This is a genomic window from uncultured Sneathiella sp. (genome assembly GCF_963976355.1).
GTDB lineage: Bacteria > Pseudomonadota > Alphaproteobacteria > Sneathiellales > Sneathiellaceae > Sneathiella.
In genome coordinates this window covers 227,512-284,666 of the sequence record NZ_CAXBKA010000002.1, presented here as the reverse complement: position 1 = coordinate 284,666, position 57,155 = coordinate 227,512, and the positions used below count along the sequence as shown (strand labels likewise).

Annotated in this window: 53 protein-coding genes (2 of these 53 only partly in view); 20 read left to right on the top strand and 33 right to left on the bottom strand. The window is 59.2% G+C overall.

What is annotated here, in order from left to right:
- A protein-coding gene (locus AAC599_RS05090; protein WP_340149325.1) for a 3-(methylthio)propionyl-CoA ligase crosses the window boundary here: on the bottom strand, positions 1–1,542 show its 5' portion. The gene continues 87 nt to the left of window position 1, outside the view; only the first 1,542 of its 1,629 coding nucleotides appear in the window; its start codon is at positions 1,540–1,542; the stop codon falls past the left edge of the window.
- Positions 1,543–1,765: 223 nt separating this feature from the next.
- Between AAC599_RS05090 and AAC599_RS05085 the strand changes: the two genes are divergently transcribed.
- Genes AAC599_RS05085 through AAC599_RS05075 form a run of 3 tightly spaced genes read left to right on the top strand, consistent with a single transcriptional unit; the run spans position 1,766 to position 4,605 of the window.
- On the top strand, positions 1,766–2,194 hold the full coding sequence (locus AAC599_RS05085; protein WP_340149324.1) for a hypothetical protein: 429 nt from the start codon (positions 1,766–1,768) through the stop codon (positions 2,192–2,194).
- Positions 2,181–3,092 (top strand): sterol desaturase family protein, encoded by a 912-nt coding sequence (locus AAC599_RS05080; protein ID WP_340149323.1) that lies wholly within the window; start codon positions 2,181–2,183, stop codon positions 3,090–3,092. Before AAC599_RS05085 ends, AAC599_RS05080 begins: the two co-directional genes overlap by 14 nt.
- A 22-nt stretch (positions 3,093–3,114) precedes the next feature.
- Positions 3,115–4,605 (top strand): NAD-dependent succinate-semialdehyde dehydrogenase, encoded by a 1,491-nt coding sequence (locus AAC599_RS05075; RefSeq protein WP_340149322.1) that lies wholly within the window; start codon positions 3,115–3,117, stop codon positions 4,603–4,605.
- 3 nt (positions 4,606–4,608) lie between these two features.
- Here AAC599_RS05075 and AAC599_RS05070 read toward each other — a convergent pair whose 3' ends face one another.
- Positions 4,609–5,607 carry a glutathione S-transferase N-terminal domain-containing protein gene (locus AAC599_RS05070; RefSeq protein ID WP_340149321.1) on the bottom strand — a complete coding sequence of 333 codons (999 nt, stop codon included), beginning with the start codon at positions 5,605–5,607 and terminating at the stop codon, positions 4,609–4,611.
- Between the two features lie 88 nt (positions 5,608–5,695).
- A complete protein-coding gene (locus tag AAC599_RS05065) occupies positions 5,696–6,616 on the bottom strand; it encodes an alpha/beta hydrolase (protein WP_340149320.1) in 921 nt (306 codons plus the stop codon).
- 140 nt (positions 6,617–6,756) lie between these two features.
- Between AAC599_RS05065 and AAC599_RS05060 the strand changes: the two genes are divergently transcribed.
- The 3 genes from AAC599_RS05060 to AAC599_RS05050 all read left to right on the top strand — a co-directional run bounded on the left by AAC599_RS05060 (position 6,757) and on the right by AAC599_RS05050 (position 9,588).
- Positions 6,757–8,160 (top strand): aspartate aminotransferase family protein, encoded by a 1,404-nt coding sequence (locus AAC599_RS05060; protein ID WP_340149319.1) that lies wholly within the window; start codon positions 6,757–6,759, stop codon positions 8,158–8,160.
- 31 nt (positions 8,161–8,191) lie between these two features.
- Positions 8,192–9,040 carry a DMT family transporter gene (locus tag AAC599_RS05055; protein ID WP_340149318.1) on the top strand — a complete coding sequence of 283 codons (849 nt, stop codon included), beginning with the start codon at positions 8,192–8,194 and terminating at the stop codon, positions 9,038–9,040.
- Positions 9,041–9,177: 137 nt separating this feature from the next.
- The gene (locus tag AAC599_RS05050) at positions 9,178–9,588 is read left to right on the top strand and encodes a BLUF domain-containing protein (RefSeq protein WP_340149317.1); all 411 of its coding nucleotides are present in this window, start codon (positions 9,178–9,180) and stop codon (positions 9,586–9,588) included.
- Between the two features lie 75 nt (positions 9,589–9,663).
- Here AAC599_RS05050 and AAC599_RS05045 read toward each other — a convergent pair whose 3' ends face one another.
- From AAC599_RS05045 to AAC599_RS05015, 7 genes are all read right to left on the bottom strand, one after another.
- Entirely contained in the window at positions 9,664–10,452 is a 789-nt protein-coding gene (locus AAC599_RS05045; RefSeq protein ID WP_340149316.1) for a transporter substrate-binding domain-containing protein, read from the bottom strand.
- Between the two features lie 49 nt (positions 10,453–10,501).
- Positions 10,502–11,209, bottom strand: a complete 708-nt coding sequence (locus AAC599_RS05040; RefSeq protein WP_340149315.1) for an amino acid ABC transporter permease — start codon at positions 11,207–11,209, stop codon at positions 10,502–10,504.
- The gene (locus AAC599_RS05035) at positions 11,206–11,883 is read right to left on the bottom strand and encodes an amino acid ABC transporter permease (RefSeq protein WP_340149314.1); all 678 of its coding nucleotides are present in this window, start codon (positions 11,881–11,883) and stop codon (positions 11,206–11,208) included. Before AAC599_RS05035 ends, AAC599_RS05040 begins: the two co-directional genes overlap by 4 nt.
- A 150-nt stretch (positions 11,884–12,033) precedes the next feature.
- Complete coding sequence (locus AAC599_RS05030; RefSeq protein WP_340149313.1) at positions 12,034–12,639, bottom strand: class I SAM-dependent methyltransferase; 606 nt, start codon at positions 12,637–12,639, stop codon at positions 12,034–12,036.
- Between the two features lie 9 nt (positions 12,640–12,648).
- The gene (locus tag AAC599_RS05025; protein ID WP_340149312.1) at positions 12,649–13,083 is read right to left on the bottom strand and encodes an ester cyclase; all 435 of its coding nucleotides are present in this window, start codon (positions 13,081–13,083) and stop codon (positions 12,649–12,651) included.
- Positions 13,084–13,097: 14 nt separating this feature from the next.
- A complete protein-coding gene (locus AAC599_RS05020) occupies positions 13,098–13,835 on the bottom strand; it encodes an SDR family oxidoreductase (protein WP_340149311.1) in 738 nt (245 codons plus the stop codon).
- 88 nt (positions 13,836–13,923) lie between these two features.
- Positions 13,924–14,115 (bottom strand): hypothetical protein, encoded by a 192-nt coding sequence (locus AAC599_RS05015; protein WP_340149310.1) that lies wholly within the window; start codon positions 14,113–14,115, stop codon positions 13,924–13,926.
- Between the two features lie 218 nt (positions 14,116–14,333).
- Between AAC599_RS05015 and AAC599_RS05010 the strand changes: the two genes are divergently transcribed.
- Entirely contained in the window at positions 14,334–14,990 is a 657-nt protein-coding gene (locus AAC599_RS05010; protein WP_340149309.1) for a S24 family peptidase, read from the top strand.
- On the opposite strand, the gene AAC599_RS05005 is transcribed toward AAC599_RS05010, so the two are convergent.
- Positions 14,987–18,109: an efflux RND transporter permease subunit gene (locus tag AAC599_RS05005; protein ID WP_340149308.1), complete on the bottom strand. Its 3,123-nt coding sequence runs from the start codon at positions 18,107–18,109 to the stop codon at positions 14,987–14,989. The two genes, AAC599_RS05010 and AAC599_RS05005, sit on opposite strands and share 4 nt — an antisense overlap.
- A complete protein-coding gene (locus AAC599_RS05000) occupies positions 18,109–19,203 on the bottom strand; it encodes an efflux RND transporter periplasmic adaptor subunit (protein WP_340149307.1) in 1,095 nt (364 codons plus the stop codon). Before AAC599_RS05000 ends, AAC599_RS05005 begins: the two co-directional genes overlap by 1 nt.
- 121 nt (positions 19,204–19,324) lie before the next feature.
- Here AAC599_RS05000 and AAC599_RS04995 point away from each other — a divergent pair, with 121 nt between their 5' ends.
- The 6 genes from AAC599_RS04995 to AAC599_RS04970 are packed head-to-tail and all read left to right on the top strand — an operon-like array spanning position 19,325 to position 25,410.
- Positions 19,325–20,251: a histone deacetylase family protein gene (locus AAC599_RS04995; protein WP_340149306.1), complete on the top strand. Its 927-nt coding sequence runs from the start codon at positions 19,325–19,327 to the stop codon at positions 20,249–20,251.
- 31 nt (positions 20,252–20,282) lie between these two features.
- Positions 20,283–20,540, top strand: coding sequence for an exodeoxyribonuclease VII small subunit (locus AAC599_RS04990; protein ID WP_340149305.1), 258 nt, complete (start codon positions 20,283–20,285; stop codon positions 20,538–20,540).
- A gap of 30 nt (positions 20,541–20,570) precedes the next feature.
- On the top strand, positions 20,571–21,461 hold the full coding sequence (locus AAC599_RS04985; RefSeq protein WP_340149304.1) for a polyprenyl synthetase family protein: 891 nt from the start codon (positions 20,571–20,573) through the stop codon (positions 21,459–21,461).
- Positions 21,462–21,476: 15 nt separating this feature from the next.
- Positions 21,477–23,405 (top strand): 1-deoxy-D-xylulose-5-phosphate synthase, encoded by a 1,929-nt coding sequence (dxs, locus tag AAC599_RS04980; RefSeq protein WP_340149303.1) that lies wholly within the window; start codon positions 21,477–21,479, stop codon positions 23,403–23,405.
- A 9-nt stretch (positions 23,406–23,414) separates the two neighbouring features.
- A complete protein-coding gene (locus tag AAC599_RS04975; RefSeq protein ID WP_340149302.1) occupies positions 23,415–24,161 on the top strand; it encodes a TlyA family RNA methyltransferase in 747 nt (248 codons plus the stop codon).
- A complete protein-coding gene (locus AAC599_RS04970) occupies positions 24,151–25,410 on the top strand; it encodes a class I SAM-dependent RNA methyltransferase (protein ID WP_340149301.1) in 1,260 nt (419 codons plus the stop codon). Before AAC599_RS04975 ends, AAC599_RS04970 begins: the two co-directional genes overlap by 11 nt.
- Before the next feature lie 5 nt (positions 25,411–25,415).
- On the opposite strand, the gene AAC599_RS04965 is transcribed toward AAC599_RS04970, so the two are convergent.
- Positions 25,416–26,726 (bottom strand): hypothetical protein, encoded by a 1,311-nt coding sequence (locus AAC599_RS04965; protein WP_340149300.1) that lies wholly within the window; start codon positions 26,724–26,726, stop codon positions 25,416–25,418.
- A gap of 190 nt (positions 26,727–26,916) precedes the next feature.
- Between AAC599_RS04965 and AAC599_RS04960 the strand changes: the two genes are divergently transcribed.
- On the top strand, positions 26,917–27,162 hold the full coding sequence (locus tag AAC599_RS04960) for a sulfurtransferase TusA family protein (protein ID WP_340149299.1): 246 nt from the start codon (positions 26,917–26,919) through the stop codon (positions 27,160–27,162).
- Positions 27,163–27,425: 263 nt separating this feature from the next.
- On the opposite strand, the gene AAC599_RS04955 is transcribed toward AAC599_RS04960, so the two are convergent.
- The 3 genes from AAC599_RS04955 to AAC599_RS04945 form a co-directional block, all read right to left on the bottom strand.
- Positions 27,426–28,616, bottom strand: coding sequence for a mechanosensitive ion channel family protein (locus tag AAC599_RS04955; protein ID WP_340149298.1), 1,191 nt, complete (start codon positions 28,614–28,616; stop codon positions 27,426–27,428).
- A 108-nt stretch (positions 28,617–28,724) separates the two neighbouring features.
- Positions 28,725–29,768 (bottom strand): low specificity L-threonine aldolase, encoded by a 1,044-nt coding sequence (locus AAC599_RS04950; protein WP_340149297.1) that lies wholly within the window; start codon positions 29,766–29,768, stop codon positions 28,725–28,727.
- Positions 29,769–29,824: 56 nt separating this feature from the next.
- The gene (locus tag AAC599_RS04945) at positions 29,825–30,220 is read right to left on the bottom strand and encodes a hypothetical protein (protein WP_340149296.1); all 396 of its coding nucleotides are present in this window, start codon (positions 30,218–30,220) and stop codon (positions 29,825–29,827) included.
- A gap of 41 nt (positions 30,221–30,261) precedes the next feature.
- Here AAC599_RS04945 and AAC599_RS04940 point away from each other — a divergent pair, with 41 nt between their 5' ends.
- Both AAC599_RS04940 and rpoH read left to right on the top strand, forming a co-directional pair.
- Positions 30,262–31,233, top strand: coding sequence for an RluA family pseudouridine synthase (locus AAC599_RS04940; protein ID WP_340149295.1), 972 nt, complete (start codon positions 30,262–30,264; stop codon positions 31,231–31,233).
- A 117-nt stretch (positions 31,234–31,350) separates the two neighbouring features.
- Complete coding sequence (gene rpoH, locus AAC599_RS04935; protein WP_340149294.1) at positions 31,351–32,232, top strand: RNA polymerase sigma factor RpoH; 882 nt, start codon at positions 31,351–31,353, stop codon at positions 32,230–32,232.
- Positions 32,233–32,302: 70 nt separating this feature from the next.
- On the opposite strand, the gene AAC599_RS04930 is transcribed toward rpoH, so the two are convergent.
- From AAC599_RS04930 to AAC599_RS04895, 8 genes are all read right to left on the bottom strand, one after another.
- Positions 32,303–32,662, bottom strand: coding sequence for an antibiotic biosynthesis monooxygenase (locus AAC599_RS04930; protein WP_340149293.1), 360 nt, complete (start codon positions 32,660–32,662; stop codon positions 32,303–32,305).
- 93 nt (positions 32,663–32,755) lie between these two features.
- Positions 32,756–33,250, bottom strand: coding sequence for a hypothetical protein (locus AAC599_RS04925; protein WP_340149292.1), 495 nt, complete (start codon positions 33,248–33,250; stop codon positions 32,756–32,758).
- Positions 33,251–33,254: 4 nt separating this feature from the next.
- Positions 33,255–35,300, bottom strand: a complete 2,046-nt coding sequence (locus AAC599_RS04920; protein ID WP_340149291.1) for a hypothetical protein — start codon at positions 35,298–35,300, stop codon at positions 33,255–33,257.
- An 85-nt stretch (positions 35,301–35,385) separates the two neighbouring features.
- Positions 35,386–36,558 (bottom strand): YbfB/YjiJ family MFS transporter, encoded by a 1,173-nt coding sequence (locus tag AAC599_RS04915; RefSeq protein ID WP_340149290.1) that lies wholly within the window; start codon positions 36,556–36,558, stop codon positions 35,386–35,388.
- 16 nt (positions 36,559–36,574) lie between these two features.
- On the bottom strand, positions 36,575–37,873 hold the full coding sequence (locus AAC599_RS04910) for an adenylosuccinate synthase (protein WP_340149289.1): 1,299 nt from the start codon (positions 37,871–37,873) through the stop codon (positions 36,575–36,577).
- A 29-nt stretch (positions 37,874–37,902) separates the two neighbouring features.
- Positions 37,903–39,042 (bottom strand): ATP phosphoribosyltransferase regulatory subunit, encoded by a 1,140-nt coding sequence (locus tag AAC599_RS04905; RefSeq protein ID WP_340149288.1) that lies wholly within the window; start codon positions 39,040–39,042, stop codon positions 37,903–37,905.
- Positions 39,043–39,161: 119 nt separating this feature from the next.
- Positions 39,162–40,739 (bottom strand): phosphoglycerate dehydrogenase, encoded by a 1,578-nt coding sequence (serA, locus tag AAC599_RS04900; protein WP_340149287.1) that lies wholly within the window; start codon positions 40,737–40,739, stop codon positions 39,162–39,164.
- A gap of 22 nt (positions 40,740–40,761) precedes the next feature.
- Complete coding sequence (locus tag AAC599_RS04895) at positions 40,762–41,931, bottom strand: phosphoserine transaminase (RefSeq protein ID WP_340149286.1); 1,170 nt, start codon at positions 41,929–41,931, stop codon at positions 40,762–40,764.
- 222 nt (positions 41,932–42,153) lie between these two features.
- Between AAC599_RS04895 and AAC599_RS04890 the strand changes: the two genes are divergently transcribed.
- The 4 genes from AAC599_RS04890 to AAC599_RS04875 all read left to right on the top strand — a co-directional run bounded on the left by AAC599_RS04890 (position 42,154) and on the right by AAC599_RS04875 (position 46,556).
- The gene (locus AAC599_RS04890; protein ID WP_340149285.1) at positions 42,154–43,107 is read left to right on the top strand and encodes a hypothetical protein; all 954 of its coding nucleotides are present in this window, start codon (positions 42,154–42,156) and stop codon (positions 43,105–43,107) included.
- Between the two features lie 133 nt (positions 43,108–43,240).
- Positions 43,241–44,374 (top strand): aminotransferase class V-fold PLP-dependent enzyme, encoded by a 1,134-nt coding sequence (locus AAC599_RS04885; protein WP_340149284.1) that lies wholly within the window; start codon positions 43,241–43,243, stop codon positions 44,372–44,374.
- A gap of 11 nt (positions 44,375–44,385) precedes the next feature.
- A complete protein-coding gene (locus AAC599_RS04880; RefSeq protein ID WP_340149283.1) occupies positions 44,386–45,369 on the top strand; it encodes an aldo/keto reductase in 984 nt (327 codons plus the stop codon).
- 14 nt (positions 45,370–45,383) lie between these two features.
- Positions 45,384–46,556, top strand: coding sequence for an aminotransferase class V-fold PLP-dependent enzyme (locus AAC599_RS04875; RefSeq protein ID WP_340149282.1), 1,173 nt, complete (start codon positions 45,384–45,386; stop codon positions 46,554–46,556).
- 4 nt (positions 46,557–46,560) lie between these two features.
- Here AAC599_RS04875 and thiD read toward each other — a convergent pair whose 3' ends face one another.
- The 9 genes from thiD to AAC599_RS04830 all read right to left on the bottom strand — a co-directional run.
- Entirely contained in the window at positions 46,561–47,364 is an 804-nt protein-coding gene (gene thiD, locus AAC599_RS04870; protein WP_340149281.1) for a bifunctional hydroxymethylpyrimidine kinase/phosphomethylpyrimidine kinase, read from the bottom strand.
- 27 nt (positions 47,365–47,391) lie between these two features.
- Positions 47,392–48,741 (bottom strand): phosphoglucosamine mutase, encoded by a 1,350-nt coding sequence (gene glmM / locus AAC599_RS04865; protein WP_340149280.1) that lies wholly within the window; start codon positions 48,739–48,741, stop codon positions 47,392–47,394.
- A 60-nt stretch (positions 48,742–48,801) separates the two neighbouring features.
- Complete coding sequence (folP, locus tag AAC599_RS04860; protein ID WP_340149279.1) at positions 48,802–49,629, bottom strand: dihydropteroate synthase; 828 nt, start codon at positions 49,627–49,629, stop codon at positions 48,802–48,804.
- A 68-nt stretch (positions 49,630–49,697) separates the two neighbouring features.
- A complete protein-coding gene (gene ftsH / locus AAC599_RS04855; RefSeq protein WP_340149278.1) occupies positions 49,698–51,626 on the bottom strand; it encodes an ATP-dependent zinc metalloprotease FtsH in 1,929 nt (642 codons plus the stop codon).
- 133 nt (positions 51,627–51,759) lie between these two features.
- Positions 51,760–53,103, bottom strand: coding sequence for a tRNA lysidine(34) synthetase TilS (tilS, locus tag AAC599_RS04850; RefSeq protein ID WP_340149277.1), 1,344 nt, complete (start codon positions 53,101–53,103; stop codon positions 51,760–51,762).
- Between the two features lie 9 nt (positions 53,104–53,112).
- On the bottom strand, positions 53,113–54,270 hold the full coding sequence (gene ybgF / locus AAC599_RS04845) for a tol-pal system protein YbgF (RefSeq protein WP_340149276.1): 1,158 nt from the start codon (positions 54,268–54,270) through the stop codon (positions 53,113–53,115).
- Between the two features lie 190 nt (positions 54,271–54,460).
- Positions 54,461–54,997 carry a peptidoglycan-associated lipoprotein Pal gene (pal, locus tag AAC599_RS04840; protein ID WP_340149275.1) on the bottom strand — a complete coding sequence of 179 codons (537 nt, stop codon included), beginning with the start codon at positions 54,995–54,997 and terminating at the stop codon, positions 54,461–54,463.
- Positions 54,998–55,132: 135 nt separating this feature from the next.
- Entirely contained in the window at positions 55,133–56,491 is a 1,359-nt protein-coding gene (gene tolB, locus AAC599_RS04835; protein WP_340149274.1) for a Tol-Pal system beta propeller repeat protein TolB, read from the bottom strand.
- A protein-coding gene (locus tag AAC599_RS04830) for a cell envelope integrity protein TolA (protein WP_340149273.1) crosses the window boundary here: on the bottom strand, positions 56,488–57,155 show its 3' portion. Its footprint extends 283 nt past the window's final position; the window shows 668 of its 951 coding nt (coding positions 284–951); its start codon lies beyond the right edge, outside the window; the stop codon is at positions 56,488–56,490. Before AAC599_RS04830 ends, tolB begins: the two co-directional genes overlap by 4 nt.

Genomic DNA, 57,155 nt, shown 5'->3' with positions numbered 1-57,155 from the left:
GACGAACACCACATCATCAGGCAGCTGCCATTTGGCGAGGGTGCTTTCCAGATGCTTTATCACATCCTCGCGCGTGACACTGTGGCCCTTCTCCTTGACGGCGATAACCAGCGGCCGCTCGTCCCATTTCGGATGCGGAATGGCGATGACCGCCGCCTCGACGATGCCGGGGCAGCCGGTTGCCTCATTCTCCACATCGATGGAGGAAATCCACTCCCCGCCTGACTTGATCACATCCTTGGAGCGGTCGGTGATCTGCATATAGCCGTCCGGATCGATGGTGCCGACGTCACCGGTGGTGAACCAGCCGCCTTCATCGAGGACATTGCCGCCTTCTCCCTTGAAATAACCGCTGGTGATCCAGGGTCCGCGAACTTTGATATCCCCGAAGGCAACCCCGTCGCGCGGCAGCTCTTTGTTGTCGTCGTCGGTGATCTTGAGTTCCACACCATAGACAAGACGGCCTTGCTTGATCCGGATATCGATTTTCTCATTTTCCGGCAATTCGGCATGCTTCTTCAAAAGATTGCCTGTCGTACCGATCGGGCTGGTCTCGGTCATGCCCCAGGCATGAACCACATTCACCCCGTAATCCTTGATAAAGGTATCGATCATGGAGCGCGGCGCGGCCGAGCCGCCAATGACAGTCCGGTTCATCGTCGAGAATTTGAGCTTGTTCTCTTTCACATACCCCAGCAGCATCATCCAGATGGTCGGCACGCCGGCGGATACCGTCACCTTTTCAGTCTCCATCAGTTCATAGAGCGACGCGCCATCCATGGCCGCGCCCGGCAGCACCATCTTGGCGCCGCACATGGCCGCCGCGTATGGCAGGCCCCAGGCATTGGCATGGAACATCGGCACCACCGCAAGAATGGAATCCCCGTTGCAGATGCCAAGGCCGTCATTGGTGCAAACGCAGAAGCTGTGCAGCACGGTCGAGCGGTTCGCATAGAGCACGCCCTTCGGATTGCCAGTCGTGCCGGAGGTATAGCAGAGCGAGCTCGCCGTCATTTCGTCGAACTGTGGCCAGTCATAGTCGCCGCTCTCGCCGCTCAGAAGGGTTTCATAGCAGAGCAGGTTGTCCAGCTCGCTTTCGGGCATATGCTCCTGATCCGTCATGACGATGAAGCCCTTGACGTTTTTAAGGTGATCCTTCAGCGCCTCGATCAGCGGAATGAAGGTCAGGTCGACAAAGATATATTTGTCTTCCGCATGGTTGACGATATAGGCGATCTGTTCGGGGAACAGGCGCGGATTGATCGTGTGGCAAACAGCGCCCATGCCGGAAACACCGAAGTAAATCTCCATATGGCGGTACCCGTTCCAGGCAATTGTGCCGATGCGGTCGCCAATTTCCACCCCGAGTTTGCCGAGCGCCTGCGCCAGCTTTTTCGCGCGCAGGTTCACATTGCGGTAGTTGGTGCGGTGAATCGGCCCTTCGACCGAGCGGGAGACAATCTCCACATCCCCGTGATTGAGACCGGAGTATTCGATTAAAGAAGAAATCAGCAGCGGCCGATCCTGTATAAGACCCAGCATTAATTACATCCCATGTTAGTTATTTGTTAGACCGTTGCGGCCAGCATAAAACTGCACTGGCGTCAGGTAAAGACCCTTTGAGATTCGTCGGGTTTACACATATATGGAGACGCTTGACGCAGGGACAGTGCGGCGTTGCGATCCTCATAAAAGGCTAATTTTGTCTTTGCGGCGGATTTTTTGTATCAATAGCGGGAAACACAACGAATCAAGGGGTCCGTCAATGGCCATCGATCCTCTGGTCCTTCTGCCCGCCGCAGGCATCGCCGTCCTGGTCGTGATCCTGTTTATCCGGCTGGTCGCGGGGCGGCGCGATGCGCGCCTCACAGCCAAGGACCTGCCCGCTTTCCTGCGATTTCAGGAACCGGAGCGCGAGGTTGCCCGCGCCGTCATCAGCGAGGATGGAAGATACGCCCTCATCCGCTGGCGCGACGGCGGCGACATCGGCCTGGTGCGCGGCTTCGGCGACAAGCTGGTCTATCAATCGCTGGCGGCGGCGGAGCTGTCAAAATGCGCATTGGATACAAATGCGCGCGCCCTTAAAATCCCGCGGCAGGGTTTTGCCTTTCCACCTATTATATTCCGCCCAGCCGCAACAGACACCGATGCAATCGAGACTTTGCTGAAAGGAGAGACGGATGCAGCTGCCTGATCCGGTCACTTTCGCCATCCCCGCCTTCGTGCTGCTCATCCTGATCGAGGCGATGATCGGGCGCTATGCGCCGAAGAAATCCAATTACGAGATGCGTGACAGCGCCGCCTCGCTGCTGATGGGGCTCGGCAATTTCGCCATCGGCCTCGTGAATTTCGGGATTGTCGCCGCCATCTCGCTTTGGGTCTATCAATACCGCCTGTTCGATATCGGCTATCAATGGTGGGCCTTCGTCCTGATCCTGTTCGCGGAGGATTTCTGCTATTACTGGTTCCACCGCCTCAGCCATGAGCACCGCATCTGGTGGGCGGCGCATGTGAACCACCATTCGTCGCAATATTACAATCTGTCGACGGCGCTGCGCCAGACCTGGACCGGCGGAATTATCGGCACCTGGATTCCCTGGCTCCTGCTCTCGCTGATCGGCTTTCCGCTGGCTCTGATCGTCTTCCAGAAGGGGATCAGCCTCGTCTATCAGTTCTGGATTCACACCGAAACCATCGACCGGATGTGGAAACCGGTTGAGGCGGTGATGAATACCCCCTCGCACCACCGGGTGCATCACGCCATCAATCCGCGCTATCTGGATGCCAATTATGCCGGTATCTTCATCATCTGGGACAGGCTGTTCGGCAGCTTCGTGCCCGAGGACAAGGCCGAGCCCTGCCGTTATGGCATCGTCAAGCAGATCGCGAGCTTCAATCCGCTTATCATCGCCTTTCATGAATGGGCTGGCATTTTTTCCGACCTGATCCATGCAAAGAGCCTCAAAGCCGCCGGTATGTATCTGTTCGGCCCGCCCGGCTGGAGCGAGGACGGCTCCCGCCTCACCTCCCGCATGATCAAGGAGCGGGAACAGACACGGCTTGCGGGCCAGACCTTAGACGCGGCGGACTGATCCGCTTTACGGGCGCGGATAAATGAGTAGACTGGCGCAAAAGCAACAACAAGAACTTCCCGCCGACACGAAAGGTTTCAGACGAATGTATATAGACGGAAAATGGATCGCCGCCGACGACGGCAACAGCTTCGAGGTGACCAACCCGGCGACAGGCGACGTGATACGGCAGGTCGCCGATGGCGGCGCGGCCGAGGCCACCCGCGCGATCGAGGCGGCGGATGCCGCTTTCCGCGACTGGTCGAAGACCACCGCCTATCAGCGCAGCGCCTATCTCTACAAAGCCTATCAGATCATGATCGAGCGGAAAGAGGATCTCGCCCGCACCATGACCGAGGAACAAGGCAAGCCGCTGAAAGCTGCCCGCAACGAAGTGCAATATGGCGCCGATTTCCTGCTCTGGTATGCGGAGGAAGCGAAGCGGGTGAACGGCGAAATCCTTCCCTCCTCCCGCGCCGATCAGCGTTTCATGGTGCTGCATCAGCCCGTCGGCGTCGTCGCGGCGGTCACACCCTGGAACTATCCGATCTCCATGATCACGCGGAAAGTCGGCCCGGCGCTCGCCGCCGGATGCACGGTTGTCCTGAAGCCTGCCGAAGCCACTCCACTCTGCGCCGTCGCCATGTTCGAGATTTTCGAGGCGGCGGGCATTCCGCCGGGGGTTGTCAATCTGGTGACCGCAGCGGATCCAAAACCCATCGGCGAGGTCTTCACCAGCCACCCGTCCGTCCGCAAACTCACCTTCACCGGCTCTACCAATGTCGGCAAGATGCTGGCGGGTCAGGCGAGCGCCAATATGAAGCGCGTCTCGGCGGAGCTTGGCGGCCATGCGCCCTTCGTGGTGTTCGAGGATGTGGACCCGGCCCATGCGGCCAAGGGTGGATCGCTCGTCAAGTTCCTCAATACCGGGCAGGCCTGCATCAGCCCGAACCGCTTTTTCGTGCAGAACGGCTCTTACGATCAGTTCGTCGCGACCTTCGAGGAGCGAGTCTCCAAGATGAAGGCGGGCAGCGGGTTTGACGACGGGGTCGCCATCGGCCCGCTTGTCAATCAGGCGGCCATCGACAAGGTCGACCGGCAGGTGCAGGACGCGATCAGTAAAGGCGCCGAGCTGGTGACCGGCGGGATGGCGCTCAAATCCAACAATCTCGACAAAGGATATTTCTACGCGCCGACGGTGCTCGCCAATGTCACCGAAGACATGCTGATCTATCGGGAGGAGACTTTCGGTCCCGTCGCGCCGATCATCCGCTTCGAGAGCGAGGCGGAAGTGCTGGAAAAGGCGAACGATACCGAATATGGCCTCGCCGCCTATGTCTATACCCGCGATATCTCCCGCGCAATGCGGATGTTTGAAGGGCTTCGCTTCGGGATCATCGGCATCAATGATATCAACCCGACCAGCGCCGCCGCCCCCTTCGGCGGAATGAAGGACAGCGGTCTCGGCCGCGAAGGCGCCCGGGAAGGCATCATGGAGTATCTTGAAACCAAGCTTGGCGGCTTCTCGGTTTAAAGATCAGCTCAGGATTTTAACCCCCGTCTCCCCGATCAGGTCATCCACAATGGTTTTGGCCTCCTCGGGGAGAGCTTTATAGCGTTTCTTCAACTCATCCAGGCATTTCACCTGATATGTGAAGACCCCCTGCGAATAGAGCTTGCCCTCAAGTTCGACGGAGAATGTTTCGGCCCCTTTATCGATCGCCGCCGCATTGGCCGCAAGGAACGGAAGATAAACCTCCGCGCTATAGGTGATCAACCCCCGCGTCATCGGCGGCAGGTCTCGGGCGGCATACCAGTCCCCCTCAATGCCCGAGGCGTCATCGAGCTGCCGGAGCCAGCTTTCCGCCCGCTGCGCCTCTTCGCGCATGATCGACATCGGCGTCGGATCGATGGAGAGCGTCCGGAGCTGACCATAAAGCCCGAAGTCAGCGATGGAAGGCCGCGTTCCGAACAGATATTTATACTGGCCGACATCGGTATCGAGCAGCGTCAGGATATGATGGAATCCCGCCTCGATAATCGGGGCGTTTTCCGGCGTGCAGCCGACAATCGGCATCCGCCCGATCTGCCGATCGGTAAAAAATTTCGCGAATTTCTCCCGCTCTTCCTCTGTTGCCCCGGGGGAGCGGTCATCGGCGATCCAGCGGGAGGCATAATGAATATCCGGCGCGTAGGCCCAGCGGTAATGAAACATCATCTTGGTGACCCACTCATCGCCCATATCCTCCACCAGATGGGCGAGGAAGGCATGGGCGGGATTACCCGGAATGACCGAGCGGTCGTCCGGATGCCGGTCCTCCAGCATGTAGATCAGCCGCGTACTGTCGAGATGCAGGCTGCCGTCCTCGGGCAGTTTCAATACCGGCACCAGAACCGGACGCAATCCTTCCAGCATATGGTCATTCTCTACCGTCCGGAGAATCCAGTTATAGGGCAGCCGCCGGTAATGCATATGGGCGCGCATTTTCAGGGAATAAGGGGAGGCGTTGCCGCCGATAAGGGTATAGCGATCCATGGCCGGGCTCCTGTTGTTGTTCCTTGTTATGAAGAGCGGAAAAAACCTTAAGATAACGCCCCGGACAAGTCCAGCCGATAAAACCCCGTCAGGTCACGCTGTTGGCCCAGGCGATGATATCGGTGAACACCTCATCACGGTTGATCTCATTGAGCATTTCATGACGTCCGCCGACATAGAATTTATGGGTGACGCGGGTAAAATTATACCGGTGATAGGCGGCAAGCAGACGCTTTACGCCCTTGGTATTCTCGCCAACCGGATCCTCGCTGCCGCTGAAGATAAAAACCGGCATCTGCCGGTTCATTTTCCTGAGCGCGCCGCCGCTCGCAATACGCGGCAAGGCATCCATCAGGCCGATCCAGGTGGCGACCGAGCAATCGAAACCGCAGAGCGGATCGGCGATATATTTATCGACCTCCCCCTCGTCGCGCGAGAGCCAGTCGAATTCCGTCCGGTTCGGCGCAAATTGCTTGTTAAAGGTCTTGAAGGTCATATTCGCGATGACCGGGCTGTACCCCTTGGCGCCGAAGCGGAGCTTTTCAAACCGCGCCAGCAGCTGCCCGGCCCAGCCGATCGGACCCGGCGGCCCGTTGGTCGCCGACAGCACCGCCCCGGCGATGGTCTCCCCATGCTCCGCCATATATTGCTGCACCATGAAGGAGCCCATGGAATGGCCAAACAGCAGAATCGGCAGGCCCGGATGCCGGACCGCGATTTCCCGATTCATCATGTAAAGCTCCTCAACCGCCATGTTCCAGCCGTCCGCATCCGCCATATGGCCGGGCGCTTGCCCCGGTGGAATGCTCTGCCCGTGTCCGCGCAGGTCGTTGGCATACACCGCATAGCTGAATTCATTGAGCGCGGCTGCGAATTCCGCATAGCGGGTGCTATGTTCCGCCATTCCGTGGACAATCTGCACAATTGCCTTCGGCTTCTTGGCGCCCTGCCAGTAGTTTATATGGATCGGCAGGCCATCGACGCCGGATAATGTAAAAGTCTCAACCATACAACTGCACTCCCTTCTACCTCGCCTATTAAGCCATGATCCCGTCACGCAGACAAGAATGTTACAAACGGTCTTTGACAGCGCCCGGATATAGGTTCTACATATAAGCAATACTAAAGAAACTAACCGAGGATATTGCAATGAGCAGCCCCAGCTTACTTCAGGGAAATTCCCTCGCCGCCCGCGACGCCAAAAGCCTGATCCACGCCTATACGAACCTGTCCACCCATGAAAAGGAAGGTCCGCTGATCATCGAGACCGGCAAGGGCGTGCATGTTTATGATGAGGACGGCAAGGAATATATCGAGGGGCTGGCCGGCCTCTGGTGCGCCTCCTTCGGTTTCGGCGAGGAAGAACTGATCAACGCCGCGATCGAGCAGATGCGCAAGCTGCCCTTTTATCACTCCTTCGCCAGCAAATCGACGGAACCGGGCATCCGCCTTGCCGAGAAACTGCTCGACATTGCGCCCGCAAAATTCTCGAAGGTCTTTTTTGCCAATTCCGGTTCCGAGGCCAATGACACGGTGGTTAAGCTGGTCTGGTACTACAACAACAGCCTCGGCCGCCCGAAGAAGAAAAAGATCATTTCACGGCAGAAGGCCTATCACGGGGTGACGGTGGCCGCCGCCAGCCTGACCGGCCTGCCACCGCTGCATAATGATTTCGACCTGCCGATCCAGAATATCCTGCATACCTCCTGCCCGCATTACTACCGCTTTGGCAAGGACGGTGAGACGGAAGAGGAGTTTGCCGCCCGCTGCGCCGACGACCTGGAGCAGCTGATCCTGAAGGAAGGGCCGGATACGGTCGCCGCCTTCATCGCCGAGCCGATCATGGGCGCGGGCGGTGTGATCATTCCGCCCGCCACCTATTTCGAGAAAATCCAGACGGTGCTGCGCAAATATGATGTCCTGATGATCGCCGATGAGGTGATCTGCGGATTTGGCCGCACGGGCCGGATGTGGGGATCGCAGGTGTTCGATATCGAGCCGGATATCCTGTCCTGCGCCAAGGCCCTCTCCGGCGCCTATCTGCCGATTTCCGCCGTGATGGTTTCCGAGGAAATTTTCGACGAAATGGTCAAGCAGAGCGAGAAGCACGGCGCCTTCGCCCATGGCTTCACCTATTCCGGGCATCCGGTTCCCGCCGCTGTCGGCATGCGGACCATGGAGTTGATGGAGGAGCGGAACATCCTCGGTCATGTGCGGCATGTTTCGAAACGTTTCGTTGAGCGGTTCAACGCGCTTGCCGATCATCCGCTGGTCGGCGAGGTCCGGGCGACGGGCCTGATCGGCGCGGTCGAGCTGGTCGCCGACAAGAAGACCAAGCGGCCATTCGATCCGAAATTCAAGGCCGGAACCAAGGCCTATGAGGCCATGCAGAAGGCCGGCCTGATCAGCCGTGCGGTCGCCGGGGACAACCTCGCTCTCTGCCCGCCGCTGATCATCACCGAGAGCGAAATCGACGAGATGTTCGACCGCTTCACCAAGGGGCTGGACGATGCCGCCGCCATGGCTTTTGCGGAAAACTGGCGCAACGACTGAGGCCGCATCAAGGATATTCGGAGAGTAGTTCGTGGCGTTACCGGTTTTTATCATTGTGCTGATCGCGGCACTGTTCCACGCGACCTGGAACACTGTCGTCAAAAAGAATGACGACCGTACCCTGTTCATGGCGCTGCTGGTGGCATGTGGCGGCATGGGCGCGGTGGTCACCCTGCCCTTTCTCGATCTGCCCGCGCGGGAAAGCTGGCCCTATATCGCCCTCTCCATCCTGCTGCATAACGGCTATTACCTGTTCCTGATCGCCGCCTATAAATATGGCGACCTCAGCCATGTCTATCCGCTGGCAAGGGGCTCGGCACCGCTGATCGTGGCGGCAGTCTCCGTCTTCATCGTCGGCGAGCAGTTGAGCCAGCTCGCCTGGATCGCCATCATCATCATGGCCATCGGGATCATGAGCCTGTCCATCACCCGCAACGGCCAGAACCTCCGCAATCCGACCGCGGTTTTCTGCGCCCTCGGGACCGGGATCTTCATTGCCGGCTATACGGTGACCGACGGTGTCGGTGCCCGCCTCGCCGGGGACGCCCACAGCTACGCGGGGTGGATGATGGCGCTCGACGGCTTTCCGATCATCGCCTATCTTGCGCTCCGGCGCGGCCGGGCCATCGTTGCAGACTGCCGCCCGATCTGGAAACCGGCGCTTGTCGGCGGGCTGCTCAGCCTTGCCGCCTACTGGGCGGTGATCTGGGCCATGTCGGTCGCCCCCATCGCGCTTGTCGCCGCGGTGCGCGAAACCAGCATCATCTTCGCGCTGCTGTTCGGCGTCTTCTTCCTGAAGGAACGGCTCAGCCTGACCCAGCTCTGCGCCATCTTCATGACCGTGCTCGGCACCGTGCTGCTCAAGCTCAACCGGTCCTGAAATGCATGTGATATGGACAGGATACTGGGCTGTTTAACCGGGAAGGGGTTGACGCCATCCTCCCGACAGCGCTAAGCAAGAACAGGCAGAAAGGCTAGGCTTAACCATCTCCCGCGATCGTCAAAGGAGCGTCCATCATGCACTATCTCATATATGTTAGCTCGGCGAGCCATCTTCTGGATGACGCCGAACTGAAGGGTATTCTGGACGCAAGCCGGACCAACAATGCCATGAACGATGTGACGGGTATGCTGCTCTACAAGGACGGCAGCTTCATGCAAGTGCTTGAAGGCGAACCGGAAATCGTTGCGAAAACCTTTGACCGGATCAGCGAAGACAGGCGGCATAACGGAATCATTACGCTTTGCGAGGAAGAAGCGGACAATCGCATTTTCCAGGGCTGGTCGATGGGTTTTCAAACTCTGAATCCCGATGATTTAAAGGATGTTCCGGAATTTGCCGACTTTAAAAACGGGCGCTTCACGGATCCGTCTATTGTCGAAAATCCGCATGTCGCCGTCCGGCTTCTCAGGACTTTCTATCAATAACCGGGCGCCGGAAGCTCTCTTTATAAAGAAAGAAGGGGCGCATGGCCCCTTCCCGCTTGCGTGTAATCTGCCGGATCAGAGAGACGGCAGCGGTGGCAGTTCCTGCCCCAGCCATTTCTCCGACAGCTCGTTGAGCTGACCGCCGAGTTTCTTGTGCAGAATGAAGACATTCACCCATTGCAGAAGATCGAGCTGCCCTTTCTTGATGCCGATAAAAGCCGGGCTTTCCTTGATGATGAACTTGGTTTCGATATCAAGGCCGGGATTATCGGAGGAAAGCTGCGCCGCCACCGTATTGCCGGTCACCAGCACGTCGACCTGCTTGGAGAGATAGGCGGACAAGGTCGCTGCGTTATCGCCGAAGCGGACAACCTCGATCCCTTCCGGGCCCTTTTCCGTGAGTTCCAGATCCTCAAGCGTGCCGCCGGTCACGCCGACTTTCTTGCCCGCGAGATCGGCGAGGGAGGAGATTTCCATCTCGGAAGCCGAGAAAGCACCTGAGAAGAATGGTGCGTAAGCGCTTGAAAACCAGATGGATTTCGCCCGTGACGGATTGGCTCCCATGGAGGAGATGACAAGATCGACCCGGTCGGTTTCAAGGAAGGGAATACGCTGTTTCGAGGTGACGGGCACCAGTTCCAGCTCGACGCCGAGGTCCTCGGCGATCATCTTGGCGACATCGACGTCATAGCCGACATATTCCCCTTCCGCACCGAGGGAACCAAAGGGCGGGAAGTTTTCCGGAATGGCGATCTTGACCGTGCCCGACTCCAATACCTCGGAGAGGTCGGCCGATGCCTGGCTGATCACGGCCATCCCCGCAATCGCCATGGCCAGAAGGCCGGTTTTTAAAGTTTTTATCATGAAGTAACTCCTTTCCTGTTGATGCATGGTCCCATGCCTGGGTGTTGTGTCACGCGGTTGTCGGAAGCTTCCTTTTCGGCACCGACCCGAGCTTCCGCTCCAGGTATCGGGACCAGTAGGACAAGGGAAAACAGAGGCAGAAATAGATCAGCGCCATGATCGGAAAGATAATATAGGGCTCGGTCCCCGTAACCGGCGCATTGGCCCAGCGCTTGCCGACATTCATCAGATCGTGAAAGCCGATGATATAGGCGAGCGAGGTGCCCTTGATGATCTGCACCATGAAGCCGACGGTCGGCGCAAGCGAGAGCCGAAAGGCCTGCGGCAGGATGATCAGGCGGACAATCTGCAGGAAACCGAGACCGAGGGAGCGGCCCCCTTCCCACTGGCCCGTCGGCACTGCCTCCACCGCGCCGCGCCAGACATCGGCGAGATAGGCGCTGGCGTAAACGGTAAGCGCAATTCCGGCGGCCAGCCACGGATCGATCACGATGCCGAACAGCCGCGGAATACCGAGGCCGAGCAGGAACAGCATCAAAAGCAGCGGCACGGACTGGAAGGTCCAGATATAGCTCGTCGCCGCTATCTTGCCATATCGCGACGGGGAGGTCTTCACAAGGGTGATCAGCAGCCCAACGATGCCGCCGCCGATAAAGGCGATGAGGGAGAGATAGATCGTGAACTGCGTCGCGTCGATCAACTGGAACAGGACAATACCGAACGGCTTTCCGAGAACGGCCACAAATGCCTCTTTCATCGCGTTGCCTTCCATTTGAACAGGCCGCGGTGGAGGAGTTGCAGCAGCGTCTTGAACAGGAGCGCCATCAGGATGTAAATGATGGTAATGGTGAAAAACACCTCGAAAGAGCGGAAGGTCCGGCTGTCGATGAACAGTCCCGCATACATCAGGTCCCTGACCCCGATCTCGGCAATCACGCCCGTGGTCAGGAAAAGGAAGATGAACTGGCTGTTGAGCGAGGGATACATCATCGCAACGGCCTGCGGGAAAATGATCTTGCGGAAGATCACCGGTTTCTTGAGTCCGAGAGAGGCCGCCGCCTCGATCTGACCATTCGGAACGGCGTTAAAGCCGGCGCGCAGGATTTCGGCGAAATAGGCGGAAAAATTGATGGTCAGCGCCAGCAGCGCATGGCCCCAGAACGGCCATTGATAACCGAGCAGCAGCGGCAGGCCGAAAGCCACGATAAAGAGCTGCACGATTAGCGGCGTGTTGCGGATGAACTCCGTATAGCCTGCGGAAATCTGCTGCAGGACCGGTATCTTCGAATAGCGAAAAGACGCGAGGAGCGTTGCCAGGGCCAGCCCCATCAGACCGCCGCCGATGGCCAGCGCCGCGCTTAATCCCGCCCCTTCCGCCAGCAGGGAGAGATATTCCCCGCTGCGGTAAATTTCAAAGAACCTGAATTCCAAGGCACCTTTCTCCCTAATATCTCTGTATCAGCAAGAAGGATGCCACCTCGCGGGCCCTTGATTTTTATGGGAATTTGGTCGCGGAGGGCAGAAAACTGCTCAAAAAATACTCATAGGGGAACAGGAGCCTGCTTTTTAGGCAGCAGAGATTTATCGCTCGAAGGCCAGCATTGTCCAGTGCACACCATTGGCCCGGTTCTCCGGCTGAATGGATTCTGTATGCCGCTCGCGGATCAGGCGTAGGCCTTGCCTTTCAGCAAGGGCAATAGTCTCCGCGCCCGTCACCTCGAACATCCGGCGCCCTTCCGGCACCGGCCCGTGCCGGATCGACATCAACAGACGCGCGCCCGGTGCCATAAGGGAGGCCAGTACCGGCATGGCCTGCCACCGCTCCTCTGTTTCAAGATGCATCCAGACGCCGGTGAGCAGGATCGCGTCATAGGCCGCGTCCCGCCCGGAAAGCGCCGCAAGGTCCGGCAGGCCGTCATCGATCCATTCGATATCATGGGCAGCATGAAGGCGCCTCCCCGCGTCGCGAAAGGCATCCGTCGGCTCCACCGCCGTCACCCGATGCCCCGCCGCTGCGAAACGGGCGGCATCGCGCCCCGTCCCGGCACCGATATCAAGGAGCCGCACCGGTTCAACCGGCATCAGGTCGAGCATGGCGGCGTGCAGCTCCTCGAAATCCAGCGCCTCATAGCGCGGGATCAGCCGCTCCGCCGTCTCGACATATCCTGCTGTGCCGGGAAGGTTCATGGCTCAACTTCAAACAAAACTGGCATTCGCGGCGGGACCAAGCTGCTGCTTCACAGAGTCGATATCACCGAGCACCCAGAGCGACGTAATCTGACGACCATCGCCCTTGAAAAAAGCACCGCCCGCCCAGACAATCGTCTTGCCGGTTCCGGGAACGCCGTAGAACGGTCCCTTATGCGTCCCTGAAAATTTCATCTTAGCGGCGGCACAATCCCCGGCATCCACCACTTCTTCTATCTCGCAAAAAAAATCGGGCAAACCAACCCAGAGCTCATGCATATACTGAATGAACCCCTCCGGCCCCGTCCGGACAGGCCCCAGTGATCCGCGAAAATCAAAATTCTCGTGCAGAATTTCACGGGCGCAGTCCTCATCCTTTTTGTTCCAGGCTTCGAAATAGAACCGCTCGATCAATCGTGTCAGGTAGTTATCGGAAGCCGTCACCGTCTTACCTCCGGCTAGACGTGCTGGCCGCCGTTGATATGGACTTCCGCGCCGGTAACATAGGAGGATGGCGCATCGCAGAGGAAATAGATGGTCGCGGCGACCTCCTCGGGCTTGCCAAGGCGGCGCAGCGGGATATCCTTGATCATGTCCTCGGTTCCCGGTGACAGGATCGAGGTATCAATCTCCCCCGGCGCAATGGCATTGACGCGCACGCCATGGGGGCCGAAATCCGCCGCCAACTCCCGCGTCAGCGCCGAAAGCGCCGCCTTCGATGTGCCATAGGCGGACCCGGCGAAGGGATGGACATGCCCTCCGGCAATAGAGGTGACATTGACAATCGCGCCCTTGGCCGTCACCAGCTCGTCAAACAAGCCCTGTGCCAGCATCAGCGGCGCAAACAAATTGACATTATAGACATGCAGCCAGTCGGCATAGACAGAATTGAGGGTATTGAAACGGGCCCCGTCCGGGCCCTTCGGCGAGACACCGGCATTATTCACCAGCGCATGCAGGGGCGCACCGTTCAGCTTTTCACGGATATGCTCGATCGCCTTTGGCAGCGCCTCGATATCGGCGAGATCGATCTGCAGATGATCCTTCTCGCCCCCTTCCCAGGGGCAATATTCCGAAAAGGCATGGCGGGACACCGTCAGCACTCGCCAGCCCGCCGCGCTGAACCGCTTCACGGTCGCATGGCCGATCCCGCGGCTCGCCCCGGTCAGCAATAGAACTTTCTTTGTTTCCGCCATTTAACCGATCCTCAAGAAATAAGCGCCGCGGGTATCATAACCGTACCACGCCCGCGATCAAACACCGATTCCGGAGGCCGTTAAAAAATCAGTTGGAATAGCAGGAGACCAAGGATAGTTCTGGAGTCTGACGGCGCTCGACGATTTCAGCAGCTATATGCACTAGATATATAATTTCATCATCAGTAATGCGATAGGTTTCAATCAAATCGATGAGATATTTGAAGCCTTTTTTCTCGCCATTCAGAACACACTCATACCCGTTGATAACCTCTGCCATTATCGAATTCACTGTCTTTCTCCCTTCCCAAAGCCCAAGGTCAAAACTTGTGTTGTTGCTTTTTCTAATATATGAAAAAACATAATTTATGCATTATAAATTTATAACTATCACATATAAAAATAGGTTTTGTTGTTAATATTTTTTGGTTTCCTTAATATTCTTAATGTATCGGCAGATGTAAATTTTTTTTGATATCTAGGCAATGGAACCGGAAAATGAGCGATCAGCAGATTTACAACCGAATCAGGGACGCGCGGGAGTTTCTTGGGCTTTCCCAAAAGGCAATCTCGGAAAAACTGGGCTGCAGCCATCAGGCTTGGCAAGGATATGAAGCGGGAAACAATCTGCCCGGCGGCAAGATATTGAGAAGACTTAATTTTTTAGGTATCAGTATCGACTGGCTGTTGTCCGGCCGGGGAAGCATCGTTAAAAACATCGCCGTAACCGAAACGACAAAAATTACCTATATCCCCCGTGTGGAGGCACGTCTCGCGGCGGGCCATGGCACGCTTAATGACCGCTTGCAAATCCGTGACTACATTCCCTTCGCCCGACCATATCTCCAGCAGAAGCTCGGTCGCGGCACGATTGAGGGACTGACGGTTCTGGAAGTCAGCGGCGACAGCATGGAACCAACCATCAGCGACGGCAGCCTTGTTCTGGTCGATCAGAGGGATCAGGATGTCTCCGGCTCGATCATGGCCTTCGTCTATGAGGATTGCGCTTATATCAAACGCCTGCAGAAGTATTTTGGCGGCATAGATGTCGTCAGCGACAACAAGGACCTTTATCCGCCACATCAGATACGCAATGCCGATCTCGATCAGCTCTTGATCATCGGGCGGGTACGCTGGATCGGCAGGATGCTCTAGGCCAGGGTCTGCTTCTGCCTGTCGGCATGGGTGGTTTCAAGCTCGTTCAGCCGGGCGGCAAGATAGCCGGACGGACGGCTGAAACGCGCCAGCATCACATAGACGACCGGCACCACGAACAGCGAGAGAACCGTCGAGAAAATAAGTCCACCGATGATCACGATCCCGATGGCCTCGCGGCTTTCCGCCCCGGCACCCGTGGCAATGGCGAGCGGCACCGCTCCCAGCGCCGTTGAAATCGTCGTCATCAGGATCGGCCGCAGACGGATGATCGCCGCTTCCTGGATGGCGACCAGAATTTCCTTGCCTTCGTCGCGGAGCTGGTTGGCGAATTCCACGATCAGGATCGCATTCTTGGCCGTCAGTCCGATCAGCATGATCATCCCGATCTGGCTATAGACATTAAGCGTCAGGCCGGTCAGCAGGATCGACCCCAGCGCCCCGGTCACCGCGAGCGGGACCGTCGTCATAATAATCAGCGGATGGATGAAGCTTTCGAACTGGGCGGCCAGGGCAAGAAATACCACCAGCAGCGCCGTCACAAAGGTGAAGACAAGCGCCTGGTTCGAATCCTTGTAGGAGCGGCTGAGCCCGTCATAGGTAATGGTCGCGTTCTGGCCCGCCTCCTCACGGATCAGGGTTTCCAGATAGTTCAGCGCCTCCTCCAGCGAATAATCCGGCCCGAGGGACGCGGAAATCTGCACGCTGCGCAGGCGGTCAACCCGGTTGAGATCCCCCGGTCCTGCCCGCTCGGTCAGGCTGACAAAGCTGGACAGCGGAATAAGCTGGTCCGACGTTTCCGAGCGCACATAGATATTCGTCAGATCATCCCCGGTGCGACGGTTTTCCTCCTGCGCCTGGACGATGACTTCATATTGCTTGCCCCCCTGATCATAAGTGGTGACATTCCGTGCCCCCATCAGGGTTTCCAGTGTCCGGCCGATCGTCTCGATGGAAACCCCGAGATTGGATGCCCGCGCCCTGTCAATTTCCACATGGATCTGCGGCTGGGTTTCCTCGTAATCCTTGTCGAGATTGAGAAGTTGCGGGTTTTCCTGGGCCCGCTCGATCACCCGGTCAACCCAGCCGTTTATCACGTCATAGGTCGGCCCGCCGATATTGACCTGAACCGGTGCGGAAAACCCTCGTTGCCCGAGGCTGCCGGGATTGATGGCAAAGGCCCGCACACCGGGAATCGACAGCAGTCCCGGAAATACACTTTTGACGATATCCTGCTGCGAGCGCTCCCTCTCCTCCCACGGGACAAGGCGGGCGAACATGAAGGCCTCGTTTGTCGGGCCGGGCTGGCGGAAGGTGCCGAGAAAGGCGAAAAAGCTCGTCGCCTCCCCGCTGTCGCCCAGCGGTTTCAGGACCGCGTCGATCTTTTCGACATTGCGCTTCGTATATTCCATCGTCGCCCCTTCCGGCGCGCGAACGGAAACAAAGAAGACGCCGCGGTCTTCCGTCGGCGCGAATTCCTTGGGAATGGCCTGATAGAAACTGTAGGCCAGCGCCGAAAACCCGATGGCCAGTGCGACGACAACCAGCGGTATTTTAAGCGTCCATCCGAGCAGCTTTCCATATCCGGCGGCAAGGCCGGTGAACAGCCGCTCCGTCGATCTGTAGAACCAACCTTCCTTCTTTGCCTCCACCAGCAGCTTGGAACAGAGCATCGGGGTGAGCGTCAGCGCCACGAAGCTGGAGAACATGACGGCGGCGGCAACGGCCACGCCAAACTCGCGGAACAGCCGCCCGGTCGTGCCGTCCAGAAACGATATCGGGATGAAGACGGCGATCAGCACGATGGTCGTCGCGATCACGGCGAAACCGACCTGCTTTGCCCCCCGATTGGCGGCCAGCAGTGGCGGCTCTCCCTCCTCTATCCGCCGGTGGATATTTTCCAGCACGACGATAGCGTCATCGACGACCAGCCCGATGGCCAGCACCAGCGCCAGCAGGGTCAGCACATTCACCGAATAATCGAGGGCCGCCAGAATAATCAGGGTGGAGATAATCGAGACCGGGATGGCAACCGCCGGAATAAAGGTCGCCGCGACGGATCGGAGAAACAGGAAGATCACCAGAATCACCAGCACCATGGCGATACCGAGGGCGATAAACACCTCCTTGATCGACTGGCTGATAAAAACAGACTGGTCGTAGGAAGTCCGGATAGTTACCCCTTCGGGCAGATTGCGCTCCAGCTGTCTGGCAATCTCCTTGACCCCGTTCGCCACCTCCAGCACATTGGCGCCGGACTGACGGACAATGCCGAGCCCGACGCCCGCCCGTCCGTTTACACGCAGGTTCGTCCGGTCATTTTCCGGCGCCACCTCAATCCGGGCCACGTCGCCCAGATGCACCCGGCCTTCAACCTCGTCGTAAATGATGATCCGGCGGAATTCTTCCGGTGTTCTGAGGTCAGACCGGGTCTTGATGCTGAATTCGCGCATGCTCGATTCGATCCGGCCCGAGGGGATCTGCACATTCTGCTCGCGGATGGCGTCCTCGATATCGCCGATGGTGACGCCGCGCGCCGCCATCGCCGCCGGATCCAGCCAGATGCGCATGGCATAGCGCCGGGCGCCACCAATACGGACCTGAGCCACACCGTTCACCGTGGAAATCGGATCGACCAGCGTCCGCTCCGCATAATCCGTCAGTTCAAGCTGGTTGAGGCGATCGCTTGTCAGGGACAGCCAGAGGATCGCCTGGGCATCACTCTCGGCTTTCTGGATACGCGGCAGGTCCGCCTCTTCGGGCAGTAGATTAACAATGCGGGAGACACGGTCCCGCACATCATTGGTGGCAGATTCGATGTCCCGATCGAGGCTGAACTCGACATTGACCGAGGAATATTCCTCCCGGCTGCTCGACCATATCCGTTCGATTCCGCTGATCCCGGCAATGGCGTCCTCGATCACCTGAGTGATCTGGCTCTCCATGATCTCCGCCGCTGCACCACGATAGCCGGTCTGGATGGAGACATGAGGGCTATCCACATCCGGATATTCCCGCACGCTCAAGGACTGATAGGAGAACAGGCCGAACAGCACCAGAACGGCCGAACAAACGATGGCAAGGACCGGTCGCTTGATCGCAAGTTCAGGGAGCCGCATCAGGAAGCCTCGGACGTCTGGACTGCCTGGGTTACATCAACCGGCGTGCCGTCCTTTACTTTCTGCAGCCCTTCGACGATCACCTGATCGCCTTCATCCAGGCCATCAATAATTTCCGCAAAGCCATTGATACGGCGGCCAAGTTTAATCGGAGTTCGCACCGCGCTGTCGTCCCGGACCGCATAAACAAGCGGACCGGATATCGTGAGGACCACCGCCTCCTCCGGCACCATCAGGGCGTTTTCGTCAATACTGACCTGCAACTCCACCGACAGGAACATGCCCGGCTTCAGCAGCGCATCATCATTGGGGACGGTTCCCCGTACCCGGATCGACCGCGTCACATCATTGACCCGTGTCGAGATTGTTTGAACCGCACCATCAAATACCTTGTCCGGATAGGCGACGCTCCGGGCCTTGAATTTCTGGCCCGGCAGGACATCCGCGATATAGTTCTCCGGCAGATCGAAATCCACCTTGATCGTGTCCGTGTCATCCAGTGTCGTAATCGCCACGCCGGGCTGCACCAGTGAGCCGACGCTAACCTCGCGAAAACCGAGGATACCGGAAAAAGGAGCGACAATACGGTAATCTGAGATCCGGGCCTTCTGTGCGTCAACCGCCGCTTCCGCAGCCTGGAATTCCGAATAGAGCAGGTCGACCTGTGCTTTCGCCACATTTCGCGTTTCATACAGTTTTATCGCGCGGTCATAGAGTTTTTTGGAATTGTCGAGCCATGCCTGCGATTCGGTGAAATTGGCCCGCAGTTCCGTATCGTCGAGCTGAACAAGCAAAGCATTGACGTCAACCTTCTGGCCTTCGGAAAAATTCAGCTTGTTGATTTTGCCCGTAACCTTCGAGGTGATAACCACGGATTCATTGGCCCGCGCCGTGCCAACCGCCGTGATATTGCGGGGCAGCGGACGATTGACAACCGCCGAGACAATGACGCTTTGCGGGCGTTGCGGGCGTGTTTTTGCTGCCGGTGCATCCGTACCATTGCCCAGAAAGGGTAAGCGATCCTGATACTGCCAGGCACCATAGCCAAGGGCGGCAATGACCAGAATGATGATTATTTGTGCTGTTTTACCCATTAAAATTCAATTTCGTTCCCCCAACACCATAACAGAATTGGGTGTGAATTGCTTGAAAAGCAATAAAAAAATCTGCACATAGTTAAAATTGATCAAATCGCAAAAACGGGATGAAACCAGCATGACGACCTATCTTTTCACCCATCGTGATTGCCTGTTTCACGATACCGGCACCGGGCATCCGGAGCGGGCCGACCGGCTGCGTGCCGTGCTGCATCAGCTTGATCTTGAAAATTTCCCGATGCTGGAACGGCGCGATGCACCGATGGCGACCCGCGACCAGCTTGCCCTCGCCCATTCAAAGGCCCATCTCGATCTGATTACGGCACGAGCGCCAAAGACCGGCACCATCAATCTCGATCCGGACACCGTCATGTCGCCGGGATCGCAGGCGGCGGCGCTGCGCTCGGCAGGTGCGGTCATCGCCGCCGTCGACCAGGTGATGGACCAGCCCGGGACCAACACCTTCTGCGCCACGCGCCCGCCCGGACATCACGCCGAGGCCGACCGCGCCATGGGATTCTGCCTTTATAACAATATCGCCATCGGCGCCATCTACGCGCGGGAGAAATATGGCCTTGAGCGGGTGGCAGTTGTCGATTTCGATGTCCATCACGGCAACGGCACGCAGGATATCTTCGAGGCCGACGCCGGGCTGTTCTACGCCTCCTCCCATCAGGCGCCCTTTTATCCGGGCACCGGCGCCGCCAGCGAGACCGGGGTCGGCAATATCGTCAATGTCCCGCTGCCGGCGGGAGCTGGCTCGGCCGAGTTCCGTGCCGCCTATAACGATATCATCCTTCCCGCCCTCGCCCGCTTCGATCCGCAGCTTTTACTTGTATCAGCAGGTTTCGACGCCCATGAAAAAGACCCGCTCGCCAACCTCAATCTGGACGGGGCCGATTATGGATGGATCTCGGAAAAGCTGATGGCGGTTGCCGAGAAACATTGCGGCGGACGGCTCGTCTCGGTTCTGGAGGGCGGCTATGACCTTGAAGGGCTGGCCGAGGGGGTCGATGCCCATGTGAAAGCGTTGCTCCGGACCTAAGAGAAGGGTATAACGTGGCAAAGGAGAAATCATGTCTGAGACGAATAGTCAGGAAATCCCTGCCGATATAGCCAAGATGAGCTTCGAGGAAGCCCTGAAGGAACTGGAACAGATCGTTGAAAAGCTCGATTCCGGGCAGGTCGATCTCGACCAGTCGATTGATATCTATACCCGCGGCTCGCTGCTGAAACAGCATTGCGAGGGCAAGCTGCGCAGCGCGCAGGAACGGGTGGACAAGATCATGGCCAAGAACGGCAATCTGTCGGTTGAACCGGCAAACATTGAATAGACATGCACATCCCGGATTTGAGACAGTAATATGGAAAGTGATTTCGCCAAGGCCCTCCGTCAGACAGCTGAACTGATGGACCGGGAGCTGCGGGATTTCCTGCCCCTGAACGAAGGGCTGGAGCAGCGGCTGTACGAGGCCATGCGCTATGCCGTCCTCGCTGGCGGCAAGCGGCTGCGTGCCTTTCTGGTGATACAGGCTGCGGACCTGTTCGCCGTACCGCGGTTGCATTCGACGCGGGTCGCCTCAGCGCTTGAGATTGTCCACAGCTATTCCCTCATCCATGATGACCTGCCCTGCATGGATGACGACGACCTGCGCCGCGGCAAACCGACGGTACATAGGGAGTTTGACGAGGCGACGGCGGTCCTCGCGGGCGATGCGCTGCAATCCCTCGCCTTCGAGATTCTGGGCGATGCCAAGACCCATTCCTCGGCCGAAGTCCGTATCCAGCTTGCAGCGCGGCTCGCTCGCGCCATCGGCGTGCGTGGCATGGCCGGTGGTCAGGCGATGGATATCTATGCGGAGCAGGACGATATCGACATCCTGACCATTACCCGCCTGCAACGACTGAAGACCGGGGCGCTGATCTCCTTCGCCTGCGAGGCCGGGGCCATCCTCGGGCATGCATCTCCGCCACAGGCTCAGGCCCTTAAGGCCTATGCTCATGATTTAGGGCTGGCCTTTCAGATTGCAGATGACATATTGGATACGGAAGGCAGTCCGGAGGAACTGGGCAAGGCGACCGGCAAGGACGACGCCGCAGGCAAGGTCACCTTCGTTTCCCTGATGGGACTGGAGGAAGCGCGGATCCATGCCGGTATGCTGGTGGAGCAGGCGATCGCCCATCTGGACGGCTTCGGGGCGAAGGCGGACCTGCTGCGCGACGCGGCGCGCTTCGCGATTGAACGACGCAATTGAGTACGGGTGAGTAAAGTGACAAAAAAACCGGATACCCCCTTACTGGACACAGTCGCATATCCGAAGGACATGCGGAACCTGACTCTGCCCGAACTGGTGCAGCTCGCCGATGAACTCCGGCAGGAGACCATCGATGCCGTCTCGGTCACCGGCGGGCATCTCGGTGCCGGGCTGGGCGTGGTGGAACTGACTGTGGCCCTGCATCATGTCTTCAATACGCCCGCGGACCGGCTGATCTGGGATGTCGGGCATCAATGCTATCCGCACAAGATCCTGACCGGACGGCGCGACCGTATCCGCACTTTGCGTCAGCCGGGTGGCCTGTCCGGCTTCACCAAGCGGGCCGAGAGCGAGTATGACCCCTTCGGCGCCGCCCATTCCTCGACCTCGATTTCCGCAGGGCTCGGTATGGCGGTCGGGCGCGATCTTCAGGGACGCAAGAATAATGTGGTCTCCGTCATCGGCGATGGGGCGCTCAGCGCGGGCATGGCCTATGAGGCGATGAACAATGCGGGCGCCATGGATGCGCGCCAGATTGTCATCCTCAATGATAATGACATGTCGATCGCACCACCCGTCGGCGCCATGAGCGCCTATCTCTCCCGCCTGCTTTCGGGGCGGTCCTATCGCAGCCTGCGTGAGCTTGCGAAGCAGTTTGCCGCCCTTCTCCCCGATCCGCTGGAACGCACGGCCCGCCGGGCCGAGGAATTCGCCCGCGGCATGGTCACCGGCGGCACGCTGTTCGAGGAGATGGGCTTTTATTATGTTGGACCGATTGACGGCCATAATCTCGAACATCTGATCCCGGTCCTAAAAAATGCGCGGGATTCGAAATACGGACCGATCCTGATCCATTGCGTGACGCAGAAAGGCAAGGGCTATCCCCCGGCGGAGGAGGCGGCCGACAAATACCACGGCGTTTCCAAGTTCGACGTCATTACCGGCGCGCAGGCGAAGGCGGCGCCGAACGCCCCTTCCTACACCAAGGTCTTCGCCCAGAGCCTGATTCAGGAGGCCCGCAAGGACGACAAGATCGTCGCCGTGACGGCCGCCATGCCCGACGGCACCGGCCTTGACCAGTTCGCAGGCGAATTCGCCGACCGCTGTTTCGATGTCGGTATTGCCGAGCAGCATGCGGTCACCTTCGCCGCCGGTATGGCGACGGAGGGGCTGAAACCGTTCGTTGCGATCTATTCCACCTTCCTGCAGCGCGCCTATGACCAGGTCGTGCATGATGTCGCCATCCAGAACCTGCCCGTGCGCTTTGCGCTGGACCGCGCCGGGCTCGTCGGAGCCGACGGCGCGACCCATGCCGGAAGTTTCGATATCACCTATCTCGCCACCCTGCCCAACATGATGGTCATGGCCCCGGCGGACGAGGCGGAGCTAAAACATATGGTCGCCACCGCCGCCGCCTATGACGCGGGGCCTTGTGCCTTCCGTTATCCGCGCGGCGAAGGCGTCGGCGTTGAGATGCCGGAAGAAGGACAGGTACTTGAAATCGGCAAGGGGCGTATGATCAAGCAAGGGGACAAGGTCGCCATTCTCTCCTTCGGCACGCGGCTGAAGGAAAGCCTGCTCGCGGCGGAGGAGCTGGAGGCCAAGGGCATTTCCACCAGTGTGGCCGACGCCCGTTTCTGCAAACCGCTCGATGAAGAACTGATCGAAAACCTGGCGGCGCGGCATGACGTGCTGATCACCGTGGAGGAAGGCGCCATCGGCGGCTTCGGCAGCCATGTGATGCAGTTCCTCGCCATGAATGGCCTGCTCGATGACGGGCTGAAGATACGCCCGCTCTGCATGCAGGATATTTTCATCGACCAGCAGAAGATCGAGGATATGTATGAGCAGGCGGGCCTCAACCGCCGGCAGATCGTGGAGGCGGCTCTGTCCGCCCTCGGCACCGGCACGGCGGCGCAGGCGCAAAACCGCACCGCCCTCTAGGCCCGCGCAATGAGCGACGCCTTGCAACGGCTCGATCTCGCGCTGGTCAGCCGCGACCTCGTCCGGAGCCGCGCCCGGGCGCAAAGCCTGATCGCGGAAGGACGGGTCTCCATCGACGGGGCCGTCATCACCAAGCCGACCCGCAAGGTCACCTCCGATATGAAGATCACCGTCTCGATGCCCGAGGTGGACTGGGTCGGGCGCGGCGCGCATAAGCTGATCCGCGCCCTCGATCATTTCGGTGTCGATCCCGCCCACAGCATCGCCGCCGATATCGGCGCCTCCACCGGCGGATTTTGCCAGGTCCTGCTGGAACGCGGAGCGGCGCGGGTTTATGCCGTCGATGTCGGCCATGGCCAGCTCGATCCGCGGGTAGCCGACGATACTCGCGTGATCAATCTTGAGAAAACAAACGCCCGCGATCTGGACCGGACTCTCATTCCGGAACCGCTCGACCTCATCGTCGCCGATGTCAGCTTTATCTCCCTTAAAAAAGCGCTGCCCGCCGCGCTTCTTCTTGCCGCACCGGGCGCGCATCTGCTCGCCCTCGTCAAGCCGCAGTTCGAAGTCGGCAAGGGCAATGTCGGCAAGGGCGGGATCGTCCGCGATACGGCCCTGCTGGACGCCATACCGTCCGAGATGGAAAGCTGGATCAATGCGGTTCCCGGCTGGCGCTCCCTCGGCGTGATCGACAGCCCGATCCTGGGCAGCGACGGCAACCGGGAATTCCTGATGGGGGCCCGCCATGACGCTTGAGCTTACCATCGATCATATCGGCGCGGGCGGCGACGGCGTCGCCAATGAGGGCGGCCAGACCTATTACATCCCCTTCACCGCCCCCGGCGACCGGATCACCGCCACCCCGACGGAGGCGCGCGGCAAGGGCCAGGCAGCGACGCTGGACGACATACTCTCTCCCGGCCCCGACCGGATTTCACCCGCCTGCCGCCATTTCGGCACCTGCGGCGGCTGCGCGCTGCAGCATCTCTCGCCGGAGTTTACCGCCGACTGGAAACGCCAGAAAATACGCGAGAGCCTGTCCATGGCCGGTATAACAGAGGCCGAGGTCCTGCCGACGCTCACCAGCCCGCCCGGAAGCCGACGCCGGGTCGAGTTCATCGCCGCGAAACGCAAGAAAGGCGTCATGATCGGCTTTCATCTCCGCCGCAGTCACCAGATTTTCGATGTCGGCGACTGCCCCCTGCTCGCCCCCGGCCTGCTCGCGCTGGTTAAGCCCCTCCGGGCGATGCTGCCGTCCATTCTCGCGCGCAACAGCACGGCGAAGGTCATGGCGACGGTGACGAGCAATGGCCCCGATCTGGTGATCACTGCGGATACCGATCTGGACCTTGAGAAGCGCGAAATTCTTGCGGCTTTCACTGCCGAAAACGAGCTCTCCCGGCTTTCCTGGCAGCAGGGCGCGACCGCGCCGCCCGAGGTGGTCTCGGCCCGCCTGCCCGCCGACATATCGCTCGCCGGTGTGGACGTCACCCTGCCCCCCGGCGGCTTTTTGCAGGTGAGCGCGGACGGGGAGCGAACCCTCGCCTCTTTCGCGACTGAGGCTCTTACCGGCGCCGGGCATATCGTCGATCTCTTCGCCGGGGTCGGCAGTTTCTCCTTCCCGCTTGCCAAGGCCGCCCGCGTCCATGCGGTGGAGGGCGATGCGGAACTCGCAAGCGGCCTGCAGGCGGCGGCCAACCGCGCTATTCGCCCGATCACCACGGAGACACGCGATCTTTTTCACAGGCCGTTGCTGGCGGAGGAGCTGAATGGCTATGACGGCTTGCTGTTCGATCCGCCGCGCGCCGGCGCGAAGGCGCAGGCCGAGGAAATCGCGAAAAGCACCCTGCCAACGGTGGTGGCCATATCCTGCAATCCGGTGACCTTTGCCCGCGATGTCGCCCTGCTGATCGACGGGGGGTACAGTCTCGGCCCGATCCGCCCGGTGGATCAGTTCCTCTGGTCACCGCATATCGAGATGGCGGCGGTCCTCCGGCGGCAATAGCCGGATTATTTCGGAAGCGTGAAGGGTTTTGCCGGAGCAGGCTGGAGGGTACTGAAAATCGGCCCGCTCACATAATCGATCTTCATCTTGAAGGCCGAACGGGCAAGCGCATCATTATCCAGCGACCGCCAGATGCATTTCTTGCCATTCTCCCGCGCCCGCCGGAACAGGGTCTCGATCTCGGACAGCTCAAGGCTCTCATGACCGGCCAGCGTGATTGCCAGGATCGGCAGGTCGCGAATGGCGGCGAAATCCGTCCAGTGCGGCCCGACCTCAAAGGTGAAGCCGAGAACGAGCTGGCGCAGGGAGGTAAAAATCTGGCGGTAGCGGCTGTTGGGCACGCCCGAGGCGATATCCTGCACATTGAGGATCAGATGCCGCTCCGTATAGCGCGGCAAGGACGCGAGAATACGGGCATATTTGCTGCGGAAATAGCTGTTGGCCAACGTCTCGAAATGAACGGTGAGGAAGATGACCGGCTTGTTGCCGGGACCGCCCAGCTTTTCAAGCACCGCACCGACTTCCCGCAGGATCACGCAGTCCATTTCCGCGCGCAAGCGGGGGGAGGCGTTGAACAGCGGATCGTCATCGGTGACATCCTCCTTCTCGCCATTCGTCTCGGTCATGCTGACCGCTTCATACATGCCGACAAAGCCCTTGCGGCCATTGATCAGCGGACGGAAGCGCACGTTCAGCTCGGTTTCCCGTTCCTGAAAGCTGCGCGATTCCCGCTCTTTCGCCTTGCCGATCGCCTCGCGGAAGCATTTGACCAGCCCGTCGAGGGAGCGAATCCTGTCGAGACCGTCGAAATCCTCGATTTCCAGCATCGCCGCCTCGACCGAGATCAACTCCCCGCCCGGCAGCTCGCCGAACAGCTTGTTCACCAGATCCTGGGCAATGACTTTTGATTTTTCCAGCGCCTGCTTGCGGGTTGCCTCGGCGAACAGCAGCGCGAAATGCCCTTCATCGAGCGGCACGAAGATGTCGTGACGGCCGAGTTTGCGGCTGATATAGGCGTCGGCGATCTCCATGACGTTATGTTTGATCTGGCCCCACTGCTCGGCATATTGCGCCTTCACCTCGTCGAGGCCAATAATCTGGATGCTGCCGGTGATAAGGTTTTCAAGGGCTTCGCGGTAAGTCTTGCCAAACGGTCTCAGGAAACCGGTTGCCTCGCCGATCTCGTAATGCTGCACGGCCTCGGCCCCCGGCTTTTTAGGGTCGGATTCTCTACCCTGATTGAAATAGTCGGGATTGATTTCCGACCGATGCCCGATTTCGTTTCGCATCTCCACCTTGTCTTTTACTGCTGCCATTAAATTCCTGAAATTCATGGGACAGTCCCTAACGGCAAATTCTGGCAGAATAGAGTGTAGAAAACGTTAATTCGATGGCCGTACAGGCGGGTGTGAACGGGCAGAAATTCGCCGGTTGCGCCGATGCCGGAGGACGGCTATTTTGCGCTAGGTCCGGTGCACGCTCCGTTTAGCCGGAAAGAAGGAAAAAATGGCAGAAACCTCGCATTTTCTTGATACCTCGGGCCTGAATTGCCCGCTTCCGGTGCTGAAGGCCAGAAAGGCGCTCAAATCCCTGAAAGAGGGGGAGCGGCTCCGGGTGATTGCGACCGATCCGGCGTCCGTCATCGACTTCCGCCATTTCTGCCATGTCAGCGGCTATATCCTTGAAAAAGAGACGAAAACGGACACCGAGTTCGAATATATCATCGTCAAGACGACAGCGCCCGCGTCTTAGGGTCAGGACCCATTAATTTTCTGCAATTCTGTTTGAAGAAGAGGTGAAAGATGCAAGGGAAACGGACGCAGGACATGTTTGCACATATTCAAGGACGGTTTCCGCAGCAGATTTCGCCTCTTCTTCAAACCCGCAGGGCGCATCGCCTATGGCCGCTGGCGGCGTTACGCCCCCTTGAAAACCAGACGGTTTCCTGCGGAGCCGTGCCTGACCAGCGACCAAGAGCGATCGCGCAGAATGGAGCAAATTAATGGGTCCTGACCCTAGCGTCCCTCATCCCCGTAACCGGCGTCGCCCCCCTCGCCGCCTTTTTCGCCCCGCGTTTCGCCGGGCGGCACGAACGGATCGGGCTCATCGGCACCGACACCGCGATAAATCGACATGGACGGAAAGGCGAAACCCGTTCCCGCCTGCTCGACGATACCCTTGATGGCATAGGCGAAATCCTGCTTGATATCGAGCCAGTCGCCCCATTTCGTCGTCTTGGTGAAGCAATAGATCATGATGTCGATGCTGCTGGAATTGAAGCTGTCGGTGACAACGAACATGGTCGCCTCCTCGGGCTGGGCGAAATCGCTGTTACCGATCAGGTATTTCCGGATTTTGTCCGTAATTTCCTGTAGTTGCGCGACACTCGTCGAATATTCAACGCCGATTTTCCAGTAAATCCGGCGGTGGGTCATTTCGGTGAAGTTGGTCACCGCCCGATCGGCGAAGGTCGCGTTCGGCACAATGGACAGCGCCTTGTCGAAACGCCTGATCATGGTGGAGCGGAAGCCGATTTTCTCGACGATCCCCTCGACCACGCCATCGACCAGCACCCAGTCCCCGGCCTTGAAGCGTTTCTCCGCGAGGATGAGAAAGCCGCTGATCAGGTTCTTGAACAAATCCTGCGCGCCCAGCGCAACGGCAACGCCGACAATACCGAAACCGGCGATGACCGGCCCGACCTCGATCCCCCAGAGTTGCAATACCGTCGCTGCACCGAGGCCGACGACAAGCCCTTTCATGATCTTGACGAGGAAATTGACCATTTCGGTCGAGAACAGTTCTTCGAGCTTACCGAGCAGGAAGGTCAGCGGGCTGATGATGCAATAGATGCCCCAGAAAATATTGAAGACGATGAGGGAACGAACAATCCGGCCCGCGGCGGCGGAGAAGGCTTCCTCATTGCCGAAGGCGGGCAGTTCCAGCGCGAAATAGACGCCGATCACCACCGGAATGAAGCGGATCGGCCCGCGCAGAGAGAGCACAAGCTGGTCATCGAGCTTGCTCTCCGACTTCTGTGCATAATAGATGACGCGGTTGATCACGAAGCGGGTAAAGACCCCGCGCACCAGCAACGCCAGCAAAAGTATCCCGAGGGCCGTGATCAGAGAGCTGAAATCAATGCCCTGATACCCGTAGTTCCAGACCTCTTTGACGATTTCCCAAAAATCCTGGATGTTGTTCACGTTGCGCCTATCCTGTTATCCACATGTCAAAATCCCCGCCCTGAATAGCGAGAGACGCGCCCCAACGCAAACATTGAGACAAATTTTCTGCCCTGACGACCGCCGACATCAGGAGATGACGTTCAGCAAATGGTCAATATCCTGCTCCGTCGTGTTCCAGGAGGCGACCAGCCGCACCTCCCCGTCCTCCTCCTGTCCATTGCGATAATAGAGGATGTTGGAAACCGCGAGGCATTCCAGCGCCACCTCCGGCAGCTTGGCGAAAATCATATTGGCTTCAACGGGATAGAGAACTTTCGCGCCATTCACACGGGCAATGCCGTCGGCAAGCTGCGCGGCCATCTCATTGGCATGCCCGGCAAGATCGAGCCAGAGATTATCAGTGAGATAGGCATCGAGCTGGGCCGACAGATAGCGCATTTTCGAAAACAGATGCGCCGCCCGCTTGCGGCGGAACTCAAATTCCCGCGCCTTGTCCATATCGAAGAAGATGACCGCCTCGGCCCCCATGGCGCCATTCTTCGTCGCCCCGAAGGAGAGCACATCCACCCCGGCGCGCCAGGTGATATCGGCAGGCGCACAGCCGAGGAACTGCACGGCATTGGCAAAGCGCGCGCCGTCCATATGAACACAGAGGTGTCGCTTGTGCCCGACAATTGCAATCTCGGCGATCTCATCGGGCCGGTAGACCGTACCGCATTCCGTCGCCTGGGTCAGGGAAATGGCGGCAGGCTGCACATGATGCACATTGCCGGCGCCAGCACCGGCGATGAACTTTTCAAGTTCCTCCGCCTTCAACTTGCCGTCGGCGCCCGTGAGCGGCACCAGCTTCGCGCCGCCGGTAAAGAACTCCGGCGCACCGCATTCATCCCGGTCGATATGGGCAAATTCATGGCAGTAGATCGCGCCATAGGGCGGCACCAGAACACTCAATCCCAACGCATTGGCGGCAGTGCCCGTGGCGACCGGAAAGGCCTTGAGGTCGCAGTCGAATATCTCTTTCAGCTTCTCCTCGACCCCTTTTGTCAGCGGGTCGGTGCCATAGCTCAGGACCGCACCTGCATTCGCTTTCTGCAGGGCGGAGAGTATCTGCGGGGCGACCGGGGCCGCATTATCGCTTGCAAAATTAACAACCGGGACATTTTTCAACATGCGACCTCTTTTTGTTTACTGCCCATTGCCGTCAGCGGACCTCGCCAAGCCGAAGACTACTGGATACCGTCTTTTTCGAGATTAAAACTGCCAAGAACCTTGCCGTCCTTCAGGCTGATGACCAGAATAAGCCGGGCCGCGCCCTCGGTCCCGAGCGTGAGGAACAGCCGATCCTGCCCCGAGGAGAGGCTGAGCACATCCATATCATCCGGAATAGGCAGACGGATATCGCCAAAGGCCGCAACACCGCCACTCTGTGCCGTGCCGACTTCGGCCTGCTCGACCATTTTCGGCTCGCCGACCACGGTTTCGGTTTCCGTTGCCGTCAGGCGCATAAATATGGTAACGCCTATGATGCCGGCGAATAGGACGATCAGAAACCCGAGAATTCCGACAATCCATTTCAGCAAGGTAAGATTTGGGCCGGGATCCGGATCGGTCTGATCTGACATGGCAACACCTTATAAGTTTACAAACAATTCTGGTCCATTTTATGCCATTCATTGAGGGTCTACATCAAGTTGAAGTTTTGGCAGGCGACGACGGCACCCGTCTTGACCGGCTGCTGGCCGATGCACTGACGGACCTTTCGCGAAGCCGGATCAAACCGCTGATCAAGGACGGCCTGGTCGCCCTTGACGGGCTTGCGGTCACCGATCCCTCGCGCCGGGTCCGCGCAGGCGAAACCTATGAGGTGACGGTCCCCGATGCAACGCCGGACGAGCCGGAGCCGGAGAACATCCCCCTTGATATCCTGTTCGAGGACGAGCATCTGATCGTCCTCAACAAGCCGGCGGGCATGGTGGCGCATCCGGCGGCGGGCAACTGGTCCGGCACGCTGGTCAACGCCCTCCTCTATCACTGCCGAGACAGCCTGTCCGGCATCGGCGGCGTCAAACGCCCCGGCATCGTCCACCGCATCGACAAGGACACCAGCGGCCTGATGGTCGCAGCGAAGAATGATGCAGCGCATCAGGGGCTTGCCGCGCTGTTCGCCGCCCATAACATCGAGCGGCGCTACCGGGCCGTGGTCTGGGGGCGCGTATATCCGGCAAGCGGAGAAATCCGTGAGAGCATCGGCCGCGATCCGCATAACCGCAAGCGCATGGCCGTGGTCACGCAAGGCGGCAAACCCGCCGCCACCCGCTATCAATTGGAGGAGAATTTCGCCGATATCGCGGGGCTGGTGAGGTGCGAGCTTGAAACCGGCCGGACCCACCAGATCCGGGTGCATATGGCCCATATCGGTCATGCCCTTGTCGGCGATCCGCTCTACAGCCGCCCGAAGCGCAGCCGCCTTTCCAAACAGCCCGAAAACCGCCAGGAAATCATCCATGCCTTCCCCCGTCAGGCCCTGCATGCCGAAATCCTCGGTTTTGTGCATCCCGTCACAGACAAGCGCTTGATATTCGAGATAGATTTACCATCTGATATAAGGGGTCTGATCACGGCATTGAGGGGGTAATATCCCACGCTATGGCCAAAAACAGGCTCCGAATAGGCAGGAATTGTAATCGGGCTCGTTTTTCGGGCGTCTTGAACGACGAAATCCGGGTGCCAGTAGAAAGAGAGGGTCCTGAATATGACGACTATATCAACATTACCCGTCCTGACGCCGGAAGGCGGTCTGTCACGCTACCTTCAGGAAATCCGCAAATTCCCCATGCTGGAGCAGTCAGAGGAATATATGCTGGCGAAGGCGTGGAAGGATCACGGCGACACGGACGCCGCACATAAAATGGTGACGAGCCATCTCCGGCTGGTCGCGAAAATTGCCATGGGCTACCGCGGCTACGGCTTGCCGATCGCCGAACTTATCTCCGAGGGCAACGTCGGCATGATGCAGGCGGTCAAACGGTTCGAGCCGGAAAAAGGCTTCCGTCTGTCTACCTACGCCATGTGGTGGATCCGGGCGGCGATACAGGAATATATCCTGCGCACATGGTCACTCGTGAAAATGGGCACGACCGCAGCGCAGAAGAAACTGTTCTTCAACCTCCGCAAGATCAAGGGCCAGATCGAGGCCATTGACGAAGGCGATATGACGTCGGAGCAGGTCAAGACCATTTCCAAGAAACTCGGTGTGTCCGAGGATGAGGTGGTCAATATGAACCGCCGCCTCACCGCGCCGGATCACAGCCTGAACGCCCCCATGCGCGCCGAAAGCGAAGGCGAATGGATGGACTGGCTCGAAGATGAGACACCGAACCAGGAAACCGTCTATGCGGAGAATGAGGAGCTGAAAAGCCGCCGCGCCATGCTCGAAAACGCGATGGATGTTCTCAATGAACGCGAACGCCATATCCTGACGGAGCGGCGCCTGCGCGACGAACCGCTTACTCTGGAAGAGCTGAGCCAGGAATATGACATCAGCCGGGAGCGGGTTCGCCAGATTGAGGTTCGCGCGTTCGAGAAGCTGCAACGGGCGATGAAATCCAAAGTCATGGAAGAGCGGCTGAACTAACCCGCCGCCAAGGCCTTAAAAAAGGCGCCTGCCCTCACCGGCGGCGCCTTTTTCATGTCTGCAAAACCGCTTAGCGCGAGAAGCCGCCGACGGACGGCATCTGGACCGCACCCATCCGCGAGAGCCCCTTCAGCACCGCATCAGACGGATCGCCATAGACGGTCATCTTTTTAGGCGTCAGCACCTCCAGAAAGCGGGGGGCGAACTTGCTGCCGAAATTCCCCATATGGACAAGCGCTGCATCGGAATCCTTAAATCTTTCAAGGATATGGCAGGTTTTCTTGTCTTCGCTCACCGACCATTCGTAGTTGAGCGCGCCGGGCTCGTCGGCCTTTGTCGCATCGACCATTTCCGTCATCAGCGCCTCGAAATTCTCATATTCCCCGGGTTTGATTTCCAGCTGGAATATCCAGTACACATGCCCTGTCATTCTTCTTTCCTTTATTGACTATGCGAGGCGAGACTATGCCGAAACTGCCGCCGCATTTCCAGTGCAAAAGGAGAGAAAAGAGAGAGATGGCCTCTAGCGGCCGACTTGCGAATATTCCTTGACGTCGGTGACGAACTGCCCGCCCCATTCCTCGACGAGCTTGCTGCGCTGTTTTTCCAGCTTGACGATATTGGCTTTCGCCTGCAGCTCATAGGCCGCGAACACGACGATCGGCACAGCCCAGGCGAGGAAAACTGCAATCCCCGCACCGCCGAACATGGCCAGCCACATATAGACATCGGAGAGCAGCTTGAACGCCTCCTGAAAATTCTGCCCGCGCTCCCACAGGATGCCGATCACCGGAATGATCCCAGCAAGATTGAACGCCAGCATGGCCGCGAGCGTGCCTGTGCGTTCGGTTTTCAGCAGAATCGCCACCAGGCTCGGGATCATTCCCACGATCAGGATCAGCATCGTTGGGGGCGCGAACACCAGCCCCAGCCCGGACAGGACCATCACCCAGAAAAGGGCGATATTCTTGCCGGTACTGCTGGCGATTGCCGCTGTCTGCTTTGCCTCTTTTGCCATGTCGCTATCCGATAAAGTAAAGGGCCGAAACGACCATGCTGCTCACCAGGGACGTGATCGCCAGAACCGACGTGATCCAGGCACCGTAGCGGGCGGCAGCCTGTCGCCGCTGTTCCGTGCCGTTGGCGAGAAATGCCGCCATTCGCTCCGCCTGCCCTGCCGTTGCAAGCGCGCTGTGATATTCCTTAGCATCGGCGGCAAGCTGCCGGTCGATATCCATCGCCTTCAGGATTTCAATCAAAGAGCCGCTTTTCTTCGCGCTCTGGAATTTCTGGGTGATGACCTCCCGACGCAGGCGTGATTTAAACTTCGAGAACACCGGTTTCAACGCCTCCTCCGCCCAGCGGCAGAATCCCGGAAGCGGTCCCGGATGCACGGCAGACTGCAACCGCGCGAACAGTTTCACCTCGATAAGCGCATGATCGGCACTGCCGGGCGCCGCGCCCGACATCGGCTGCAGGAATTGATCGATGCCCTTCGTTTTTGCCGCGATGAAGCCCGCGGCGTGGCGGTCGAACGGGTTCGCCTGCCCGTTGGCAGACACCATCTTTTTCTCTGCAACTTCAATGAATTCCCGAACACTTCTGACATGATATCCGAGCATTAGTGGGCTAAGGCAGGGCGTATGGCGGTTGAGCTCATACAGGCAGCGTTCCAGTCCCGCCCCGGGGTCCTTCTTCCGCCGCATATGCTCCATGCAGACGAAAAGCTCACTTTCGCTGATCCAGTCGAGACGCCGCCCGTTGCCGCTCGGATGTTCGGTGACGATATTGAGCAGAATGCCGCTTTCAAAGAGCTCGGTCAGCGATTTTTTGAGTTCCGTGTCATCCTTATGGAAAGCCCAGAGCACCAGACTGTCGAGCCCGCCGAGCGAGAAGGAGACATTGTTGAACCAAAAGGGCCCTTCCGGGTCCAGCAGATAGGTCGCCTGGGCCACGGCGGTTGTCGCGTTTCGTTTTTTTCGGTTTGACCCACGACCGGTATCGCCATGGAGATGGGAGATTTTAGCGGCCGTTTCCTCCTCACGGAGAGCGCTTTTCACCCATTTTGCAAGCTGTCCGCTTTTCAACAGTTCCATCGCTGCCATCGGCTTTGCCCGCATCGCCTGCACCAGAAGGCGGGGCGAGTTATACTCCTCGTCCCCGAAGGCCAGCTTGCTGAAGCCGCGCCGATCTCCGCGCCCGCGCCGCGGGGTATCCTTTATCTTCTCCCGCCAGTTCACCAACATGTCCGTTGTCCAGCGCGCCTGCGGATCATCCTGAAGAAGTCCCGCCAAAAGGTCGCTGACCCGCTGCGACAGGGTCATCCCCTCGGTCAGGAAGGCGAAGCTGCCCTGCTTGCACTTCCCGGCGAAAATCTCCTCCGCGCTCATGTCCGCCGCGGGCTGCGCGCCGCCCAGCAGATGGACGATCAGGACTCCGACCGCATAGAGATCATCTGCCGCGCCCCCCTCGCCCCGGGCCATGGGATGCGCCATCGCGTTTTCCAGCGTCTCATAGACCATCGGCTGGCCGGAGCCCGGCGCCGAGGTGATGGCCTCTCCCAACACCACATCCTGCCGCGCGTCATCGGCGAAAAAAAGATTATCCGCCCGTATTCCCCGGTGAGTCAGCTTTACTTTATGCAAGGCGGCAAGGCATTGGGCGACCGGCGTGAGGACCTGATCGAAGATTTGTTTTTCCGCGACCGGGCCGTCGGCGGCATTGAAGAACGGACCGCCGCGCGGCATCTCGAAGACCGAGACATAGCGGGTATCGCTGTCCGAGAAGGCGACCGCGCCGCGGGCCAGAAGCTCCACCGTTCCGGGGATGAGGCTCTCGCTCATCCGCTCCGCCAGCCGCTGCCGGATCACGCTGTAAGGGTTTGAGATAACGGCAAAATACTGGGCCGTTGAATCCTGAGTATCGAACGCCTGAACCGCCAGATTTTCGCCGCTTGCAAGAAAATCGAGACGTCGCGACAGATCGACGCGGTAGCGGCCACGCAGCACCCCGTTATGGCCGGGGGCCACCGGTTCTGTTTCGCTTTCCATTGTCTCGGCAAGGCTCATTGCGCGTCACATCGGTCCGTCTGGTTAAAATCAGGGCCCGATTGTCGCAATCGCACGTTAAGATGGGGTTAAATTCCGGCTTTCTTCAAGGGTGCGGATCGCCCGCGGGAGCCGGTTTTCGCCACACCATCAGGCTGGCGATGATAATGCCGGCCGCCGCCGTCAGGGAGGCCATGACGAAGTTACCGAAAATCCCGTGCACGAACCCGGCAAAGATCGGCCCGACGATCTGTCCGACGCCGACCGCCAGGGTCATCACCGCGAGGATCTGGCGCGCATGGTCGGGCACCATATTCCGTGCCTCGACAAGGCCGAGGGCCGTCATGCCCATGAAGGTCCCCCCGAGCAGGATGGCGGCGAGGCTGAGGACAATCGGCCCGTCGCCAAGGACGCTCGCCGTCACCCCCATCGCCATCGCGAACCCGGCAAATGAATAGCTCCGCCGGTTGCCGACCCTGAGGCTGATCCAGCTCCAGAAGGCGACGGAGGGCATGGCCGCCAGGCCGACGATCAGCCAGATATAGGACTGCATCCACTGCACATCCGGCAATTGCCGGACCAGCGTCGAGAGAAAGGTCGCCGTGATGATATAGCCGCAACCGAGCAGGAAGTAGGACAGGATCAGCGCCTTGAGTGGTCGGCTGTAGTGCAGGGGCTCCTTCGCCGCCGTTTGTTCCCCGGCGGCCGAGACCGGCGGGACCAGATAGAAGATAAAGGGCACGATGAGGAAGGACAGGATGCCGGAGGCGATCCACATCCCCTGCCAGTCCACCGAGAAGCGTTCAACAGTGATGATCAGCATGGAAGAAAGCGCAATCCCGGTGCCGACGCCGGCAAAATGCAGGGCCGCGAGGCCGGAGCGATTATTGAGCGCAAGACGGCTCAGGATCAGGGTTGAGCCGAACACCATGACGAAGGCCGAGGTGATACCGCCGATCAGACGGAGGCCCAGGAAAATCTCGAAATTTGTGGTCAGCCCCATGGCGAGGGTCGTAAAGGCGCAGGTGACGAGCGAGGTCAGGAACCAGCGGCGCGGACTGCCCGCGAGGTCCCGCCGCGTGCCGAACAGTGCGCCGAGCAGATAACCGAGATAATTGGCCGAGGCGAGCAGCCCGGCATCGGGCTTGCTGATCCCGAGACCCGTCTCCATGAAGGGCAGGATCGGCGTATAGACGAACCGGCTGACGCCGATACAGACCGCGAGCGACAACAGACCACCAAAGGCAAGCAGGACCATACGGTCGGACTGTCGGCTCATGAGATCATGCCGCGCCCTAGTCTTCGAACGGGTCGCGGACGAGGATGGTGTCTTCGCGTTCCGGGCTGGTGGACAGCAACGCGACCGGCGCCTCGATCAGTTCCTCGACATGGCGGATATATTTGACCGCCTCGGCGGGCAAATCGGCCCAGCTGCGCGCGCCGAAGGTGCTGTCGCTCCAGCCGTCCATGGTCTCATAGATCGGCTTGACCGCCGCCTGATCGGCCATGTTCGACGGGAAATAGTCGATTTTCTTGCCGTTGAGCTCATATCCGACGCAGATTTTAAGCTCGTCCATGCCGTCCAGCACATCCAGCTTGGTGAGCGCAATCCCGGTAATGCCGCCGGTCTTCACCGTCTGGCGGACCATCACCGCATCGAACCAGCCGCAGCGACGTTTGCGCCCGGTGACGACGCCGAATTCCTTGCCGCGCTTGCCCAGCCCCTCGCCGATCTCGTCGAACAGCTCGGTCGGGAACGGTCCCTCACCGACCCGCGTTGTATAGGCCTTGGTGATGCCGAGGACGAAATTGATTGAGGACGGGCCAACGCCGCTGCCGACCGCTGCCTGTCCGGCCAGCGTGTTGGAGGAAGTGACGAACGGATAGGTGCCGTGATCATTGTCGAGCATTGCCCCTTGCGCCCCTTCGAACAGGACCCGCTTGCGCGCCTTCTTCGCCTCGTCCAGGCGGCGCCAGACAATGTCGGAAAATTCAAGTATTTTCGGTGCAATTTCAATAAGTTGCGCGAGCAACTTATCACCATCCACCAACTCCGCGCCCATCCCCTTGCGGAGCGCATTATGATGATCGAGCAGGGTCGAAATCTTGCGTTTCAGCAGCGCCTCGTCGGTCAGGTCGCAGACACGGATGGCGCGCCGCGCCGCCTTGTCCTCATAGGCCGGGCCGATACCGCGCCGGGTCGTGCCGATCTTGACGGCTGAGTTCGACACCGCATCTTCGCGCAATGCATCCAGCTCGCCATGCAGCGGCAGGATCAGCGTCGCATTCTCGGCGATTTTCAGCGAGTCATGATCCACGGTCACGCCCTGTTCGCGCACGGTCTCGATCTCCTTCACCAGCGCCCAGGGATCAACGACGACGCCGTTGCCGATCACCGATACCTTGCCGCCGCGGACGATACCGGAGGGCAGCAGGCTGAGTTTATAGACCTTGCCATCGACGACGAGCGTATGGCCCGCGTTATGCCCCCCCTGAAAGCGCACCACCACATCCGCGCGCTGGGACAGCCAGTCAACAATCTTGCCCTTGCCCTCGTCACCCCATTGGGAGCCAACCACCGCTACGTTCGCCATAATCCTGTATCCTTGAATGCTTCTCTATATCAGGAGAGTTTTTTGACGCCGTCGGCGCCGAAGAGATGTCCACAATGGAGGCGTCTGGCCTCCGCCTCGATATCCTGTTCCGGGGCCAGCCCCGCCACGGTTTTCCAGCCGTCCTGGCGCAAACCGTATCCCGCCTCGAGCGAGGTGCCGAAGGGAAGATACAGCCGGTCGTCGGTGACTTTGCGCGGCACCGCCCGCATCAGGCTGTCGAGGAAAAGCGTAAAGCCGGAGGCATGCTCCCCGTCCATCAGCAGATAGCGCCCGCCCCGGCCAAGCTCCCCGCGCACGCCGCGTGCAAAGACCGTGAAGCTGAGCCCTGTCTGATATTCAAAGCCGCGATATTCGCCGGGATCAATGGTGAGCGTCAGATCCGGCGCCGCCGCCTCAAGCTGTTCGACGACGCGTTTCAGCCCCTCCACCTGCGCCGCACTCTCGGGCGGCAGGGACAGCGCATCGAGGGCGGCAATCGCCTGCTTCGCCGGTCCAGCGGCTTTCAGCAGGGCAATCAGGTTCGTCGAGAGCGGCGCGTCATAATCGGCGAGCAGCGCCACATCCTTGTGATCGAGCGCGTCGCGCGCGGCCTTCGCCGTCTCCTCGTCAATCTTCAGTTCACTGCACAGGGTCGGCACCAGGGTCGGCAAAGTCAGGTCGATCGAGAATTTCTCGATTTCCAGCGCCTTCAGCGCCTCCGCCGCGAGCAGGATCAGCTCCGCATCCGCCGCCGTCTCGGCGGGGCCGATGAGTTCCACCCCAGCTTGCGCGAACTGCCGTTCCGGCCGGAGCTGGGTGCCATGCACGCGCAGGACCTGCCCGGCATAGGACAGGCGCAAGGGGCGCGGGTCCTGCTTCATGCGGGTGGTGGCAACGCGGGCAATCTGCAAGGTCATATCCGTGCGGATGCCCATCATGCGGTGCGACGCCGGGTCCATGACGCGGAACATCTTCGAGGCCAGCGCCGCGCCGGCGCCCTCCAGAAGATGTTCCTCGAATTCAATCAGGGGAGGCTTCACCTGCTGATAGCCATTGCTCGCAAAAACCTCCATCAGGGTACGGTTGATGCGGGCCTCGCGCGCAGCCGCGGGCGGGAGCATATCTGCCAAACCGGCGGGCAGCAGGCCTTTTTCGGAATAGTCATTCATTACGTGGGCCTATAAAGCATATTTCCCCGCCGTCGCCAACAGGAACAGCAAAAAAGCGGCACTTTTTGAGCGCCGCTTTTCCGAAGTCGCCCGAAGGCGTTCTATTTCGCCAGTGCCGCCTAGAATTTAAGCGGCTTCACCTGCGCCACATGCGGCAGCGCGCAGACATTTTCGAGCGTCTCGACGGAAAGCTCCGAATCTATCTCGATCAGGGCAATCGCCTCGCCTTCCTGCTTGTGACGACCCAGATGGAATGTCGCGATATTGACCCCGGCATCGCCTAGAACCGAACCCAGCGCCCCGATGAAGCCGGGCTTGTCCTGGTTCGTGACATAGAGCATATGGGGACCGACTTCCGCCTCGATATTGATGCCCTTGATATTCACGATGCGCGGACGGTCGCCGCCGAACAGGGTACCCGCGATATCGCGCGTCTGATGCTCGGTCGTGATCGAGAGGCGGATCAGGGTCTGGTAATCGTCATCGCGATCATTGTAGCTCTCGGTCACGTCGATGCCGCGTTCCTTCGCCACCAGCGGCGCATTGACCATGTTGATGGTATCGAGCAATGGCGCGAGCAGACCCTGTATGATGATCGAAGTGAGCGGCTTGGTATTCAGGCTCGCCGCCGCCCCTTCATACTCGATCCGCACGCTCTTGATTCCGCTTTCCGTCACCTGCCCGGCGAAGCTGCCAAGCTGCGAGGCCAGCTCCATATAGGGTTTCAGCTTCGGCGCTTCCTCCGCCGTGACGGAGGGCATGTTGAGTGCGTTGGTGACGGAGCCGACCAGCAGATAATCTGACATCTGCTCGGCCACCTGGATCGCGACATTGACCTGCGCCTCGTCGGTGGAGGCGCCGAGATGCGGGGTCGTCACCACATTCTCCATGCCAAAGAGGATGTTTTCCTTGGCCGGTTCGACGACGAACACATCGAGCGCCGCGCCCGCCACATGGCCGCTTTCAAGGGCGGCTTTCAGGTCTTCCTCCACCACAAGGCCGCCGCGCGCGCAGTTGATGATGCGCACGCCCGGCTTCATCTTGGCGATATTCTTCGCATTGATGATATTGCGGGTGCTGTCGGTGATCGGCGTATGCAGCGAGATATAGTCGGCCCGGGCGAACAGATCGTCCAGTTCCAGCTTCTCGACACCGAGTTCCTGCGCCCGTTCCGGTGAGAGGAACGGATCATAGGCCGCGACCTTCATCTTGAGGCCGACCGCGCGGTCCGCCACGATGGAGCCGATGTTGCCGCAGCCGATGACGCCAAGGGTCTTGCCATAAAGCTCGACCCCCATGAATTTCGATTTCTCCCATTTCCCGGCCTGGGTGGAGGCATTCGCCGCCGGAATATGGCGCGAGAGCGAGAACATCATGGCGATGGCATGTTCGGCGGTGGTGATGGCATTGCCAAACGGCGTATTCATCACGCAGATACCGGCCGCCGTTGCCGCCGGGATGTCGACGTTATCCACCCCGATCCCGGCGCGGCCGATGACCTTCAGGTTGGTTGCCGCTTCGATAATCTCGGCGGTCGCCTTGGTGGCGGAGCGGACGGCGAGACCATCATATTCGCCGATGCAGGCTTTCAGCTCTTCCGGCGTCATGCCGGGTTTTTCATCTACTTCCACGCCACGCTCGCGAAAAATTTCAGCAGCGCGCGGGCTCATCTTGTCAGAGATAAGGACTTTGACCATTGTATCGATCCTTCGTTCAGGATTATTTCTGGAATGTGTTTTTAAGTGTCGCGTAACCCCAGTCGAGCCAGGGCATCAGCGCTTCGAGATCGGCTTTCTCCACCGTCGCGCCCGCCCAGATCCGAAGACCCGCCGGGGCATCGCGGTAATGTCCGATATCAAGCGCCGCACCCTCTTTCTCGAGGATCGCAACAAGCTCTTTCGCTGCCTTTGGCTGATCCTCCGCCGGGAGCGAGGTGAACCAGTCATCGGTGATCTTGAGACAGACCGAGGTGGTGGAGCGGATCGCCGGATCGGCCGCGAGATAATCAACCCAGCCGGTTTTCGCGACCCAGTCGGAAATCACTTTCGCATTGGCATCCGTACGGGCGATCATGCCCTTGCTGCCGCCAACCGTTTCGGCCCAATCCAGCGCATCCAGCGCATCCTCGACCGCCAGCATCGATGGGGTGTTGATCGTCTCACCCTTGAAGATGCCGTCAATGAGCTTGCCGCCCTTGGTCATACGGAAGACCTTCGGCAGCGGCCAGGCCGGGGTGTAAGTCTCCAGCCGCTCAACGGCGCGCGGACTTAAGACCAGCATGCCATGCGCCGCTTCCCCGCCCAGCACTTTCTGCCAGGACCAGGTGACGACATCGAGTTTTTCCCACGGCAGTTCCATGGCGAACACGGCGGAAGTCGCATCGCAAATGGCGAGGCCTTCGCGATTTTCCGAAATCCAGTCGCCGTTTGGCACCCGCACGCCGGAGGTCGTGCCGTTCCAGGTGAAGACGACATCGCGGGACCAGTCGGTCGCGGCAAGGTCGGGAATTTCGCCATAACCGGCGGTGATCACCTCGGCATCTTTAAGCTTGAGCTGCTTGACGACATCCGTCGCCCAGCCCGAACCGAAGCTTTCCCACGCCAGCATGGTGACGGGACGCGCGCCCAGCATCGACCAGAGCGCCATCTCGACCGCGCCGGTGTCCGAGCCCGGCACGATACCGACCTTGTAATCGTCGGGAATGCCGAGAATCGCGCGTTGCCGGTCGATCACGGCTTTCAATCTGGCCTTGCCTTCGCTCGCGCGATGGGACCGGCCAAGAAACGCATTTTCAAGATTTTGGAGAGACCATCCGGGGCGCTTCGCGCAAGGGCCGGATGAAAACATAGGAGAGTCAGGGCGACTCTCAGGACGCAATACTTCTGTCATAATAAACTAAACCTTCCAGTCTAGAGCATCCCGGTGGGGGGATGTGGCCCGCCGTCCATAGACAAAATTTCGAAGAGATTGTCAACGGGATTTTTTGCACTGCGACATAGTGACAGATATCCGCGCGGTATTTTATCAGACCGCATGAGACAAAGAATTTCACAATAAAAATGCCGCTTCGTTACATGAAAAGTTAGTTTTAATATGAAAAGGACCTTTTTCATGAATTTCAACGTAAATATTCAGTCGGAAAGCCCGCTTTTGGATTTCCAAATATTTAAACATAAAAATGAAAACAAATATTATAATATGAACTTACCTATAGAGAATCCCCTTTATGGTCATCCTCCAAAACCGCTTCTTTTTCTGGTCGCGCTGGATGAGATTTACCGGGATTTGGAAGGAATTCATCGGACAAACTTACTTAAATCAATACTCAATGTCGTCCGCGAGCAGGTGAAGAAAGGATATCCGATTATCTATACGGGAAATCTGGAAGATCCACTGGGAGATTTGTTAGATTGTGACAACGATAACGATGACATCATGTTGGGAGGCGCCAGTGGCTTCATGGAACTCTCTAACAAAGATATAGATATATGGAACAATCTGACAGAACTGCTTCAACCTGACAATTTTGACGAAATGGTAAAACAGGGCTTACTGATTGCCATGGAAGGTAATCTAAAAGGAGCAGAGTTAAGAAAAGCAGTTATCCCGTGGGTAAACCGACACAGGTGCAATTACATCAGGGTTGGCGGAATAAGTGAAACGGCTTGCTGTTTTGATATGGCACGCGAACTTGCGCCTAGGCTCTGGGCAACTTTTATCCCTGATATCAAACATCCTTTTTTCCGCCCTCTTGAGAAAAACGAATATGTTTCCCCTTCTTATCTGGAAGCAATCATCGACCCCGGCATTTCAACCAACAAATATGAAAACACCGAGCTAAAATACAAGGATCTTGTGACGAAGAAGATCGCCTGGGTCTGCTATCAAGGCGTTCAAACTCAACAATATGATCCGGATTGCGAAGAATTTCCCGGCGCAAAAAAGCTCCTCGACGCACTTAATAAGTTGCAGCAAACCTGCAATGTCAACGATGAGAAAAAATCAAACGATAATGACGATAAAACCGGTGATTGGTTTTGCAACGGAGTAGTTGACCTGAATTGATATTTTCAACTTCTCGTCATCATGGCAGTAGCAGATATCCTGACTGAATTGTCATTGCGACAATAAAGGGCTGGCCAAACGGGGGCTTGGGCGTGAAAATGGGAGAATTCCCTATCACGTTCGAGGCCTCTTCATGATCCCCAGTCAACGCCATCTTTTCGATATTCCGGATGAAATCGCCTATTTCAATTGCGCCTATATGGGGCCGCTGACCAAGGCCGCACGGGCCGCCGGGCATAAGGGAATTGACCGCAAGTCCCTGCCCTGGACCGTCTCGCCGGTGGATTTCTTCACCGAATCGGAGCGGGCCCGCGCCCTCTTCGCCGAGCTTATCGGCGCGGCGGCGGATGATATCACCATCATCCCGAGTGCGTCCTACGGCCTTGCCATTGCCGCGCGGAATATCCCGCTCGAACAGGGGCAGAAAATCCTGCTGCTGGAAGATCAGTTCCCTTCCAACGTCTATTGCTGGCAGCAGCGCGCGACGGAAACCGGCGCCGAGATTGTCACCCTGAAGACGCCCGCCGATCATGACTGGACGCGTGTTGTCCTTGCGGCCATTGATGAGACGGTCGCCCTCGCCTCCCTGCCGCATAATCTCTGGACGGACGGCGCGCTGCTGGACCTCAAGGCAATCGGCGCGGCCCTGCGGGCGACGGGGGCGAAGCTCGTCCTCGATGTCACGCAGTCTCTCGGCGCCCTGCCTCTCTCGATTAAGGAGGTGAAGCCCGATTTCCTGATCGCCGCCGCCTATAAATGGCTGCTCGGCCCCTACAGTGTCGGCTTCATGTATGTCGCGCCGGAGCATCAGGACGGCGAGCCGATCGAATATAACTGGCTCAACCGCAAGGGATCGGAGGATTTCGCCGGGCTTGTTGATTATGTCGATGACTATCAGGCGGGTGCCCGCCGCTTCGATATGGGGGAGCGGGCGAATTTCGCCCTGATGCCCGTCGCGGTCGCGGCACTAGAGCAGATTCTTAATTGGGGCGTTACCGAAATCCAGGAAACCCTGACGGAGAAGACCCGCGATATCGCCGCGCGCTGCGAACCGCTCGGCCTCACGTCTCTTCCCGATAACCGGCGGGCAGGGCATTTTCTGGGGCTGAGGCGCGGCGGCGGGCTGCCGAAGGACCTCTTGGACCGGCTCCGGGCGGAGGATATTCTCGTCTCCGTTCGCGGCTCCAGCATGCGGATCACCCCTCACCTCTTTAACAATGACGCCGACGTCGATAAACTGGTCACGGCCCTCAAGAAAATCCTGTAACGGAGATAAAAATGAATCTGAAACGACTGGGCAACACCGGCCTGAAAGTGAGCGAGCTGTGCCTCGGCACCATGACCTACGGCGATCCGAAATGGCGTGACTGGGTCCTGCCCGAAGAGGAAAGCCGCCCCTTCATCAAAAAGGCATTGGATTATGGCATCAATTTCTTCGACACCGCCGATATGTATTCGGTTGGCGTGTCGGAGGAGATTGTCGGCCGGGCGCTGAAAGACTATGCGAAGCGCGATGAAATCGTCATTGCGACGAAGGTCTTCAACCGCATGGGGAAAAGCCCGCTGAGCGGCGGCCTCTCGCGCAAGCATATTATGCATTCCATCGATGATTCGCTGAAACGGCTCGGCACCGACTATGTCGATCTTTACCAGATTCACCGCTGGGATTATGAGACCCCGATCGAGGAAACGCTGGAGGCGCTGAACGATGTGGTGCGCGCGGGCAAGGCCCGATACATCGGCGCATCCTCCATGTTCGCCTGGCAGTTCATGAAGGCGCTTTCGATCTCGGAGAGGAACGGCTGGGCCAAGTTTGTCTCCATGCAGAATGTCTATAACCTCGTCTATCGGGAGGAGGCACGCGAAATGCTCCCCCTGTGCGAGGATCAGGGTATCGGCGTCATTCCCTGGTCGCCGCTCGCCCGCGGCTTCCTTGCCGGGAACAAGAAGAAGGATGCGGAGGGGGAAACCACCCGCTCGCGCTCCGATGCGATGATCAAATCCATGCGGATCGGGCAGGACGCTGACTATGAGGTGCTTGCCGTCGTGCAGGATATCGCCAAGGAACGCGGCGTGACCCCGGCGCAGATCGCCCTTGCGTGGGTACATCACAGCCCCGCTGTCACCAGCCCGATCATCGGCGCCAGCAAGATGTACCAGCTGGACGAAGCCGTGGCGGCACTCGATATCTCGCTTGAAGTGGACGAGATTGCCCGCCTCAAGGACGTTTATGTCCCCCACGCCGTCGCCGGGCACCGCTGAACAGGAAGGACCTCATGACGCTTGATATCGACAAACTCCGGGCGGAGACACCCGGCACGGGAACCCGCACCCATTTCAATAACGCCGGGGCGGCGCTGATGCCGCTGCCGGTGTATGAGGCGGTCAGGGATCATCTCGATCTTGAGCTTGCCATTGGCGGTTATGAGGCGCAGGCCCGGGCCAAGGCGGCCTATGAGCGGACCTACGACGCCATTGCCGAGCTGATCAACTGCGATCGCAGTGAAATCGCGCTGGTCGAGAATGCAACCGTCGGCTGGCAGATGGCTTTCTATGGCATGCGCTTCGCACCCGGCGACCGTATCTTGACGGCGGAGGCGGAATATGCCGCCAATGTCATCGCCTATCTTCAGGTCGCGAAACGGACCGGGGTCAAAATCGACTTCGTGCCGAGCGATGACAGCGGGCAGATGGATGTCGCCGCGCTGGAAAACATGATCGACGACCGGGTCAAGCTGATCTCGGTCACCCACGTGCCGACCAATGGTGGGCTGATCAATCCGGCGGCGGAGATCGGCAAAATTGCCCGGTGGCACGGCATTCCCTATCTTCTGGATGCCTGTCAGGCGGTCGGGCAGATCCCGGTCGATGTCGAGAAAATCGGCTGCGACATGCTGTCCGTGACAGGGCGGAAATACCTGCGCGGTCCGCGCGGCACCGGCTTCCTTTATGTCCGTAAAAGCATGCTGGACAAGCTGGAACCGCCGTTCCTGGATATGCATGGCGCGGAATGGACGTCGCTCGATGGATATACAATGCGTCCCGATGCCCGGCGTTTTGAAAACTGGGAGGATAATGTGGCGGCGATTATCGGCCTCGGCGCGGCGGTGGATTACCTGCTGGACCTCGGGATCGAAGAAACATCCGCCCGCCTCTGTTCCCTTGCGGCCAGCGTGCGGGAGAAACTCTCGGCCCTGCCCGCGATCACGGTGCAGGATATCGGCGCGAAAAAAGGCGGCATCGTCACCTTTACCCATGCGGAAAAATCCGCCGGGGAGGTCAAGGAACTGCTCGCGGAGAAAGCCATCAATGTCTCCGTCACGAACCTCTCCAGTACCCGCTTAGATCTTGAGAAACGGGGATTGGAAAGCATGGTAAGGGCTTCATTCCATTACTATAATACGGAAGAGGAAATCGACCAGCTGATCGCGGCTTTGACCGGGGTCTAAGGCGTCAGTCGAACCGGGCAACCGTATGCCCATGGTTGAGCGGGCCGTTGCCCGCACCGAGGCCCGGCGCCTCGAAAATCGCGTTCTCCACATAGCGGATGGACCGCTCGATCGCCTTGGGAACGCTCAGGCCCTGCGCAATCCCCGTCGCTATCGCCGAGGACAGGGTGCAGCCGGTGCCGTGGGTATGGGGCGTATCGATCCGGCGGTGGGAGAAGGTCTGTATCCCCTCCGGTGAGACGAGCAGGTCGACAATCTCCGTCCCTTCCGCATGGCCACCCTTCATCAGGACGGCGACGGGCCCCTCGTTCAGCAGCGCCCGTCCGGCCTTCTCCATGTCGGAGAGGTTCTTGATCTTGATCCCGGTCAGCTGCTCGGCCTCGGGGATATTCGGCGTCAGGATGTGGGTATGAGGGCCGATCAGCCGCGCCTTGATGGCGTCGCTTGCATCCTGCGCGATCAGGCTGGCCCCGCCTTTCGCGATCATCACCGGGTCCAGCACCACCGGCGGCAGGGTGTCGATCTGATCGAACAGCGCCGCCACCGCCTCGACGACTTCCTTGCGATGGAGCATGCCGATCTTGATGGCGTCGGCACCGATGTCTTTCAGGACCATGTCGATCTGTTTGGCCACAAAGGGCGCGGAGACTTCCTCGATCCCCTCGACGCCGAGGGTATTCTGGGCCGTGAGCGCGGTGATCGCCGTCATCGCGTAGCCGCCGAGCGCCGTCACCGTCTTGATGTCCGCCTGAATACCTGCGCCGCCGCCGGAATCCGATCCGGCAATGATCAATACACGCCCCTGCATGCTATCCCCTCAAAACTCGTTTTTTGGCTAACCGGCCGAGGCGGTCACCTCTCCGACAATATTATCGACGATCTCGCTAACCAGGGCGTCGTTTGTCCCCTCGCCCATGACACGAATGAGCGGCTCTGTCCCGGACTTCCGGATCAAGAGCCGGCCTTCCGTCCCGAGGCGGATTTCACCATCGCGGATGGCCTTCTGTACGGCATCACCCGCCAGCGGGTCACCGTTTGCATAGCGTACATTTTTCAGGATTTGCGGGAACGGATCGAAATTATAGCAGACCTCGCTCACCGGACGGCCCTTCTCGACAATCACCGAGAGAACCTGCAGCGCCGCGATCAGCCCGTCGCCGGTGGTGCTGTAGTCATTGAGCACGATATGCCCCGACTGCTCGCCGCCGACGTTGAAGCCATGCTCGCGCATATGCTCCACCACATAGCGGTCGCCGACATTCGTCCGCGCGAGGGTCATGTCATGGCTTTCAAGATATTTTTCGAGGCCCATGTTCGACATGACGGTCGAGACGATGCCGCCACCGCGGAGGTTGCCGCGTTCCTGCCAGGTGCGGGCGATCAGCGCCATCAACTGGTCGCCATCGATCAGCCGTCCGTTCTCGTCGCAGATCAGCAGCCGGTCCGCATCGCCGTCGAGCGCGATGCCAAGGTCCGCCTTCTCCTCCACGACGCGAGCGCACATGGCCTCCGTCGAGGTCGAGCCGCAGCCGTCATTGATATTGAAGCCGTTGGGGGAAACCCCCATGGAAATCACATCCGCTTCCAGCTCCCACAGGACCGTCGGCGCCACCTTATAGGCCGCGCCATGGGCGCAATCGACCACGATCTTGAGCCCCTTCAGGAGCTGATGCCGCGGAAAGCTGCTCTTGGCGAATTCGATATAGCGGCCTTGCGCGTCGTCGAGCCGCTGGGCCCGGCCCAGAAGCCGCGGTTCTGCGAGGCTGATATTGCTGTCGTCGATCAGGTCCGCCTCGATGCTTTTTTCCACCTCGTCGGAGAGTTTGTAACCATCCGGGCCGAACAGCTTGATGCCGTTATCCTCGAACGAGTTATGGGAGGCGGAGATCATGACCCCGATATCCGCGCGCAGCGAGCGGGTCAGCATGGCAATCGCCGGGGTCGGCAGCGGTCCGACCAGAATCACATCCATCCCGACGGACGTAAAACCCGCCGTCAGTGCCGGTTCCAGCATATAGCCGGACAGGCGGGTGTCCTTGCCGATAACGACGCGATGACGGAAATTCCCGCGCCCCGCGAACTTTCTGCCCGCGGATTTGCCGACTTTCAGCGCGATTTCGGCGGTCATCGGATCCTTGTTCGCCGTGCCGCGAATGCCGTCCGTTCCAAAATATTTCCGTGCCATACTTTACTCTATCAATCGTGATTGTCGAACGCACCCTAACAGAAAACCCTTAAAACATGTCTAAAAAGAGGCATTATCGATGGCCTGCCACATTTGCAGGGCCTGGCGGGTCTCGAGAACGTCATGAACCCGGAGGATATCGGCCCCGGCCTGAGCCCCATAGAGCGCCACCGCGACCGAGCCGAAAACCCTGTTTTCCGCCTCACTCTCGCCGGTGAGACGGCCGATGAAGGACTTGCGCGATGCACCGAGCAGGACATCGCACCCGAGCGCGCGAAACGTCGGCAGCGCCTTGATCAGCGCGAGGTTATGGTCGATGGTCTTGCCAAACCCGATCCCCGGATCGACGATGATTTTCTCCCGCGCAATGCCCGCCGCCTCGCAACTTGCAACGCGGTCCTTCAGGTACGCCGTCACCTCCGCGACCACATCCTCATAGGTCGGATTGTCCTGCATGGTCTTGGGATCGGCAAGGCTGTGCATCAGGCAGACAGGCAGACCTGACGTTGCGACAAAACCGATGCTTTCAGGATCATAGCTGAGCGCGCTCACATCATTGATGAAGGTCGCGCCCGCCGCCACCGCCGCCGCCATCACGTCTTTCTTGCGGCTGTCGATGGAAATATCGATGCCAAGATCGCGGCAGCCCTCGATCACCGGGATCACGCGGCTGCATTCCTCGTCCACGCTGATGGCATCGGCGCCGGGGCGGGTGCTCTCGCCGCCGATATCGAGAATATCGGCCCCGTCTGCCGCCAGCTTCCGGGCATGGCGGATGGCGCCGCCAGCGCTGAAATGCTTGCCGCCGTCGGAGAAGCTGTCCGGGGTGACATTGACGATGCCCATGATCCGGGGATGTTTCCGGCCGGTCTGCATGGTTTCTCTCATTCGGCCTCTCTCATAGAAGAAAGGCCCCGCAATAACGGGGCCTTTTATGCTCACAGAGGAGCTGTTCCTTAGCTGCCCGGCTGGGGTTCCGGTTCCATGCCACCCGATCCGCCGGACTTCTTGTGGCCATCGGCCTCCGGCACTGTCGAGGTTGGTCCCTTGTCCACCGGCGTCTCGATATCCTCGGGGCGGTTAATGTCGCCGCCATCCATCAGTATCTTGATCTCATCGCCGCTGAGCGTTTCATATTCGAGCAGCCCCTTGGCGACGCGGTGCAGCTGGTCGACATTGTCATTGAGGATCTTGCGGGCCGTGGCCTCGCCTTCCTCGACAAAGCGGCGGACTTCCTGATCGATCACATCTGCCGTCTTGTCGGACATGTTCTTCTGCTGCGAGACGGAATGGCCGAGGAAGACCTCTTCCTGGTTGGAGCCATACAGGAGCGGTCCCAGCTTGTCGGAGAGGCCCCATTCGGTGACCATCTTGCGCGCCATGTCGGTCGCCATCTTGATGTCGCCGGAGGCGCCGGTCGTCACCGCATCATGACCGAAGATCATTTCCTCGGCGACGCGGCCACCCATGGCCACCGCCAGATGGGCAAGACACTGGTCACGGCGCAGCGAATAGCTGTCCTTCTCCGGCAGGCGCATGACCATGCCGAGCGCACGACCGCGCGGAATGATGGTCGCCTTGTGGATCGGGTCGGACGCCTTCATATGCATGCCGACGAGCGCATGGCCGCCTTCATGATAGGCCGTCAGTTTCTTCTCATCCTCGGACATGACCATGGAACGCCGCTCGGTGCCCATCATGACCTTGTCTTTGGCTTCCTCGAACTCCTGCTGGGTGACCAGCCGACGCGATTTGCGGGCCGCCAGAAGCGCCGCCTCGTTCACGAGGTTGGCGAGGTCCGCCCCGGAGAAGCCGGGGGTTCCGCGCGCAATGGTGCGGGCGTTCACATCCTGCGCCAGCGGCACTTTGCGCATATGCACTTTCAGGATTTTCTCGCGGCCGATGATATCCGGGTTCGGCACCACGACCTGACGGTCGAAACGGCCGGGGCGCAGCAGCGCCGGGTCCAGCACGTCCGGACGGTTGGTCGCGGCCAGCAGGATCACGCCTTCGTTGGTTTCGAAGCCATCCATCTCCACCAGCATCTGGTTGAGGGTCTGCTCGCGTTCGTCATTCCCGCCGCCAAGACCGGCGCCACGATGGCGGCCGACGGCGTCGATTTCGTCGATGAAGATGATGCAGGGCGCGTTCTTCTTGCCCTGCTCGAACATATCGCGGACACGGCTTGCACCGACACCGACAAACATTTCAACGAAGTCGGAACCGGAAATGGTGAAGAACGGCACATTCGCCTCACCGGCAACCGAGCGGGCCAGCAGCGTCTTACCGGTACCCGGAGGACCGATCAGCAGCACACCTTTCGGAATCTTGCCGCCGAGGCGCTGGTATTTCTGGGGGCTTTTCAGGAAGTCGACAACCTCTTCAAGCTCTTCCTTCGCTTCCTCGATCCCGGCGACATCCTCGAATGTCACCCGGCCATGCTTTTCCGTCAGCAGCTTCGCTTTCGACTTGCCAAAGCCCATGGCCTTGCCGCCGCCGCCCTGCATCTGGCGCATGAAGAAAATCCAGACACCGATCAACAGCAGCATCGGGAACCAGGACAGGAGCGTCGCCATCAGCATGCTGCCCTCTTCCTGCGGCGCGGCGTTGATCAGCACGCCATGCTCGCTCAGCTTGGTAACGAGAGAGGCATCTTCCGGGGCATAGGTGGTGAAGGATCGGCCGTCATCGGTGACGCCCTTGATGTTCGGTCCCTGAATGGTGACGTTTTTCACGCGCCCGTTTTCAACTTCCGTAAGGAATGTCGAATAAGGCATCGAATTCGCGGCATTTCGCGGGGAAGGATCATTGAAAATGTTGAAAAGTGCCACGACGAGCAATGCGATGATTACCCACAGCACAATGTTCTTGCCAAAAAGATTCACTAAAAAATTCCTTCCACTTCGGAGACTGGCCGAACCGGTCGCCGTAAGACGCGCCCGCTCTTCTGGATTGACTCTAGATATAATCTGTTAACATCAAGTTCCAATAGGGCGCATTGTTTATAAACAATAATTATCACAAAATTGAACCGGGTATCCAGTAAAATGCCCTGAATTTCATGGAAAAGCGGTGATTTAGCGGAAAACAGTCCGATTTTCCCGCCACCAGCAGCGGCGCGGCGACGACTTCCGCCCCCGACCAGAGCGCGGGCAGGCTCGCGCGGACCTTCGCGGGAATCCGCGGCAGGTCCTTTTCATCGAGATGCTCCCGGAGCTGCCGCGCGCCATCCGTCCCGAGCGCCGCAATCCGGAGGGAGGCGGACCGCGGTGAATCCGGCGCACGGTCGGTCACGAGAAAGCGGTTGTCCCAGATCCATTCCCTCTCCTCCGGCGTGATTTCCATCTCTGCAAGTCCGGCACGCCCCGGCTCCCGACAGACAAGCCAGTCGGACCCCGATGCCTGCAGCTGCGCTCCGGCCAGAGTCGCGCTTTTACCCGCCTTGTCACGGAACAGGCGGACATAAAGCTGCTCCAGCGCCTGCAGCCGGATCCGCTGACCGCCGCCGACACTTCGGATCAGGGCATTGAGAATGCGCAGCGCCAGTTCGTCCGGGCAATCGTCCAGCGCCGCCTGCGAAAGGCGGATGAAGCCGAGCGGACTGATCTCGCAACTTTCCTCTATTTTTTGGCGGGCGAGATCATCGAGACTTTGCGAGGCCCGCTGCAACCGCGCGAGGGAGAGCGCGATGCTGTCGAGGTCGCTGCCCGGAAGCTGCTGCATCTCGGTCAGAACGGCACCGACGCGGGTGCGGGTAAAGACGGGGTTTTCATTGCTGGGATCGTCGATCCAGTCCTGCTTTTCCGCGCGCAAATATGCCCGCAACGTTTCCCGCCGTACCGACAACAGCGGCCGCAGCAGGCTGAGCCGCCCGGCACTGCTTTTCCTCTGCATGGCGGCCAGCCCCTCGAGCCCGCTCCCCTTGGAGAGGCGCATCAACAGGGTTTCAAGCTGGTCTTCAAGCTGATGGCCGAGCAGCAGAACACCGATGCCGTGGCGGGCGCAATAATCCTGCATCAACCGGTAACGCGCCTCGCGCGCAGCCTCCTGAATACCGGTCTTCGGATAAGGGCCGTCCCATTTAAGAAGCTTCGTTTCGATCCCCCGCACAGTGAGCCAGCGCTGCACCCGTTCCGCCTCCGCGCCCGAGGTTGGGCGCAGGCCATGATCGACACTGAGTGCAATAAGGGGAATGCCGGTCTTCGCAGCCCACCCGGCGCTCAAAAGCGCCAGCGCCATACTGTCCGATCCGCCGGAGACGGCCACAGCAAACCCAGCGGGCGGCGCACCGTCCGGCAGTAATTCCTGCATGAGGTGGGCAAAATGGTGCGGCAGTCCGGAAGCGGTCATCTCGTCCGGCATGGCGCTACATCAGCTGGCGCAACCGAGCTTCTGCTTTTCCCGATCCGCGGTCTGTCTCAGTCTTGGGGGAACCTGGCTGAACTGCTTGTCCATCTGCGCAAAAGTGGCGCAGGCCTCTTCCTTCTGGTCCATCTGGCCGAGGGTCATGGCCAGCTTCAACAGGTTATCCGCCGCCTTGGAGCTGTCGGGATAATTCTGATATCCGTCAAAAAAGGCGGAGGCGGCATTGGGGAAATCGCCGCGAACGTAATAGGTCTCGCCCAGCCAGTACTGGGCATTGCCCGCGAGATTGCTATCCTTGTGGCGCGAGAGGAACTCGGTAAAGGCCCGCTCCGCCTCGTCATAACGATCCTCCCGTACGAGGGAGATGGCGTAGTTATACTGATCGGACACGGAGCCATCCGGCAGGCCGCCGCCGCTCGGCGCCGAAGCCACGGTTGTTGATGATCCGCTCGATCCACCCGCAGGTAACGCGGAAGATCCGCCGGAGGTCGAGGTGTTGGAGGTCGTCGTATTCGAATTTGCCGGAAGGGTGCCGAGAACCTGGCTGCCCGACGGCAGGCTGTCCCCGCCAACGACGACCGGCTCACTGCTGGAAGCGTTGCTGCCCGCAGAGCTGCCGGAGCCCAATGTCGTGCCGGTTCCCGGAAGCGGTGCCGGAGCCCCCAAACTGCCGGACATGGCATCGGGCGCGGAGCCGGACGAGCCGAGACGGCGTTCGATATCGGTCAGGCGGAAATCCACGTCTTTCACCAGCTTGTCGAGGCGGGTGGTCATCTGGTTGATCTTGAAGGACGCCTCTTCCTGCGCGCCGGTCAGGCGGCGCTGCTCGTCTTCCAGGGCACTGATGCGCTGGAGCAGGAGGTTGAGGCCGTTCTGGCTGATGTCACCGCCGGAACCGGATGGCAAAGTGGACGGGCTGCTCGGGGCGGCCGGGCGCGGTGCCGGTGCGGTGCCGGTAAAGACCTGCCGCTGCATGTCAGTGATATCCTGTTCCAGCCGGTTGATCCGGTCGACAAGGGCCCTGACCTCGCTGTTGCTCTGGGCGCTTGCCAGCCCCGGCGCGGCGAACTGGGCGATTGCCAGCATCAGAAAGCCGGTGAGAAGCGTCGCCCCGGCGGGACGTCGTGATTTCCCGGTTTCCATCCTTGAAACATTCCAAATCATCAGCGATACGCCCTTTCCTCGCGCCTTCGGGTCCTGTTACAGCCTAACAAGCTTGTTTGAAATATTGGCATTTTTATGGCCAGCGCAAGTCGGCCCGGCCCCGATACAGGCCCCCTGCTCAAAAAAAACGCCCGCCGTCGTCACTAACCCAGTTAGCACGGCAGCGAGCGTCGGATCGTTTGGGTTGCGATTAGTTTACAACCGAAACCGAACGGCGGTTCTGGGCCCAGGCAGCCTCGTTATGACCGAGTGCGACCGGACGTTCCTTGCCGTAGGAAATCGTGGACAGACGGTCCGGAGAAATACCCAGGGTTACAAGGTAGTTCTTGACGGCCGTTGCCCGGCGTTCGCCGAGGGCAAGGTTGTATTCACGGGTGCCGCGCTCATCACAGTTGCCTTCGACGAGAAGGGTAACCGTCGGGTTGGCTTTCAACCAGGCGGCCTGACGCTGCAATGTTGCCTGTGCTTCGTTGCTCAGGCTGTATTCATCGAAACCGAAGAAAACACGGTCGCCGACATTCAGAACCAGGTCTTCCTGGCTGCCCGGCTGTACCGTGGTTGTTGTGGATTCCGTTACAACAGTTGTCGTGGAACCGGATCCGCCCGTCTGGGTAGCCGCGCCTCCACCTGAGCTGTCGCCGGTTTCCGTAGGTGCCGTTTCACAAGCTGCGACCAGCAGCAAAGCTGTGAAAATACTTAAAGTCTTAAGGCCTAGATTGAGCCGCATTTACTTAACTCCCATCCTCTGGAAATCTCTGAACTTTGGGTATCTCACGTCACACAAGGATACTATGTATCAATGAGAAACTGTAAAAGATGGTCCCCCGAATATGTTAATCCCGTAAACTATAATAGTTTGCTGTCATCTATTCAAGTTATACGGTGGCGACCACGCCGGATCTGACCCGTCGCCTGGCGTGATTACCTCCCGTTCGTTATATCCTGTTAGGTCAATGGACCACAAGCGAACTTTATCGCCCGTGCCATCATTTTTTCCCGGTATTTGACGGAAAAACATCAAAACACGACCGTTCGGAGCCCAGGTAGGCCCTTCATTATGGAAGCCTTCGGTCAAAATCCGCTCTTGTGAGCCGTCTGTGCGCATAACGCCGATGGAAAACTGCCCACCGGTCAGTTTTGTGAAGGCAATCAGGTCGCCGCGGGGGGACCATACAGGTGTGCCATAATTGCCACTACCGAAGCTAATTCGTTGCACATTTGAGCCGTCTGCGTTCATAACATATATCTGCTGACGCCCGCCGCGGTCCGATTCAAAGGCGATTTGCGTGCCGTCCGGCGAAAAGGACGGCGCCGTATCGATGCCCGGATGATTGGTCAGGCGCTTCATCTCCCGGGTCCGGAGGTCCATCAAATATATTTCAGAGTTGCCGTCCCGGGCCATGCTCATCACCACCTGGTTACCAGAGGGCGAGAAGCGCGGCGCAAAGGTCATGCCCGGAAACTCGCCGAGGATTTCCTGTTGCCCGGTATCGAGGTTGTAGAGATACACCCGCGGCTTGTCGTTGAAATAGGAGAGATAGGTCAGCACCTGCTGCGTCGGTGAATAGCGCGGCGTCAGCACCAGCTCGTTGCCGGTGGTCAGGAACTGGTGGTTTTCCCCGTCCTGATCCATGACGGCGAGGCGCTTCACACGCCGGTCCGCCGGGCCGCTCTCCGAAACATAGACGACACGGGTGGAGAAATACCCATCCTCCCCGGTCAGCCGCTTATATATCTGATCGGCGATCAGATGCGCGGTCAGCCGCCAGTTCGACGGCGGGGTGGTATATTGAATGCCGGTCAGATGCTGTTCCGCAAAGACATCCCACAAACGGAACTGCACATTGATCTGGCCATCGCCCAGCGCCCGCACCAGACCGGTGGACAGCGCCTGCGCAGCAATCTTCCGCCAGTTGGCGAACACCGGTGTCACCTGCAGGTCTTTCGGCTGCTGGAGATAGGCGCGCGGGTCGATATTGACGAACAGGCCCGAGCGTTCCAGGTCGGCGCGGATCACTTCCGCCATCTGCCGCCCGATTTTCGCCGTCGCCTCATTGTCGGCATAGAAGTCCGTGACCGCGATCGGCATCGGCTCGATATTGCCCTGGGTGATATCGATGACAAGCTCGGCCCGGGCCAGGCTCGCGGCGAACAGGCTGGCAGCAAAAGCCGCCATCATCACGCTGTAAAGCCGGATTTTACGCATTTCTACTCTTCTCATTGTGTGAACATATCCTTGGGGTCGAAGTTCATCGTAATCTCGCGCCAGCGCTCATATTTATCCGCCGGCAGTCTATAGGGGCCGCAGAGGATTACAGCGCGCTTCGCACTTTCCGCGGCGATGCGGTGGAAATCGCTCTTGTAAGAGCCCTCATTAACAATTCTCGGGTTACCGTTCAATGACCCGTCCTGATTTAGCCTGACTTCAATCGAAACGACCAGATCCTCCGCATTTACCGCGCCCGTCGGCACGTTCCAGCATCGTTGCACCTGTTGTTTCAGCGCGTCAAGCTCACTGATCGTCATCGGCAGGGACGCATCCATTGCCTTGGTCGACGAATTCGGCACTTTTTCAGCAGAATTGGGCTTTTTTATGTCAGCCGTTTCCGGGGAGTTTGCCGCCTGCTCCTTCTTCTTCTTGTCCAGCAGCGCCTTCAGCTGATTGACATCGAACGCCGGTTTCTTAGGCTCGGGCTTTTTCGGCTCCGGCTTGGGTTCCGGCTTCGGTTCCGGCTTCGGTTCCGGCTTGGGCTGCGGTTTCGGCTGCGGCTTCACCTTCGGCACGGGCACGGGTTTCGGTGCTACCTCAGGCTTTGGTTCGGGCGCAGGTTCAGGTTCGGGCTCAGGTGCCGGCGCCGGTTCCGGTTCGGGGGCCGGTTCCGGCG

Bases quoted from the DNA above. Each gene is read 5' to 3' on its own strand.
- AAC599_RS05085 (WP_340149324.1), top strand. From the start codon at position 1,766: ATGGCCATCGATCCTCTGGTCCTTCTGCCCGCCGCAGGCATCGCCGTC.
- AAC599_RS05080 (WP_340149323.1), top strand. From the start codon at position 2,181: ATGCAGCTGCCTGATCCGGTCACTTTCGCCATCCCCGCCTTCGTGCTG.
- AAC599_RS05075 (WP_340149322.1), top strand. From the start codon at position 3,115: ATGAGTAGACTGGCGCAAAAGCAACAACAAGAACTTCCCGCCGACACG.
- AAC599_RS05070 (WP_340149321.1), bottom strand. From the start codon at position 5,607: ATGGATCGCTATACCCTTATCGGCGGCAACGCCTCCCCTTATTCCCTG.
- AAC599_RS05065 (WP_340149320.1), bottom strand. From the start codon at position 6,616: ATGGTTGAGACTTTTACATTATCCGGCGTCGATGGCCTGCCGATCCAT.
- AAC599_RS05060 (WP_340149319.1), top strand. From the start codon at position 6,757: ATGAGCAGCCCCAGCTTACTTCAGGGAAATTCCCTCGCCGCCCGCGAC.
- AAC599_RS05050 (WP_340149317.1), top strand. From the start codon at position 9,178: ATGCACTATCTCATATATGTTAGCTCGGCGAGCCATCTTCTGGATGAC.
- AAC599_RS05045 (WP_340149316.1), bottom strand. From the start codon at position 10,452: ATGATAAAAACTTTAAAAACCGGCCTTCTGGCCATGGCGATTGCGGGG.
- AAC599_RS05040 (WP_340149315.1), bottom strand. From the start codon at position 11,209: ATGAAAGAGGCATTTGTGGCCGTTCTCGGAAAGCCGTTCGGTATTGTC.
- AAC599_RS05030 (WP_340149313.1), bottom strand. From the start codon at position 12,639: ATGAACCTTCCCGGCACAGCAGGATATGTCGAGACGGCGGAGCGGCTG.
- AAC599_RS05020 (WP_340149311.1), bottom strand. From the start codon at position 13,835: ATGGCGGAAACAAAGAAAGTTCTATTGCTGACCGGGGCGAGCCGCGGG.
- AAC599_RS05015 (WP_340149310.1), bottom strand. From the start codon at position 14,115: ATGGCAGAGGTTATCAACGGGTATGAGTGTGTTCTGAATGGCGAGAAA.
- AAC599_RS05010 (WP_340149309.1), top strand. From the start codon at position 14,334: ATGAGCGATCAGCAGATTTACAACCGAATCAGGGACGCGCGGGAGTTT.
- AAC599_RS05005 (WP_340149308.1), bottom strand. From the start codon at position 18,109: ATGCGGCTCCCTGAACTTGCGATCAAGCGACCGGTCCTTGCCATCGTT.
- AAC599_RS05000 (WP_340149307.1), bottom strand. From the start codon at position 19,203: ATGGGTAAAACAGCACAAATAATCATCATTCTGGTCATTGCCGCCCTT.
- AAC599_RS04995 (WP_340149306.1), top strand. From the start codon at position 19,325: ATGACGACCTATCTTTTCACCCATCGTGATTGCCTGTTTCACGATACC.
- AAC599_RS04990 (WP_340149305.1), top strand. From the start codon at position 20,283: ATGTCTGAGACGAATAGTCAGGAAATCCCTGCCGATATAGCCAAGATG.
- AAC599_RS04985 (WP_340149304.1), top strand. From the start codon at position 20,571: ATGGAAAGTGATTTCGCCAAGGCCCTCCGTCAGACAGCTGAACTGATG.
- AAC599_RS04975 (WP_340149302.1), top strand. From the start codon at position 23,415: ATGAGCGACGCCTTGCAACGGCTCGATCTCGCGCTGGTCAGCCGCGAC.
- AAC599_RS04970 (WP_340149301.1), top strand. From the start codon at position 24,151: ATGACGCTTGAGCTTACCATCGATCATATCGGCGCGGGCGGCGACGGC.
- AAC599_RS04965 (WP_340149300.1), bottom strand. From the start codon at position 26,726: ATGGCAGCAGTAAAAGACAAGGTGGAGATGCGAAACGAAATCGGGCAT.
- AAC599_RS04960 (WP_340149299.1), top strand. From the start codon at position 26,917: ATGGCAGAAACCTCGCATTTTCTTGATACCTCGGGCCTGAATTGCCCG.
- AAC599_RS04950 (WP_340149297.1), bottom strand. From the start codon at position 29,768: ATGTTGAAAAATGTCCCGGTTGTTAATTTTGCAAGCGATAATGCGGCC.
- AAC599_RS04945 (WP_340149296.1), bottom strand. From the start codon at position 30,220: ATGTCAGATCAGACCGATCCGGATCCCGGCCCAAATCTTACCTTGCTG.
- AAC599_RS04940 (WP_340149295.1), top strand. From the start codon at position 30,262: ATGCCATTCATTGAGGGTCTACATCAAGTTGAAGTTTTGGCAGGCGAC.
- rpoH (WP_340149294.1), top strand. From the start codon at position 31,351: ATGACGACTATATCAACATTACCCGTCCTGACGCCGGAAGGCGGTCTG.
- AAC599_RS04930 (WP_340149293.1), bottom strand. From the start codon at position 32,662: ATGACAGGGCATGTGTACTGGATATTCCAGCTGGAAATCAAACCCGGG.
- AAC599_RS04925 (WP_340149292.1), bottom strand. From the start codon at position 33,250: ATGGCAAAAGAGGCAAAGCAGACAGCGGCAATCGCCAGCAGTACCGGC.
- AAC599_RS04920 (WP_340149291.1), bottom strand. From the start codon at position 35,300: ATGAGCCTTGCCGAGACAATGGAAAGCGAAACAGAACCGGTGGCCCCC.
- AAC599_RS04915 (WP_340149290.1), bottom strand. From the start codon at position 36,558: ATGAGCCGACAGTCCGACCGTATGGTCCTGCTTGCCTTTGGTGGTCTG.
- AAC599_RS04910 (WP_340149289.1), bottom strand. From the start codon at position 37,873: ATGGCGAACGTAGCGGTGGTTGGCTCCCAATGGGGTGACGAGGGCAAG.
- AAC599_RS04905 (WP_340149288.1), bottom strand. From the start codon at position 39,042: ATGAATGACTATTCCGAAAAAGGCCTGCTGCCCGCCGGTTTGGCAGAT.
- serA (WP_340149287.1), bottom strand. From the start codon at position 40,739: ATGGTCAAAGTCCTTATCTCTGACAAGATGAGCCCGCGCGCTGCTGAA.
- AAC599_RS04895 (WP_340149286.1), bottom strand. From the start codon at position 41,931: ATGACAGAAGTATTGCGTCCTGAGAGTCGCCCTGACTCTCCTATGTTT.
- AAC599_RS04890 (WP_340149285.1), top strand. From the start codon at position 42,154: ATGAATTTCAACGTAAATATTCAGTCGGAAAGCCCGCTTTTGGATTTC.
- AAC599_RS04885 (WP_340149284.1), top strand. From the start codon at position 43,241: ATGATCCCCAGTCAACGCCATCTTTTCGATATTCCGGATGAAATCGCC.
- AAC599_RS04880 (WP_340149283.1), top strand. From the start codon at position 44,386: ATGAATCTGAAACGACTGGGCAACACCGGCCTGAAAGTGAGCGAGCTG.
- AAC599_RS04875 (WP_340149282.1), top strand. From the start codon at position 45,384: ATGACGCTTGATATCGACAAACTCCGGGCGGAGACACCCGGCACGGGA.
- thiD (WP_340149281.1), bottom strand. From the start codon at position 47,364: ATGCAGGGGCGTGTATTGATCATTGCCGGATCGGATTCCGGCGGCGGC.
- glmM (WP_340149280.1), bottom strand. From the start codon at position 48,741: ATGGCACGGAAATATTTTGGAACGGACGGCATTCGCGGCACGGCGAAC.
- folP (WP_340149279.1), bottom strand. From the start codon at position 49,629: ATGAGAGAAACCATGCAGACCGGCCGGAAACATCCCCGGATCATGGGC.
- tilS (WP_340149277.1), bottom strand. From the start codon at position 53,103: ATGCCGGACGAGATGACCGCTTCCGGACTGCCGCACCATTTTGCCCAC.
- ybgF (WP_340149276.1), bottom strand. From the start codon at position 54,270: ATGATTTGGAATGTTTCAAGGATGGAAACCGGGAAATCACGACGTCCC.
- pal (WP_340149275.1), bottom strand. From the start codon at position 54,997: ATGCGGCTCAATCTAGGCCTTAAGACTTTAAGTATTTTCACAGCTTTG.
- tolB (WP_340149274.1), bottom strand. From the start codon at position 56,491: ATGAGAAGAGTAGAAATGCGTAAAATCCGGCTTTACAGCGTGATGATG.